Raw genomic sequence first — 54,915 nt, 5'->3', positions numbered from 1 at the left:
CCTCGGTGGCCTGGTGCGGCGGAAGGTCGCTGACATGCTGGGTGAGCAGCAGATGCAGCCAGCTCAGCCGCTCCGGCCCGGAAACGGTGACGACCCCGCGGTGGGACAGGTCGACGAAGCCGGTGCCTTCGGCGAGGGCACGCTGCTCGCGGAACAGGTCACCGTAGTGGGCGGCGACGCCTTCGTCCACGCCCTCGGCGGGAACGGCGCCGGGCAGGGTCAGCAGAGGGCTCTTCATACCCCTAGCCTACGACTCGGTAGTTGAACCCTTCAGGGAACAGTCCTTACAGCGGCCGAAGATCGCGAAATGCTTCAGGTCGGTGTCGAATCCGAAGGTGTCGCGCAGCTTCGCCGTGAAGTCGGCGGCCACCTCCACGTCCGCCTCGATGACCTCGGTGCAGTCACGGCAGACGAGGTGCAGATGGTGGTGCCGGTCGGCGAGGTGGTAGGTCGGGGCGCCGTGCCCGAGGTGGGCATGACTGACCAGGCCCAGCTCCTCCAGGAGCTCCAGGGTGCGGTAGACGGTCGAGATGTTGACCCCCGACGCCGTTCTCCGCACTTCCACGAGAATGTCGTCGGGGGTCGCGTGCTCCAGCGTGTCGACGGCTTCGAGCACGAGTTGGCGCTGCGGCGTCAGCCGGTAGCCGCGCTGCCTGAGATCGCTCTTCCAGTCGGTGCTCACCACACCACGAGTCTAGGGCCTGTCGTCTGGATCACGCCGGGATCCGGAAGCCGGGGATTTACCTGAAGAAGGCGATCCCGTCGTCCGGCATGTCGTCGGGCAGGGCCTTGGCCCAGCGCTCGACGTCCTCGGGGGTGACGACCTTCTTCAGGTGCGCCGACATGTAGGGGCGCAGCTCGACCTCGGGGGTCTGCTTCTCACCGACCCACATCAGGTCGCTCTTGACATAGCCGTACAGCCGCTTGCCGCCGCTGTAGGGCCGGGCGGCCGCGGTGCGCGCGACGGCGTCCGTCACCAGGTCGATCTGCGGCTTCTGGTCGGCCAGCTCGCCGTACCAGATCTCGATGACGCCGTCGTCGCGGGTCATCGTGATCTCGACCTTGCGGTCGGCGTCGATCCGCCAGAAGCCGTGCTCGGACTCGAGCGGCCGTACCTTGCCGCCGTTCTCGTCGAGCACCCAGCTGTGGGAGGAGTACTCCAGGAAGTCCCGGCCGTCGTGGGTGAAGGAGACCTCCTGCCCGAAGTTGCACTTCTCGGAGCCGGGGAAGTCGTGCACGCCTGCGCCCGCCCAGTCGCCGAGCAGAAAAGCGAGCGGTACGAGGTCCTTGTGGAGGTCGGACGGGATCTCGATCATCAGTGACAGTTCCTGGACGTGGTCGGGCAGGGTCAGCGCTGGCCCTGGTACAGCTTCTTCACGGCCAGCCCGGCGAAGGCGAGAACGCCGACGGCGACCAGGACCAGCAGGGCTTCGTAGAAGAGAACCACGGGATGCTCCTTGAGCGGGGGTGCGGTGCATTACGTGTGCACAGGGCGGCCCCCAGCTTACGCGGCCGACCCCCGGCCCCGACGTGCACCCACCCGGCGGCAGGGGCGGTGGGACCGGTGGCCCGGGTGGAGACCGGGACCGGTGGCCGGTCCGGCGACAGGCTTCCGGGCACGGACTTCCGGGCACGGGCAGGACGGGGGTGACTACGATCCGGTTATGGCGAAGAAGCTCGTGATCAAGGTGACCGCCGGGGCCGACGCCCCGGAACGCTGCTCGCAGGCCTTCACGGTGGCGGCGGTGGCCGTGGCCAGCGGCGTGGACGTCTCGCTGTGGCTCACCGGGGAGTCGGCGTGGTTCGCGCTGCCGGGCAGGGCCGCGGAGTTCGAGCTGCCGCACGCGGCGCCGCTGCCGGACCTGCTGGACTCGATCGTCGCGGGGGGCCGGCTCACCCTGTGCACCCAGTGCGCGGCGCGCCGGGACATCACGGAGAAGGACGTCATCGAGGGCGTACGCATCGCGGGGGCGCAGGTGTTCGTCCAGGAGGCGCTGGCGGACGGCACGCAGGCGCTCGTCTACTGACATGGAGGGCCGGAGGGCTCACCGGGGTCCGGGCCTCTTCTTCCCGTCCAGTTCGTCCCACCAGGCGTCGGACTCGGGGTCGCCGGAGGGGTCGTCCCACCAGCGGTCGTCGGGGCCGCGCCGGTTGGCGACGATGGCGGCGAACGGCGGGATGATCATGGCCACCACGCACATGCCCACGGCCACCGGCACCGACCAGAGCCGCACGACGGCGCAGGCCAGGACGAACAGCACAATGCACGTGCCCATCATGGCGAAGTAGGTGTGCCGCCTACGCGCGTACATACTCTCCAGCGTAGAACCGGACCCGCAGACATGCAGGGGCGCGGATACACGGGCACGCAGGCACGCCGAAGGGCCGCATCCCCGGTGCCGGTGGTCGGTGCCCGACCCGGGATGCGGCCCTTCGAAGAGCCCTCAGACCGCGATGGCGACCTCGGCCAGACCGCCCTGCTGGGCGACGACCGTGCGGTCGGCGGTACCGCCGGGCACCAGGGCGCGGACCGTCCAGGTGCCCTCCGCCGCGTAGAAGCGGAACTGCCCGGTCGCGGAGGTCGGAACCTCCGCGGTGAACTCGCCGGTCGAGTCCAGCAGACGGACGTAGCCCGTCACCGGCTCGCCGTCACGGGTCAGATGACCCTGGATGGTGGTCTCGCCGGGCTTGATCGTCGAGGCGTCCGGGCCACCGGCCTTCGCACCGCACATGGCGTACTCCTGAACTGGTCTCGTGGTCTGGTCAGGTCGGGTCGTGGTGCGGGCGGGGGCCTACTTGGCGGGGCCGAGCTCGATCGGCACGCCGACGAGGGAGCCGTACTCGGTCCAGGAGCCGTCGTAGTTCTTGACGTTCTCCACGCCCAGCAGCTCGTGCAGCACGAACCAGGAGATCGCGGAGCGCTCACCGATGCGGCACAGGGCGATGGTGTCCTTGGCCAGGTCGATCTCCTCGTCCTCGTAGAGCGCCTTGAGCTCGTCGTCGGACTTGAAGGTGCCGTCGTCGTTGGCGTTCTTGGACCACGGGATGTTGCGGGAGGTCGGCACGTGGCCGGGGCGCTGCGACTGCTCCTGCGGCAGGTGCGCCGGGGCGTTCAGCTTGCCGGAGAACTCGTCGGGCGAGCGCACGTCGACGATGTTCTGCGCGCCGATGGCGTCCACGACCTCGTCGCGGAAGGCGCGGATGGACAGGTCCTGCGGCTTGGCCTTGTACTCGGTCTTCGCCCGCTGGGGCACCTCGTCGCCGGCGACCAGCTCGCGGGCGTCCAGTTCCCACTTCTTGCGGCCGCCGTCGAGGAGCTTGACGTTCTCGTGGCCGTACAGCTTGAAGTACCAGTAGGCGTACGCGGCGAACCAGTTGTTGTTGCCGCCGTAGAGGATCACCGTGTGGTCGTTGGAGATGCCCTTCTCCGACAGGAGCTTCTCGAAGCCCTCCTGGTCGACGAAGTCACGGCGGACCGGGTCCTGGAGGTCCTTGGTCCAGTCGATCCGGATGGCGTTCTTGATGTGGTTCTTCTCGTACGCGGTGGTGTCCTCGTCCACCTCGACGATGGCGATGGTCGAATCGTCCAGGTGCTCCTGGACCCAGTCGGCGTCGACCAGTACGTCGTGACGGCTCATGCTTTTGTCTCCTCCGGGGCAGTTACGGCGAGGCGTGCGGGTATGCGGGTATGCGGGTGCGCGGCGCTCCTGCGGGAGCGGGCGCACGGATGCCCCTCGGCGGGGCGAGGTGGGGATGCGGGCGGCGGGGCGCCCGCTCAGAAAGGTCGACAGAGCATGGCGGCGACGCGGCAGAGGTCCACTGCCCGCCGCTTCGTGAGATCCGCCTGTCCCCGCGCTCGGAGGACGCTCGTCTGACACTGCATGCCGTCGATCGTAAGGAGGACAGGGCGGACATGTCACCGTCGTGTCGCATACTGAGACAAGATTGTCCGCACTGCGGGATCACAGGAGGGGCGGGCCCGCTCCCGCCCGCCCCGGACCCGGCTGCGCCCACCCTCGCATCTGCCTCGCGGACGCCTTCGTCTCACCTGTCGGACACCCTGGGTCCACCGGGCCCCTCAGGGGCGAAATGGTCCTGCCGACCGCCTACTTACCCGGCAAGCCGGACGTTGGAACCCTGCACGGTGATGTCGACGCCGGATTTCCCCGCCTCGACCTTGGCGAGCTTGATCCCGCCGGGCAGGCCGTCGATCCTCTGCTCGAAGTCGGTGATCTCCCGCACCCGCGCCTCGGCCATCTCGACGCCGCCGAACGAGGGCAGCGCGTCCGCGTGGACCCGCACGGTGTTGCCGTCCACGACGGTCACGGAGCTGAGGACGGAGACCGGCTCGGGCAGCTTGGTGCCGAGCACGGTGGCCTCCACCGCGACCTCGATCTTCCCGTTGCCGCCGTCGGAGAGGCCGACGATGCTCGCGGTGACACCGGGGCCGACCTGGGTGGACTCGGACTTGGCGGTCTTGAGCAGCTCGTCGTAGGTCACGCTCGCGGTACCGGTCGCGTCGGCGGCGGTGGCGGAGCCGAAGTCGCCGGAGAACTCCACGCCCTTCATGTCGGCGCGCAGGTCCTCGATCCGGATGTTCTGCTTGCCGTCGCCGGCGCCGGCCTCGTACTCCTGGATCCCGATCCGCACCTCGTCGAGGGAGCCGCCGGCGAGTTGGGTGAGGAAGGGGAAACCGTTGATGGACACGTCGGGGGTGGCGCTGAGGTTCTCGCTCGACTTGAGCCGGTCGGCCACCTCGCCCTCCGCGAAGTCGACCGCGAGGCGGTCCACGATCACGAAGATGCCGCCCAGGACCACGGCGATGATCAGCAGTATTCGCAATGCGCGCATGCGGTTGGTTCCCCACCTAGGTGCGTTTCGACGACATTCCCCGACGACCGGGCAGCCGTCCTGCGCGAGAGTAGCCCGCACGGCAAGGAGAACCCCGGGATTGTTGATCATCTGTGACAGGCGCCCGGAACGGGTCTCCCCCGCCGACGAGCGTCGGCGGGGGAGACCAGGACAGGAGACAGAACAGGGGCGGGAACGGAGGCCGGGACCGCGGGGCGCGGCCGGGACGTCGGGCGGGACGTCAGCCGGCGACGCGGCCCAGGACGTACACCGCCGGCGCCGCCGCGGCCAGGGGCAGGGCCACTCCGGCGGTGAAGTGAACGAACCGGGACGGGTAGTCGTAGCTCGCGGCACGGTGGCCGATCAGGGCGCAGACCGCCGCGCCCGCACCGATCAGCGCGCCCGAGGCGCCGAACTCCGTCATCCCGCCGGCCAGCGCACCCGCACCGGCCGCCACGAGCAGCGCGGCCATCACGGACACCGGCGTCGGCCACGGCAGTGCCCGCGCCACGACCGCCGCCGCCACCGCGATCCCGCCGACCGTCACCGCGTCGGCGCCGGCCGCCAGGTAGCCGCTCGCCACGATCGCCAGCGCGGCCGCGGCCACCGTCGCCGTCAGGCCGTACATCCGCTCGTCGGGATCCGCGTGCGACCGGAGCTGGAGCACCAGCGACAGCAGCACCCACACGCCGAGCGTGCCGAGAATGGCCGACGGCGACCGGTCGGACGCGAGCAGCGCCACGTCCGCGACCAGCGCCCCGAGGAAGCCCAGGGCGATGCCCTGGCGCGCGGGCCACATACCGTTCAGCCGGAACCAGCCGGCCGCGGTGAGTCCCTGGAGGGCCACCAGCGGCACGAGCAGGGCGTACGTGCCCAGCGCCGCCCCGCCGGCGAGCAGCAGCCCCAGCAGCGCGGTGAGCGCCGCCGGCTGCATGCCGGGCTCGATGATCGGCGAACGCCCCTCCGCGCGGGCACGCTGCGCGTCCGTGACCCGGGTGTTCCCGGCGAGGGTGGCGGGCCCGTACCCGGAACCGCCCGGGGCATCGGGGGCCGAGGACGCGGCGGGCGGGGCGGGTGCGGCGGAGGCGGGCGGGGGCATGGCACTCGCACCGGCACCGGGATGGGCACCGGGGATCGGTGCCCCGTGGGTGGAGGCCACCCCGTACCCCGCGTACACCGCGGGTCCGCCGAGCGCGCCGCCGTCACCCCGACCCGCGTATCCGGCATGTCCCGGAGGGGTCTGCGAAGCCTGCGGGGCGGCAGGGGAATGCTGCGGAGGCTGTCCGGTGTGCTGGGGCAGGTACGACGTCTCCTCCGCGGCCGTCGGCAGGACCGGGGGCTGCATCTGCGTCTCCCAGGTCTGCCCCTGCCACTGCTGCGTGTACTGCTGGGCGGCGTGCTGATCGTCGTACGCCTGCTGCGGCCCTCCGGGCCACGCCTGCGACGGCCCCTGCGCCTGATCTTCAGGCCGCTGATGCCGGGGTTGGGGCCGGGGCCGGCCGTAGGGGTCGTAGCCCTCCTGACCCTCGCGGCGCCCGTCGTACCCGTCGTACCCGTCGTAACCCTGATGCGGCTGGTTGGTCATCGCTCACCCTCCTGCGAACGGTGGGAGCACCTCGACCGTGCCGCCGTCGGCCAGCCGTACCGTCTCATGTGCGCGGGTGCCCACGGGATCACTGTCGACGAGGAACGAGCACCGTCGCAGGACACGCGTGAGTTCGCCCGGGTGCCGCTCGCGCACCGCGTCCAGCGCGTCGGCGAGCGTGACCGCCTCGTACGACTCCTCGGCCACCCCGGCCGCGGCCTTGGCGGCGGCCCAGTACCGCACCGTGACCTTTGCCATCTGCTGGTTCCTCAATCGTTTGACAGTGAACACGGTCAGGCTAGCCCGCCCGGGCCACCACCCGGTCCCCTATCCGGTGCAGCGGCCCGTCGGGGGCCGCCGGTCCGCGCGGCCGCTCCACGCCCCCGTGAACCCGCGTGCGATCACGAACACGAGATCATGGGAAAGCGGCCGTGAGGCGTCCTTCCCGGTCATCCTTTCGGCCGCAGCCGGGTTGTATACGGAATCGATCCGCACACCGCCCACCGTGCGCAAAGACGTCCGAAAAGACGTACCGCCCCAGGTGACTTCACGCGTCACACCACCTGTCTTGAAATGCGGACCATTGAGGGAACGCGCCACATGACCTGACGGACCGGTGCTCATGTCGGCTATTCTCATGGGGAGAGGACTCGGGCAGTGAAGCCCCCGGGTCCTTTTGTGCTTTCGGAAGCGTTGTATACGACGCGGGAAACCGCCGGTGTACGGGCCGTCGAAACGCACGAAGCTGTGCCGTAAACTCCCCCACTGCCCTCATGGCGTGGGAGGTACCCCCATCGCAGGGACCGAGGAGAGACCAGACGTTATGGGCGAGCGAACCGTGCACGTACGAATGACGACCCGGTCGTGGGCAGCACCACGACCCGAGCCCCGGGACCAGGACCACGTCCGTGTCCGTGTCCGTTTCCTCGACGGACTCGAGGGAGGGGTGCGATGAGTTCACTGCTCCTGCTGACCAACGCCCTCCAGCCGTCGGCGGAGGTGCTCCCCGCCCTCGGTCTGCTGCTCCACCATGTGCGCGTGGCCCCCGCCGAGGGACCCGCCCTGGTCGACACCCCCGGCGCCGACGTCATCCTCGTCGACGGCCGGCGCGACCTCCCGCAGGTCCGCAGCCTGTGCCAGCTGCTGCGGTCCACCGGCCCCGGCTGCCCCCTCGTCCTCGTGGTGACCGAGGGCGGCCTCGCCGCCGTCACCGCGGAGTGGGGCATCGACGACGTCCTCCTCGACACGGCGGGACCGGCGGAGGTGGAGGCTCGGCTGCGGCTCGCCATGGGCCGGCAGCAGATCGTCGGCGACGACTCCCCCACGGAGATCCGCAACGGCGATTTGTCCGTCGACGAGGCGACCTACAGCGCCAAGCTCAAGGGCCGCGTCCTCGATCTCACGTTCAAGGAGTTCGAGCTCCTGAAGTACCTCGCCCAGCACCCCGGCCGCGTCTTCACCCGCGCCCAGCTGCTGCAGGAGGTCTGGGGCTACGACTACTTCGGCGGCACCCGGACGGTCGACGTCCACGTACGGCGCCTGCGCGCCAAGCTCGGCCCAGAGCACGAGTCGCTGATCGGCACCGTGCGGAACGTGGGTTACCGATTCGTTACGCCGGAGAAGGGCGAGCGGGCCGCCGAGGAGGCCAAGGCGAAGGCCGACCGGCAGCAGGCCGAGTCCGACCGCCAAAAGGCGGCGGATGCGGACGAGACGGCCCCTCTGGACGCTGCCGAGGCCCCGACCCAGGCGTGAATGGCATCCGCACGAGCGCCGCCCCCGCCCACGCGATCCGTTTCCGTGCTGTTCACAAGGTCGTTCACGCTCTGCCCCGACCGGTTATATCCGCGTAGACTCCGCGCGTGGCCAAGGTGACTAGGGATGATGTGGCTCGGCTGGCGGGTACTTCCACCGCCGTCGTCAGCTATGTCATCAACAACGGACCGAGGCCGGTCGCCCCGGCCACGCGCGAACGCGTACTCGCCGCGATCAAGGAACTGGGGTACCGGCCGGACCGGGTCGCCCAGGCCATGGCGTCGCGGCGTACGGATCTCATAGGCCTGATCGTGCCGGACGCGCGCCAGCCCTTCTTCGGGGAAATGGCGCACGCGGTCGAACAGGCCGCGTCCGAGCGCGGAAAAATGGTGCTGGTCGGGAACTCCGACTACGTGGCCGAGCGCGAGGTCCACTATCTGCGGGCGTTCCTCGGCATGCGTGTCTCCGGGCTGATCCTGGTCAGCCACGCGCTGAACGACCTCGCCGCCGCGGAGATAGACGCCTGGGACGCCCGGATGGTCCTGCTGCACGAGCGCCCCGAGGCCATCGACGACGTCGCCGTCGTCACCGACGACCTCGGCGGCGCCCAGCTCGCCGTCCGCCACCTGCTGGAACACGGCAACGCGTATGTCGCCTGCGTCGGCGGCACCGCGGAGACCCCCGCGGTGGGCGACCCCGTCTCCGACCACGTCGAGGGCTGGCGACGGGCCATGGAGGACGCGGGTGTCCCGACCGAGGGCCGCCTCTTCGAGGCCCCGTACAACCGCTACGACGCCTATCGGGTCGGGCTCGGCATCCTCTCCGGGCCGGACCGCCCGCCCGCGATCTTCTGCTCCACCGACGACCAGGCCATCGGCGTGCTGCGCGCGGCGCGCGAGCTGCGCATCGACGTGCCCGGCGAGCTGGCGGTCGTCGGGTTCGACGACATCAAGGAGGCGGCGCTCACCGACCCGCCGATGACGACGGTCGCCTCCGACCGCTCGGCGATGGCGCGCACGGCGGTCGACCTCGTCCTCGACGACGGGCTGCGGGTGGCCGGCTCGCAGCGCGAGCGGCTGAAGATCTTCCCGTCCGAACTGGTGATTCGCCGCTCCTGCGGCTGCGGGTAGCACCGGACCTCCGGACGGTCCCTCACCGTCTTCATCGGACGGCTCCGTCGTCTTTATGACGACCTCACCGTCTTTATATCGGGCATACGAGGTTCTGTCGGGCTTCTCAGCGGGCACTCAGGTTGTTCTCATCGTCGGGCGCCAGGCTCGTTGACATGACGGAGAGCCATCGCCGCAACAGCGAGCACGAGAGCCCCGAGGCGGGCGGCCACCAGCCCGCCTCCTCCCCCGTGGACCCGGAGTGGCCGGCCCCGCCGGCATACGCACCGGGGCAGCCGGCCACCGCCGCACACCCGTCGGGTCCGTCAGGTTTGTCGGGTCCGTCAGGTCCGTCGGACCCGATGGCGGCGACGCGTCCGATCCCTGTCGTGCACCCGTCGGGCCCCGAGGGCTCGACCCACGCGTCCGAGCCGACCGCCCCCAGGCCCCGCCGGAAGCGGAACCGGGGCCCGGCCGCGCTGCTCGCCGCCGTGGCGATCGTGGCGGCGGCCGTGGGCGGCGGTACCGCGTACGGCATCCAGGAGCTGGTCGGCGGCGCCACCGTCGCCTCGTCTAGCGCGAGCAGCACGAACGTGGTGCCGACCGGCCAGAAGGGCACGGTGGCGGGCGTCGCCGAGGCGGTCAGCCCGAGCATCGTCGAAATCAACGCCCAGTCCAACGCGGGGTCGTCCACCGGGTCCGGTGTGATCATCACGAAGGACGGCGAGATCATCACCAACAACCACGTCGTCGCCGGTGCCTCGTCCGTCGAAGTCCGGACCGGCGACGGGAAGACGTACACCGCGGACGTCGTCGGCACGGAGAGCTCGAAGGACCTCGCGCTGATCAAGCTGCGGGACGCCTCGGGCCTGACGACCGCCGCCCTCGGCGACTCCGACGGGGTGCGGGTCGGCGACGAGGTCGTGGCGATCGGCTCCCCCGAGGGCCTGACCGGCACCGTCACCAGCGGCATCATCTCGGCGCTCAACCGTGACGTGACCGTCTCCACGGACGAGAGCCAGGGGCAACAGCAGGGGCAACAGCAGGGGCAACAGCAAGGACAGCCCGGCGACGGATGGCCGTTCGAGTTCGGCGGCCGGCAGTTCAACGGCGACACCGGCGGGTCCACGACGACGTACAAGGCGATCCAGACCGACGCGTCCCTGAACCCCGGGAACTCCGGCGGCGCGCTGATCGACATGAACGGCAACATCATCGGCATCAACTCCGCGATGTACTCGTCGAACGGCAGCGGCTCCTCCTCGGCCGACGCCGGCAGCGTGGGCCTGGGCTTCGCCATCCCGGTCAACACGGTCAAGGCGGACCTCCCGACCCTGCGGGCCGGCTCCATGAACTGATGTGACGACGCGGCGCCCACTCGAGGAGTCCGACATGATCAAGCAGATCCCGCAGGTCGTCCACCAGGCGCCCGACGCCGGTACCGACCCCGCCGGTCTCGCCCTCGCGCTGGAGGTCGCGGCCGAACTGCACACGCCGGCCCGGCGGGCCCCGGAAGTCGCCCCGCCCCCGACCCGCCGGAAGCCCAGCCCCGGTCGCGGCGGCCACCGCCGTACCGTACCCGGCTGACCCACGGCCACAGCCCCGGCCCCGGCCCACGCACGGCCGACCGGGGCCGACCGCGCCCCCGGGGAATCGTGCGAGCCTGAGAGCTTGGAAGACTGAAGCCCGCAGGCCCCCGGCCGTGCCCCCGCGCCCGCGCCCCGTGCAGACAACAGAGGACCCCGAGCCATGAGCCCCGCAGAAGGCGACCGTGACCCCCAGCGCATCCTGATCGTCGACGACGAGCCGGCGGTGCGCGAAGCGCTCCGGCGCAGCCTCGCCTTCGAGGGGTACGGCACCGAGGTCGCCGTCGACGGCGCGGACGCCCTGGACAAGGCGGCGGTCTACCGGCCCGACCTGGTCGTCCTCGACATCCAGATGCCCCGGATGGACGGCCTGACCGCCGCCCGCCGCATCCGGGCCACCGGTGACACCACGCCCATCCTGATGCTGACCGCCCGGGACACCGTCGGCGACCGGGTGACGGGACTGGACGCCGGGGCGGACGACTACCTGGTCAAGCCGTTCGAGCTGGACGAGCTGTTCGCCCGCATCCGCGCGTTGCTGCGCCGCAGCTCGTACGCGGCCGCCGTGGCCGGTGCCGACGAGGAGAACGACGTCCTCACCTTCGCCGACCTGCGCATGGACCTGTCGACCCGCGAGGTGACCCGGGGCGCGCGCCAGGTGGAGCTGACCCGTACGGAGTTCACGCTGCTGGAGATGTTCATGGCGCACCCGCGCCAGGTGCTCACGCGTGAGCAGATCCTGAAGGCGGTCTGGGGCTTCGACTTCGAGCCGTCGTCGAACTCCCTCGACGTGTACGTCATGTACCTGCGCCGCAAGACCGAGGCAGGCGGCGAGCCGCGTCTGGTGCACACGGTGAGGGGCGTCGGCTACGCCCTGCGGCAGGGCGGCTCGGAGTGAACGGACCGGTCCGCAGGTTCCGCTCGCTCCCGATCCGGGCGCGGCTGTCGCTGCTGGTGGCGGCGGCGGTGGCGTTCGCGGTGGCGGCGGTGTCGGTGACCTGCTGGTTCATCGTGCAGGGGAAGCTGTACGAGCAGCTCGACAACGACCTGGAGAAGGCGACGGTACTCCAGGGCCCGCAGCGGGCCGACGAGATCCGCAGGGCGCTGAACACCTGCACGGACACGCCTCGGGACAACATGGACGGGGCCTTCGGGGAGACCTTCTCCCAGGTGGTCCTGGACAACGGCACCGTGTGCCTGTTCCCCAGATCGGCGGGCAGGATCGAGGTCACCCCGTCCGACCGGGACGTCATCGCGAGCGCGGGAACCGGCTCGACGGGCCTGTACCGCGACGGCACCGACCAGGACGGCGCCGAGGTGCGCGTGCTGACCCTGCCGCTGGTGATCAACGACCCGAGCACGCTGACCAGTTCCAAGGCCGCCGTCCTCGTCGCCGTCCCGCTCAAGGGCACCGAGTCGACGCTCAACGACCTCGCCCTGATCCTGCTCCTCGTCTCCGGCGTCGGAGTACTGGGCGCGGCCGCCGCCGGCCTCGCGGTCGCCCGTGCGGGTCTGCGCCCCGTCGACAAGCTCACCGAGGCCGTGGAACACGTGGCCCGCACGGAGGACCTGGGCATCCGCATCCCCGTCGATGACGACGCCGAGGACGAGGTCGCCCGCCTCTCCCGCTCCTTCAACTCCATGACGTCCGCCCTGGCCAGCTCCCGCGACCTGCAACAGCAGCTCATCGCGGACGCCGGCCACGAGCTGCGCACCCCGCTCACCTCCCTGCGCACCAACATCGAACTCCTCACCCGCAGCGAGGAGATCGGCCGCCCGATCCCTCCCGACGACCGCAAGGCCCTGCTCGCCTCGGTGAAGGCGCAGATGACCGAACTGGCGTCGCTCATCGGTGACCTGCAGGAACTGTCCCGCCCGGACACCGGCCAGCACGCCGACCGTGCGCAGATCGTCGCCTGGCAGGACGTCGTGGAGTCGGCGCTGCGCCGCGCCCGGCTGCGCGGCCCGGAGCTGACCGTCACGGCGGACGTCCGGCCGTGGTACGTCCGCGCGGAGCCCTCCGCGCTGGAGCGGGCCGTGGTCAACATCCTCGACAACGCGGTGAAGTTCAGCCCGGAGGGCGGCACGGTCGAGGTCCGCCTCGCCGACGGCGCCCTCACCGTCCGCGATCACGGGCCCGGCATTCCCGCCGACGAACTCCCCTACGTCTTCGACCGCTTCTGGCGCTCCCCGACCGCCCGCGCGCTCCCCGGTTCGGGCCTCGGCCTGTCCATCGTGGCCCGCACGGTCCAGCAGGCGGGCGGCACCGTCACCCTGACCCGTGCCGAGGACGGCGCCGGGGGAACGACGGCCACGATCCGCCTCCCGGGGGCACCGACCCCGCCGCCCGAGGTGCCGTAGCCGGAGGTTTGGCAGCCGGAGGTGCCGCAGCCGGAGGGGGAGGGGCGGCAACTTTTCGGTGCCGGGCGGCAACCGACCGGCGACTCATCCCCCACACGGATCGGATCGCCGTATGAGCGAGCACTCCAGCAAGATCCGGCCCCGCCCGGCCGGAAGGCCCCTGGCGATCGCCCTCCCGCTGGCCCTGACGTCCGCCGCCATCCTGGCCTACGGAGCCGCCCCGGGCACGGCCGCCCCCGCCCCCACCGCCGGGTCGCCGGCCGCAGCGCCCACCGCGGCCGCCGCACCCGCCTGGGCCACCGCCACCGCCGACGGCTTCGCCTCCGTCGACGCGCTGGGCCAGGACGGCACGTACGGCGGCCGGGACGGCGCGATCGTCACCGTCCGGACCCAGGCCGAACTGGAGCGGTACGCGACCGCCGCCGAGCCGTACGTGATCGTCGTGGCCGGGACGATCACGATGAACCCGGTGGGCAAGGAGATCAAGGTCGCCTCCGACAAGACGATCGTGGGCTCGGGGACGTCCGGGCACATCGTCGGCGGCGGCTTCTTCCTCGGCCAGGGCGTGCACAACGTGATCATCCGCAACCTGACGATCCGGGACGCCTACCAGGGCGTCTGGAACGACAAGGACCACGACTTCGACGCCGTGCAGATGGACGGCGCGCACCACGTCTGGATCGACCACAACGACCTGCGGAACATGGCGGACGGTCTGATCGACGTCCGCAAGGACAGCACGTACGTGACGGTCTCCTGGAACGAGATGAGTCACAACAACAAGACGTTCGGCATCGGCTGGACCGAGAACGTGCTGACCGACATCACGATCCACCACAACTGGATCCGCGAGACGGAACAGCGCAACCCGTCCACGGACAACTGCGCGCACGCGCACCTCTACAACAACTTCCTGGAGGACGTCGCCGGTACGGACATCACCTCCTCCTACGGCAACTACTCGCGTGGCGGCACACGCATGGTGCTGGAGAACAGCTACTTCCAGGGCTTCAAGAACCCGGTCATCAAGGACGCGACGGCGACCGTGGTGCAGCGCGGCAACATCTTCTCGGGAACGTCGGGCCGCAACGAGAGCGGCGGCACGGCCTTCGACCCGAGGACGTACTACGCGTACACGCCGGACGCGGCGGCGAACGTCCCGTCGCTCCTCAAATCGGGTGCCGGTCCCCGCGGTTCCATCGGCACGACGGCCGCCGCGGGAACCACCACGGGAACCTCCACCCGGGCAGCCGCCGCGACGACCCTCACGGTCGCCAAGGACGGCACCGGCCAATACACCACGGTCCAGGCCGCGGTGAACGCCGTACCCGCGAACAACCCGTCCCGCGTGCTGATCTCCGTCAAGCCGGGCACGTACCGGGAGACGGTCCAGGTCCCCTCGAACAAGCCGCACATCACGGTGCAGGGCACCGGCGGCAGCCGCAAGGACACGGTGATCGTCTTCAACAACGCGGCGGGCACGGCGAAACCGGACGGTTCGGGGACCTACGGCACCTCGGGCAGCGCCACGGTCGCCGTGCAGGCCGACGACTTCCAGGCCCGCAACCTGACGATCGCCAACGACTTCGACGAGCGGGCCAACCAGTCCCTCGCCGGACACCAGGCCGTGGCCCTGCGCACCGCCGCCGACAAGGTCCTCCTCGACGGCGTCATCGTCGAGGGCGACCAGGACACCCTTCTCCTCGACACCGCCGCCAAGGAGCGCCTCGGCAGGGTCAAGGTCACCAACTCCTACGTCGTCGGCAACGTCGACTTCATCTTCGGCCGGGCGACGGCGCTGATCGACCGTTCCGTCATCACGCTGAAGAAGCGCTGGGACGGCAGTTCCGCGGGCTACGTCACCGCCCCGAGCACGGCCGCCGGCCGCAACGGCATCCTGATCGCCAACTCCACGGTGAACGGCGACGTCGCGGACCGCACCTTCCACCTCGGCCGTCCCTGGCACGCGGGCGGCGACGCCTCCCTAGACCCGCAGACCACGGTCCGCAACACCACCCTCAGCGCTGCCGTCCGCACCGCTCCCTGGACCGACATGAGCGGCTTCTCCTGGAAGGACGACCGCTTCGCCGAATACCGCAACACCGGCCCCGGCGCGGGCTCCGCCTCCTCCGACCGCCCCCACCTGACCGATGCCCAGGCAACGGCCCAGGCCGTCGACACCTGGCTCGGCGACTGGACCCCTACGACATCCTGACCTGCTCGCCCGGGGCCTGGAGACGACGCGCCGGGCCCCTCAGCAGCCCCCACGCCCCGGGCTCCGCCCCTCCGCCCAGCCGGTGGTGCAGCACGGCCCGGCCACCCCGGCCGAGCCGTGCGGGCGGGGATACCGCGGGGGTTCGAGGCGGCGGGGACGGTGAGGTCTCGTCGCACGGACCGGACCGAGGTGAACAGCGTGACCGGGCCGTGCTCGGCGCCCGGTTCCACTGCCTCCAGGAGCGGGGAGTCGGTGCGCTCCGGACCCTGACCGGCGCCGAGCAGTCACCGCGCTTCCGTCAGCGCTTGACCTGCGCCGTGAACAACGCCCACGCGGCCGGGCCGAAGACGAGCACCTTGCCGTCCCGCACCTTGCTGTCGCGGACCGGAACGAGGCCGGGGCAGCCGCCGGCGACCTCGACGCAGTTGTTGTCTCCCCCGTCGCTGTAACTCGACTTGCGCCAGGCGGCGGTGCTGAGGTCGGGAGTCTGCTTCATGATCGGTGCTCCTCCAGTACATCCCGGATGAACGTCAGCGAGTCCGACGGCGACAGCGCCAGATCCCGCAGCCGATCGTAGGACAAACGGTGGCGCAGGACGTCCCCCGAATCGTCCATCAGTAAGCCTCCGCTGTCACCTTCCGTGTACGCCACAGCGCTTCCGTCCTTCTGCCACAGCAGGGTCAGCGAGCCCTTTCCCATGAGGTCGTGGATTCCGGCCGAGAACGGCAGCACCTGAACGACGACATTGGGCCACCGCGCGATCGACTCGATGTGCGTCAGTTGGCCGTCCCACGTCTCCGGGCCTGCCGCGGGACGGCGGAACGCGAGTTCGTCGATGACGAAACGGACGCTCGGAGCCGGGCTCTTGCTCAGCAGAAGCTGTCGTCCCAGGCGGGCAGCGACCTGTTCCTCAACCGCCTCGCGCTCCTGAACCGTTGTCCGGGAGCCGGACAACACCTCCCTGGCGAAGTCTTCGGTCTGCATCAGGCCGGGCACGTTCGGCGTGTACTTGTGCATGATCCGTGCCATCGCCTCCAGGCGCATGAACTCCTTGTACTTGTCCTTGAAGGCGTCGATCCGGGCCAGTTTCCAGAGACTCACCAGCAGGTCACCGGCACCGTAGTACCCGTCGAGGTCCTCCATCACCGTCACCTTGGACAGTCGCTCGCCCGACTCCAGACGGCACAGGTAGCTCTTGTCGTACCCGGACTCGTCGGCCAGCCGCCCCAGCGACTTGCCCTCCTTCTCCCGCAGGAAACGAAGCGTCCGCCCCAGCACCGCACGGCCCGACTCCGCCTGAGTGTCCACCTGTTCGGCCATGTCACTCCTGTCCGTGGTCCGGGGTGACGGACAACGCCTGCCCTCTTCCGCAGCGTACGCGCCGTCAGTGACGATCTAAGCGCGAAAAGTAATCATCGTCGTCGCGCGCCCTTGTGTACCCGTTCCGGAGGAACGACACCGTCGCCGCCCGAGAAGGGACGTCCCCCCATGAGCCCCACCCCGCTCCGCCTTCTCCCCTGGACCACGCCCGAAGGCAACCCCTGTTACCTGAGTACCGACAGCAGCCAGAGCCGGTTGTCGCTGCTCGCCGACGACGTCGAGGCGGACCAGTTGGACTCGGGTGAGCAGGTGCTCGGGGGCGCCAGGGCCGTGCTCCGCGACCCGGAGGCCGGTGAACGGGCGTTGCGCTTCGCGCTCACCAGGGCGACGGAGTCCCTGGAGGACGTGCTCCGCGTCGCGGTCAGCCGGGGAGCACGCGTCGAGGCGGGCGGCGGGTGACACGCACAACCGGGGCCGCCCGTCGCCCCTCGCGTTCTACCGTGGACCTCCGGCCCTCCCCCTGCCGCACCCCGGCCGGAGACGAGGAGCCGGCCATGACCCGCGAGGTGGATCCGAACTCCTGCGAAAGGACGCCCGAGGCGATCCGAGCGGCCCTGCAACGGCGCCGGGACTGGTTGCAGGCCTTCGAGCAGGAGTGGTTGAGCGCCGCCGCCGACTTCGACCAGTCGGCCCTCGACGCCGTGATCGACAAGTGGTTCCCCTTCGCCTGTGCCTGCGCCACGCCGGGCTACCTCGACGACGTCGAGCAGACCGTCAAGCGCATGACGGAGGACGACACCGAAGGCCTCGTGTTCCGTGACGCGGAGGGCCACGGTTATGACGCGGACGGTCGGCCCGTCGACACGGGCGGGCACCGGTGAGCGCGTACGCCATCCGGTACGTGGACCGCGCGGCGGCGCGAAAGGCCGCCTTACCGGACTTCCGGCGAACGTCGCTCGAGAACCTCGAGAAGCTGCTCACGCTCAACCCGTTCGGTCCGCCGGCGCTCAGCAACCGCGACAACAGCTGGTCGGCGGCCTTCCGGGGCGGCTTCGTCACCTACGTCGTCTCCAACCGCCACGTCGTCGTCAACGTCATCGACCTCGTGGCCCTCTGACACCGAGGGCCCGTATGACACGCTGGGATCATGAAAACACCACCGGACGGGCTGCCCGCGTACCGTGTACTGACCGGTCCTGATGATGCGGCGTTCTGTCATCGTGTGAGCGAGGCCCTGGCGATGGGCTACCGCCTCCACGAAGGGCCGTCGGTCACGTTCAACGGCGACCGGGTGATCGTCGCGCAGGCGGTTGTGTGGCCCGGGGCGGGGGATGCCGCCTCGGCGTGACGGGTCCGCGCCGGGCGTGCGCGCGGGATCGGCACGCGTCCGCCCCTCCCTCTCATTTCCCGTCGGTGTCGGCGGGAGATGCCTCGTCATTGTCTGTCAGGGCTGCCGCCACCGCACGGTGACGGCAGCCCTGTTTCCCCTCGTCGGACACCGGGGCCAGGGCCTCATCCGATCGAGCGAGAAGAAGACGTTTCCCCTGATCGGCTGTAACGCCGTGCCTACCGTGATCACGTTGCTTGTGCCCTGGGCACGCTCAGCCCACACTTGAGGAGGTGACGTCACCATGACCGCTCTTGCGTACGAGAGGCCCGAGACCATGTCTGAGATCAGGACCGCGGCCGGGCCGGAGAACGGAACCGAGAACGGGCCCGACCTGGACGAGGTCGTGTGGCAGGCATGGAAGGCCGTGGAACTCCCGGAGGGCTACCGCGCCGAGATCATCGAGGGAGCCATCGAGGTGTCGCCCACCGGCCGCCTGTCCCATGCCCAGATCGCCAACCGGCTGCGCAACGCGCTGGTGCGGTTCCTGGGAGAGGGCGAGTACTCGGCGTACCAGGACGCCAATGTCATCTTCCGGCGCAAGGGGTGGATCCCCGATGTCTTCGTCGCGCCCGAGGACCTGGAGCCGTACGCGGACGAGGACGGGCTCGGTGTCGATGCGGCGGCGGTTCGTCTGGTGGTCGAGGTGGTCTCGCCCGGAAAGCGCCACGAGGACCGCGACCGGGTCAGGAAGCGCCGTGAATACGCCCGCGCCGGCATCCCGGTATACGTGATCATCGACGACTACGACGCGCAGGGCACCGTGACCGTCCTCACCGAACCCCGGCCCGACAAGGCCGACTGGCTGGGCGTCGTGCGGGTCCCCTACGGAACCGACGTCGATATCCCGAAGGGCCCCGCCACCGGCTTCGTGATCGGAGAGGCGATCACCGGCCCCAAGCGGACCTGAGCCGGAACAGGAAGAAGGGACCCGGTACCCGTAAGGCCTCGCACGGCCTGCCAGGTGCGCCGGGCCCCTCCCCGAGGCCGTCGGTCTGCTACTGCACGATCGTGATGCGGTCCGCCGCCGGCGGTGCGAGCGGGTTCGAGGCCGAGGAGTTGGCCGTCAGGTACCGCTCCAGGGCCGTCAGGTCGTCCTCGCCGACCACGTCGCCCGTGCCCTCGCCGAGGGTGGTGAAGCCGTCGCCGCCGCCCGCGAGGAAACTGTTCGTGGCCACGCGGTAGGTGGCGGCCTCGTCGATCGGCTCGCCGTTCAGCTCGATGGAGTCCGTGACCACCCGGTCCGCGCCCGTCTTCGTCAGGTCCAGGGTGTAGGTCAGGCCGGAGGAGACCTGGAGGATCTTCATCGAGGCCTCGTTCGGGCCGCTCACCTGCTCCTTGAGGACCTGGATCAGCTGGGCGCCGGTGAAGTCCTGGAGGTTGACCGTGTTGGCGAAGGGCTGGACGGTGAAGCCCTCGGCGTAGGTGACCACGCCGTCGCCCTCGGCGGCGCTCGCCGCGTAGGTGAGGGAGGCGCGGATGCCGCCCGGGTTCATCAGGGCCAGGTCGGTCTCCGGGTCCAGCGTCCTGCCGTACTCCAGCTGGGCGTCGGCGATCAGGTCGCCGAGCGGGGACTCGGTGCCGTCCTTGACGATGTCACCGGAGATGTGACCGATCGCGCGGTTGCCGATGGGGGCGGCGAGGGTGTTCCACTGGTCGATCAGCCGGGTCATGTCCGGCGCCTTCGGGACGTCCCGCGTCACCACGTGGTTCGCCGACTTCACGGCCGTACGGGCGATGTCACCCGTGCGACGGTCGTACGTCAGCGTCGTGTCCGTGTAGAGGCGGCCGAAGGACGCGGCCGAGGTGACCATGCGGGGGTTGCCCGCCGGGTCCGGGATCGTGCAGACGTACGCCGCGTGGGTGTGGCCGGTGACCAGCGCGTCCACCTGGGGCGAGACGTTCTTCGCGATGTCCGCGATCGGGCCGGAGACGCCGTCGCCCGCGCCCGGGGAGTCGCAGTCGTAGTTGTACGCGGACGAGGCCGGGAAGCCGCCCTCGTGGACCAGGGCGACGATCGACTTCACGCCCTGGCGCTGGAGCTCCTTGGCGTACTTGTTGATCGTGTCGACCTCGTCCTTGAAGGACAGGCCCTTGACGCCCTCGGCCGAGACGATGTCCGGGGTGGCCTCCAGCGTCACGCCGATGAAGCCGACCTTGACGCCGTTCCGCTTCCACACCCAGTACGGCTTGAGGACGGGCTTCCCGGTCTTCTCGTTCAGGACGTTGGCCGCCAGGTACGGGAAGTCGGCGCCCTTGAACTTCTTGTCCGTGTAGCAGCCGTCGACGGGGTGGCAGCCGCCGTTCTGCAGCCGGGCCAGTTCCTGCGCGCCCTCGTCGAACTCGTGGTTGCCGACGGACGTGACGTCCAGGTCGAGCTTGTTCAGCGCCTCGATGGTGGGCTCGTCGTGGAACAGGCCCGAGATCAGCGGGGACGCGCCGACCATGTCGCCGCCGGCCGCGGTGACGGAGTAGCGGTTGCCCTTGCGGGCCTCGCGCAGGTGCGTGGCGAGGTACTCCACACCACCCGCGTCGATGTTCTCCGTCGTCCCGTCCTCGTGGAGGTGGGTGACCCGGCCCGAGGATCCCGCCGGGGGTTCGAGGTTGCCGTGCAGGTCGTTGAAGGACAGCAACTGCACGTCCTGGTAACGGCCCTTGCCACCGTGGCCGCCCTTGCCGCCGTCGTGACCCTTGTGGTGGCCGTGCGACGTGCCGCCCCTGCCCTCACCGGCGCTCGCCGCACCGGCGGGCAGGGCGGCCGCGGTCAGCGCGCCGACGGTGAGCACACCGGCCGCGGTCGCGAGAAGACGGTTCGTACGGCGTCTGCGGCGCTGTACCGACGAGGCCGGCGACGCGGGTGTGGCTGGCATGTGCCCCCCAGTGGGTCTGCGTGGGTCCGGATGAGTGTGCGTGCTTCGAGATGGCGTCGGGGTCGGTCGGGGCCAGTCCACGTCGGTCCTGAGGGGATCCGGGTGAGGCGCGCCGACCGCCCGGAAGCCTAAGGTCAACGCGCGTAGCACGACAGGGGTTTCGCGGTTACATCCTGGTTATCTTTTCCGCCGCCGGGGGCTGCCCGGCCCGATCGGCCGTCACGGCGTGCTCCGTGTCCCGTCCGTTTTCGGCGGGCTCGGCTTACCCTCGTACGCATGACCAGCGACGACATCGCACGCTCCGGCCGCACCCGCTCGCTCCAGACGCACGCCGCGCTCTCCCCGGAGCAGATCGAGGCGATTCTCGTCCTGCTCGACGAGGCCGCCGGTACCGACGGACAGCAGGCGGTTTCCGAACAGGGGCGGTTGCAGTTGCGCGGCGGGGAGCGGGGGGGCGTCTCGCACCTGCTGCTCTTCCTCACGGGCGAAGGAGACGACGCCGGCGCCGGTGAACTCGTCGGCTACGCCCAGTTGGAGGACACCGACCCGATCGAGCCCCCGGCAGCCGAACTGGTCGTGCACCCTTCGCACCGGGGGCAGGGGCACGGGCGGGCACTCGGGTCCGCGCTGCTCGCCGCCTCCGGCAAGCGGATGCGGGTGTGGGCGCACGGCGGTCACTCCGCCGCCCGGCACCTCGCCCAGGTCCTCGGCCTCACGCTTTTCCGCGAACTACGGCAGATGCGGCGCCCGTTGGCAGACCTGAACCTGCCCGACCCCGTACTTCCCGAAGGCGTGACCGTACGCGCCTTCGTCCCCGGCCGGGACGACACCGCCTGGCTCGCGCTGAACGCCGCCGCCTTCTCCCACCACCCCGAGCAGGGCTCCCTCACCCAGCGCGACCTCGACGACCGCAAGGCCGAGCCCTGGTTCGACCCGAAGGGCTTCTTCCTCGCCGAGCGGGACGGCCGCCTCGTCGGCTTCCACTGGACCAAGATGCACCGGACGGAGAACCTCGGCGAGGTGTACGTCCTCGGGGTGAGCCCGCAGGCCCAGGGCGGCGGGCTCGGCAAGTCCCTCACGACGATCGGGCTGCGGCATCTGGCGGAGCAGGGACTGCCGACCGCCATGCTGTACGTCGACGCCGACAACAAGGCGGCGGTGGCCGTATACGAGCGGCTGGGCTTCCTGACCCACGAGACGGACCTGATGTACCGCACCGAGACCTGAGATCTGAAACCTGAAACCTGAGACCTGAGACCTGAGACTGAAGCCGATCGGCCGCGAGCCGGGGCCGGGACCCGGGGCCGGGACCCGGGGCCGGGACCCGGGGCCGGGACCCGGGGCCACCTTCTCGGCCCCAGGCCCCGGCGCCCAGCCCGACCCGGCCCGGCCCGGCCCGGTTCCACTCCCGCAGGCCTCAGGAGCGGAACCCCGGACCTCCGCCGATCCGCCTCCGTACCGGCTCCGCCCCGCACGCCGCCCACACCGCCAGGGCCGCGCACAGCAGAACCGTCCACCGGTCGTGGGCCGCCGCCCACTTTTCGTCGTCCGGCGCCACGAACAGTGCCCACCGCTCCGGCCACAGCACGGACGCCAGTACCGCCGTCGTGAACAGGGCGCCCGCGACGGCCTGGCCCGGCCGCGTGCTGTCCGACCGGCGAACGGCGAACGCCGCTCCGGCCAGGGCGAGGGCGAGGGTCGCCGCCGCTTCGAGGGTGATACCGCCGACCGGGGGCCGTACGCCCGCCGGGACCAGCAGCAGCGTGCCCGTCCACCACAGGGCCGCGACCGGGACGACGAGGGCGAGGCGCAGAGTGTGCCGCACGGCACGCCGGGTCGGTACGGCGGCGGTGGTGTGCCGGGCCGGATCGTCCAGCAGGAAGGCCGCGCCGAGCGCGAAGGCGACGGCGGACATCCGCAGCGCGTTCAGCGCCAGCCGGCCGGTCGCGTCGTCCCCCATCAGCCGGGGCGCGGCGGCGAACAGCAGCCCGAGTCCGCCCGCCACCCCGATCGCCCGCCACGGCAGCGTCCGTACGACCGGCCGCAGCAGCGCGCGCCACGCCCCCGTGGCCCCGCTCGCGTCCCCGCTCGTGGCCCCGCTCACTCCTGGCATTCGTCCGCCTCCTCCGGCGCGTCCAGACCCAGCAGGTGTGCGGTCCGGTCCGTCGTCACCTCCGGGGTCGTCAGCTCGGCCCAGTGCGCCGTGACCTTCGCGCCGATCTCCTCCCGCGGCCGGTCCAGCAGTTCGCGGACGAGTTCGGTGTGCGCCGCGGTCATGGACAGCGGCTCCGTCTCCGAGACGACGACCGCCGAACCGGACGTGCTGTCGTCGATGCGGATGTCCCTCAGGTCGGACAGCGGGTCGGACCCGCCGGCCAGCGCCAGCCACATCACGGTGACGAGCCGGCCGTCGCACAGGGTGCCCGCCACCGCCTCCTTCCCGGTGACCAGCACACCGGCCACGGCGACGGCGAACTCGGGGACGCGGTTGCCGCCCCACATCGTGCCGACGCTCACCTGGTTCGGGGCGGAGAGCGGGTCCATCGCCGCGTCGCTGGTCAGTCCGTACCGGGCCTCGACCCGCTGCCGTACGACCAGCGACCGGTCCTGCACGGCGTCGCCCGCGAGGGATTTCACCCGGTCCACGACCTCGGCCCAGTCGTCGGCGCGCGGGGTCCACTCCGGGAAGGCGCAGTACGTCGTGCCGTCCCGTTCGACGCACTGCTGCAGGTCCTGCGGGGCGGTCGAGTACCGCGTACGGGCCTTCTCCGTCTCCGCCGGCACGCCGCCGGTCTGCATCACCGCACCCAGCAGCGTCAGCGCCACCGCCCCGGCGAACCCGGCGTGAACACCCCGGTTGCCGACGAACCGGCCCCGGAGGGCCCGCCCCGTGCCGGAAACGGAACCGGAACCGGGGCGGGCGCCGGCGCCCTCGCCGGAGACCAGCACCGCCGCCAGCGCCACGCTCAGCGCGAGCCCGGCGAGGTACAGGGCGTGCCAGGCGGCCGGACGGCCCAGCAGTTCGGACGGCAGGGTCCTGATGCTGTAATCGTCGACCACCGGCATCAGCCACCGGGTCGCGTCGCCGTTCTGGGGCATCGCGGCGAACAGGGAGAAGAAGAGCAGCACGACGAGCAGCAGCGGCGCCGCGAAGGCGAAGGCGAACAGCCGGGCGAGCAGCACCCCGAGCGTCCCGAGCAGCAGTACGCACAGGGGCCCGACGAGGAGTTCGCCCGGCGAACCGTTCCCGAGCGCACCGGGCTTGAGCGCCTCCCATCCGAACTGCCCTCCCACGCACACCGCGACGAGCAGCGCCGCCGGTACGAGGGACAGCAGGTGCGCGACGGTACGGCGCCACGGCGGCAGCACCAGCACGGCGAAGTGCCCCTCGGTGTCGTACCGCCGCGAACGCAGCATGGCCTGGTTGACGGAGAGCAGCACCGCGAGTCCCACGAGCAGGGGGGCGGCCTGGGTGGCGCGGTCGGCGTCCTGGAGGGCGGGGAAGCCCGCGAAGGAGGTGCGCGTACGCCATACAATCCAGCCGACGTACACGGCGAAGGCGAGGAGGACCGACAGGCGCGTCAGCAGTCTGCGGGCCTCGAAACCGGCCAGGGCGAGCACGGCCGCCCAGGACGCGCGCGGTCCGGCCGGCACGGTCGCCGCGGGCGGGGGCACGGTCGCGGTGGTCGTCGTGGTCATGCCGCCACCTCCGCGCCGACGTCGTCGAGGGTGAGCAGGTAGCCGTCCTCCAGGGTGGGCTCGAGGAGGTCGGCGCCGTCGGGCGGGTCGCCCACGTTGCGGTAGGTGCCGAGGCCGGTGCGCCACCCCGCCTTCGCGCCGGGGTCGCGTTCGGCACTGCTCCACACCCGGCCGCCGGCCTGTGCGGTCAGTTCGGCGGGGGTGCCGTCGAAGTGGACGCGGCCGGCGGCCATGACCACCACCCGGTTGCAGAGCATCGCCACGTCCTCGGTCTGGTGGGTGGACAGGAGCACGGTCCGCCCCTCACCGGCGTGGGCGATCGACTCGCGGAAACGCATGCGCTGTTCGGGGTCCAGGCCGACGGTCGGCTCGTCGAGGACGAGGAAGGCGGGGTCGCCGACCAGGGCCGCGGCGAGGGCGGTCCGCTGGCGCATCCCGCCGGACAGCTTCCGCAGCCGCTTCCCGCGTACGTCGGTGAGCCCGACCTCGTCCAGTACGCGCCGCACCTCGCGGTGCCGGACGGTGCGGTCGGCGAGTTCCTTGAGGATCGCCACGTAGTCGACGAACTCGAAGGCGGTGAAGTCGGGGTGGAAACCGGGCACCTGTGGCAGATAGCCGAGCCGGCGCCGGACCTCCTGACGGCCTCGCGAGGTACCGGGGTCGTGGCCGAGCACCGTGAACACGCCGCGGTCGGCCGGTACGGCGGTGGCGAGCACCCTCAACAGGGTGGTCTTGCCCGCGCCGTTGGGCCCGAGCAGGCCGGTGACACCGGTGGTCAGCCGCAGCGACACGTCGTCGAGGGCCCGGGTGCCACCGAAGTGGAGACTCAGCCCGGAGGCGGAAACGGTCGGGGTCATGCAGAACTCCCGTACAGGTCGTGGAAGAAGTGGAAGAAGTGGAAGAAGCAGAAGGGGTGGAACAAACAGAAGAAGCAGAAGGAGGGGAGCGGCGGCCTTCAGGCCGTGCTGCCACCGCCACCGCCACCGCCCGTGCCCCTCGCCCGGCTGAGGTCGAAACGGTCGCGGAACAGGAAGAGCAGCCCCGCCGCGAGGACGGCGACCAGCGCCGACACCCCTTGACCGGCCGCGGTGAATGGGGCGAGCGGGTCGGTCACGGCCTCCCGGCCCGCCCGCGCGGCGAGCAGCAGCGTGACCCAGCCGCCGCCGACAAGGGACGGTGCCAGGACCGGACCCAGGCGGGCCGTCAGGGCGAGGCCGGTGGTGCTGAGCGCGAGGGCGGGCAGCAGCCACGCCAGCGCTGCCACGCCGTACCAGGGCAGGGCCAGCATCGCCAGGCCGTTGAGGCCGAGCACGGCGCCGAGCACCGCCACCGTACGGATCATCAGCAGCCGGAACCCGTGCATCGGGGCGACGACCGCCATCTCGTAGGTCGGGTCCAGCACGGGCCCGTACGACAGCGCCACCCCGAGGAGCGGCAGCAGCGGCGCGAGGGCGAGGAAGAGGGTGGGCGAACCGGTGGCCGCGCCGGAATGGCCCGCGGCCACGGTCAGCAGCAGTACGGCGACGACCGCGCCCAGCCAGGAACGGCGCAGTACCGGCGTGGCCGCGAGGAGGCGCACGGTGTGATCGGCGACGCCGAGGCGCAGCAGCAGGGACTCCATGAACCCCGGTCGGGGTGCGTCCAGTTCGGCGTCGAGCCGTTCCCAGCCCGCGTCGAGCGCGACGGGGTCCGCGGCCTCGGCGAGGACGCCCCGGCAGTGTGCGCAGGCGGTGAGGTGGGTGTCGGCGGACCACAGCATCGGCGCCGTCAGTTCACCGTACGCGTAAGCCCGCAGGTCCTCCGCCGGCACATGCCACCGCGAGCCGCCTCCTGTCCTCCCGGGGCCATCGGTCGCGCCACCGGCCGGGCCACCGGCCGGGCCACCGGCCGGGCCACCGGTCGGATCACCGGTCGGATCACTGTTCGCGCCCTCCGCCACGCCACCGGCCGCGCCGTCCGTCGAGTCGTCGTACGTCATGCCAGCGCCTCCCGCATTTGCTTGCGGGCCCGCATCGCCCGCGTCTTGACCGTCCCCGGCGGTATGCCGAGCAGCACGGCCGCCTCGCGGGTGGTCAGCCCGTCGACGACGGTGGCCTGGAGCACCGCGCGCAGCTCCGGCGACAGCCGGACCAGCGCACCGGCCAGGTCCCCGTGCTCCACCCCCGCGAGTACGCGTTCCTCCGCCGAGACCTCGTCCCGGTGCCGCAGCCGGGCCAGCGTCTGCCGCAGCCGGCCGCGCGCGCCGGCACCGCGCAGCGCGTCGATCAGCCGGCGCGAGGCGATCCGCCACAGCCACCCGGCGGCGTCCCCGCGCGCCCCGCCCGCCGCCGCATCCGCCGCGTCCTGCCGGTACCGGGCCGTCCCCCGCCACACCGCGAGGAACGTCTCCTGCACGACGTCGTCGACGATCCCCGCATCGGCGCACCGGCTGCGCATCCGGGCCGTCAGCCACGGCGCGTAGCGCCGGTACAGCTCCTCGAAGGCGCGCCGGTCGGCGTCCTCGGCGACGGCACGCAGTAGCTCACCGTCGCTTCTCGTTTCGCTCACGTCCCCTCATCGGACGAGCCCCGCGGATCGGTTCACACCCTCACAGCCGTCTTCCGCGATCCGTCCGAGCCCTTACCCGAGCCCCTTGCCCAAGCCCTCCCAAGCCCCCAGGCCCGCACCCCAGCCCTCGCCGCACCCCGCTCCAAGCCCTCGCCGTACCCTCACCTCGCACCCCCGGCCTCACCCCTCCCTCCGCCCAGCGCATACGGTCGGCCCAAGGACAGCCGCCCGGAGCGGCACACCACCGGCGTGCGTGCGCCCGGTGCGGACGCCGGGGCCCTGCCTCCGCGTGCCCGCCCCGGCCCCCGCGGGCCGTGTCCCGATAGCCCGCACGTCATGTCTTCGTAACCGGAGATTCAGACAGTCTTGCGACGCTCGGCGAATGCATCCCGTCGTGCCAGAGCCGCCCCCGTCCCGCAGGGGGAACGGGGCCGTCCCAGGGGCACGCTCCCTCCCGCCCTCGCCGTCCGGCGCGCTTATGAGGCCTGTGGCGCGGAACAATGGATTCATGAGCCAGTCGAACGCCAAAATTGGCGGCAACGCCAAGGGTCAGGTACAAGCCAAGGGCCAGGTGCAACACGCGCAGCCCTCCGTGGGCTCGATCGCCGCCCACCGGCCGCACACCATGGCCGGGACGGTCTCCGATCTGGAACCGGACATCGACTCGGACCTGGACGTCTACGAGGAGTCGGACACCGGCGGCGACCCGCTGCCCCAGGGCAGGTTCCTCGACCGGGAGCGCAGCTGGCTCGCCTTCAACGAGCGTGTTCTGGAGCTCGCCGAGGATCCGAGCACCCCCCTCCTCGAGCGGGCCAACTTCCTCGCGATCTTCGCCAGCAACCTGGACGAGTTCTTCATGGTCCGGGTGGCCGGTCTCAAGCGCCGTATCGCCACCGGTGTCGCCACCCGCTCCGCATCCGGCCTCCAGCCGCGCGAGGTGCTGGAGATGATCTGGGCCCGTTCGCGCGAGCTGATGGCACGGCACGCCGCCTGCTTCCACGAGGACGTCCTCCCCGGGCTGGCGGACGCGGGCATCCACCTGGTCCGCTGGAGCGAGCTGACGGAAAAGGAGCAGGCCCGCCTGTTCACCCTCTTCCGGCACCAGATCTTCCCCGTGCTGACCCCCCTGGCGGTCGATCCGGCGCACCCCTTCCCGTACATATCGGGACTGTCGTTGAACCTGGCCGTGATCGTGCGCAACCCGGTCACCGGTCACCGGCACTTCGCCCGGGTCAAGGTGCCGCCGCTGCTGTCCCGCTTCCTGGAGAGCTCCCCGGGCCGTTACGTCCCCGTCGAGGACGTCATCGCCGCTCACCTGGAGGAGCTGTTCCCGGGCATGGAGGTGCTCCAGCACCACGCCTTCCGGCTCACCCGCAACGAGGACCTGGAGGTCGAGGAGGACGACACCGAGAACCTCCTCATCGCCCTGGAGAAGGAACTCATGCGGCGCCGCTTCGGGCCGCCGGTGCGCCTCGAGGTCGAGGAGTCCATCGACCGTGACGTCCTGGACCTCCTGGTGCGCGAGCTGAAGATCAGCGAGGCCGAGGTGTACCCGCTGCCGGGGCCGCTCGACCTCACCGGTCTCTTCCGCATCCACGGGCTGGACCGGCCGGAACTGAAGTACCGCTCGTTCATCGCCGGCACGCACCGCGATCTCGCCGAGGTCGAGTCGGCGTCCCCACCGGACGTCTTCGCCGCGCTCCGCAGCCGGGACGTGCTGCTGCACCACCCGTACGACTCGTTCTCCACGTCCGTGCAGGCCTTCCTGGAGCAGGCGGCGGCCGACCCGGACGTCCTCGCGATCAAGCAGACCCTGTACCGGACCTCCGGCGACTCCCCGATCGTCGACGCGCTCATCGACGCGGCCGAGTCCGGCAAGCAGGTCCTCGTCCTGGTCGAGATCAAGGCCCGGTTCGACGAGTCCGCCAACATCAAGTGGGCGCGCAAGCTGGAGGAGTCCGGCTGCCACGTCGTCTACGGCCTGGTCGGTCTGAAGACCCACTGCAAGCTGTCCCTGGTGGTCCGCCAGGAGGGCGAGACGCTCCGGCGGTACAGCCACGTCGGCACCGGCAACTACCACCCGAAGACGGCCCGGCTCTACGAGGACCTCGGCCTGCTCACCGCCGACCCGCAGGTCGGCGCGGACCTCTCGGACCTGTTCAACCGCCTCTCCGGCTACTCCCGCCGCGAGACGTACCGGCGGCTGCTGGTCGCCCCCAAGTCCCTGCGCGACGGCCTGGTCTCCCGGATCGACAAGGAGGCCCAGCACCACCGCGCCGGACGCCCCGCGTACGTGCGCATCAAGGTCAACTCGATGGTGGACGAGGCGATCATCGACGCCCTGTACCGGGCCTCGCAGGCGGGGGTGCCGGTGGACGTGTGGGTGCGTGGCATCTGCGCGATCCGGCCGGGCGTCGAGGGGCTGTCGGAGAACATCCGGGTCCGTTCCGTCCTCGGCCGCTTCCTCGAACACTCCCGCATCTTCTCCTTCGGCAACGGCGGCGAGCCCGAGGTGTGGTTCGGCAGCGCGGACATGATGCACCGCAACCTGGACCGCCGTATCGAGGCGCTGGTCAGGGTCACCGACCCCGCCCACCGGGCGTCCTTGAACCGGCTGCTGGAGTCCGGCATGTCCGACACCATCACGTCCTGGCACCTCGGCCCGGACGGCGAGTGGACACGGCATGCGACGGACGCGGACGGCCGGCCCCTGCGACACATTCAGGAGATGCTCATAGACGCCCGGAGGCGCCGGCGTGGCACAGCGACACCTTGACCCGACGGACCCGAGGACCGGCTCAGGACGGGGCCCCGGCCCCGGCTCCATGACCGGCCCGACGGCCGGCCCGGCAACCGGTCCGACGGCCGGTCCGGTGCCCGCGGAGGCCCTGGCGGGCTATCTACGGGCCCAGGCCACCGAGTTCCTGCGCGCACTGCGTCTCCACCGGGAGTCGGGTGCGGGCGCGGCATCCTCGGAGGGTTCCGTCGAAGCGGCGCTCGCGCTGCGCCGGTCGGCCCGCCGGATCAGCGGCAGCCTGCACACCTTCCAGGCGGCCCTGGACCCCGACTGGTCCGAGGCGATGCGCCCGGAGCTGGCCTGGGTCTCCGGCACCCTGGCGCTGGAACACGCCTGCTCGGCGCGCCTGGAGCGACTGCTCCAGGCACTGCACCGGCTGTCCGGCACGGCGGCGCTCCCGGCCCAGGGCCCGGCCGGGGCCGGCTCGGCGAGCGGACCCGGCGGACCCGGCGGATCGGCCCGGTCCTCCGTCCCGGCCTCCGTCGCCGCCAGGGGTGCCTCCGTCGCCGCCTCCCCCGCCACCACAGCCGGAACCAGGACCACCGCCGCCGCCGAGCGTGGCAGCCTCACCGTGGGTGCCGCCAAGGCCGGCGCCCTGCTGGACCGGCAGCTCACCCTGGCCAGGACCCGGGCGCACTCCACGGCGCTCCAGGCCCTCGGCTCCTCCCGGTTCCACGCTGTCGCCGACAAGGTCGCCGTGCTGGCCAGCGAGGTTCCGCTGACCCCGGCCGCCTCCGCCGCCGACCTGCGCCCGCCGGCCGAGGCCGCGCGGGAGCGGCTCGTCGACGCCGTCGCGGCGCTGCCCCTGCTCACCGCGGGCAGCCCGTACAACGCCGAGGCTCTGGTCCACGGGCTGTCCCCGGACCTGGCCCCGCATCCGCAGGACGCCCCCTGGCACCAGGTCCGCCTGCTGTTGCGCCTGCACCGGTACGCCCACGAGGTGCTGTACTGCGCCGCCACCCCCGCCGCCCCGCCCCCCGACCTTCCTCTGCTCGCCGCCGGCGAGGCCCTCGACCGGCACCGGGACGCGTCCGAGGCGTCGGCGGCCGCGGCGCACGCGGCCCGTACCCCGCGCATCGCCCCGGCCACGGCGTACGCGCTCGGGGTGCTCCACGCGGACCAGCGGCACGAGGTGGAGGCGGCGCGGTACGCGTTCCAGCGCATTTGGCAGAAGGACGTCCTCGGCTCGTTGTAGGGAGGCCCCGGTGGACTCGACCCCGTCCGACCACGGCCACCGCGGCCCGCATACGGCCGGCCGCCTGACCGTCCAGGCGGCCGGCTGTGTCCTGTGGCGCCGTTCCCCGGTCACGGGCACGCTCGAAGTGTGTCTCGTCCACCGTCCCAAGTACAACGACTGGTCCTGGCCCAAGGGAAAGCTGAAGCGCGGCGAGGACGCACTCGCGGGTGCGCTGCGCGAGGTCGCCGAGGAGACGGGACACTCCGCCGTGGCGGCCGCCGAGCTCCCGTCGGCGCACTATCTGGCGAACGGCCACCCGAAACGCGTCCGCTACTGGGCCGCCGAGGCTCTCTCCGGCACGTTCACCCCCAACGACGAGGTGGACCGCGTCCTGTGGCTCCCCCCGCACATGGCCCGCCGACGGCTCACCGAGCCGAGGGACGCGGACTTGGTGGACGCCCTCCTCGCCACGTTCCGCCCGACGGCATAACGGCTGTCAGCGGCTGCCAGTGGCTATTAGTGGCCGTCAGCCGCCTGCCGGCGTCCCGCCCCGCGCCCCTACCGGTCCGCGCCGGTCTCCGCACCCTCCCGCACCGGTGTCCGCACCGTCCCACTGTTCCGTTCCTGCCCGACATCGACCCGGTATCGCTCCGTGTCCTCGACGTAAGCGTTCCGTGACCTCACCACACCGCCCTTAGGGGTTCACCTCTCGTTCACTTACGACCACGGGCTGCTTCACCTGTTCTGCCTACTTTCGGACTCAGGCGATGCGAACTGCCTGCCGAACGGGCACTCGCATCACTCGGACTGACTTTGGACTTCGCACGCCGCCGGATTTCAGGACGGCGGCTCCTGGAAGGAACTCAAGTGAAGCTTCAGCGCAAGAACCGGCGGGCCCTCGCTCTCGGTGCTCTCGCCGTCTCCGGCGCCCTGGCCCTCACGGCGTGCGGCTCGGACGACACCAGCGGTGGCACCGGCAGCGACGGCGGCAACAGCTCCGCCAGTGCGCAGACCGGCAACATCGACTGCGCCGACGCCAAGGGTCAGCTCCAGGCCTCCGGCTCGTCCGCGCAGAAGAACGCGATCGACGCCTGGGTCAAGAACTACGCGGCCGCCTGCAAGGACGTGCAGGTCAACTACCGTCCCGACGGTTCCGGCGCCGGCATCACCGCCTTCCTCCAGGGTCAGACCGCGTTCGCCGGCTCCGACTCGGCCCTCAAGCCGGAGGAGATCGCGGACTCCAAGAAGATCTGCACCGACGGCCAGGCCATCGACCTGCCGATGGTCGGCGGCCCGATCGCGATCGGCTACAACGTCCCGGGTGTCGACACGCTCGTCCTGGACGCCGCCACCCTCTCGGAGATCTTCGACAGCAAGATCACCAACTGGAACGACGAGAAGATCGCGAAGCTCAACCCCGACGCGAAGCTCCCCGACCTCAAGATCCAGGCCTTCCACCGCTCGGACGAGTCCGGCACCACGGACAACTTCACCAAGTACCTGAAGGCCGCCGCCCCGAAGGCCTGGCCGTACGAGCCCGGCAAGTCGTGGGAGGCCAAGGGCGGCCAGTCCGCTCAGGGTTCCTCCGGTGTGGCCCAGCAGGTGAAGCAGGTCTCGGGTGCGATCTCGTACTTCGAGCTCTCCTACGCCAAGGAGGGCATCAAGACCGTCGACGTGAAGACCGAGGCCGCCGAGCCGGTCAAGGCCACGATCGAGAACGCCACGGCCGCCATCGGCGCCGCCAAGGTCGTCGGCACCGGCAAGGACCTCGCGCTGGAGCTGGACTACACCCCCGACGCCGAGGGCGCCTACCCGCTCGTCCTGGTGACGTACGAGATCGCCTGCGACAAGGGCAACAAGGCGGACACCCTGCCCGCCACGAAGTCCTTCCTGAACTACATGGCCTCCGAGGACGGTCAGGGCCTGCTGGCGGACGCCGGCTACGCCCCGATGCCCGAGGACATCATCACCAAGGTTCGCGAGACCGTCTCGAGCCTGAGCTGACCCGAGTGCGGTCCGGCCCCGTCACCCGGGGCCGGACCGCACCGTCCGGTGCACCGCCGCGCCAGGGGCCCTCGATCAGCGAAGGGCCCCGCAGACCGGAGAACCCTGATGGACATATCCACAACGCAGACCGCCCCGCCCCCCGTCCCCCCACTCCCATCGGCCGAGCAGAAGCGCGCCGCCCGCGGCGCCACCCGGCCCGGTGACCGGATCTTCCTCGGGCTCTCCCGGGGGTCCGGCATTTTCGTGTTGGTGCTCATGGCCGCGATCGCGGCCTTCCTCACCTACCGCACGGTGATCGCGCTCAGCGAGAACGAGGCCAACTTCTTCACCTCGTTCGACTGGAGCCCCACCGGCAATCCGCCGGAGTTCGGCATCGCGGTGCTGGTCTACGGCACCGTCGTGTCGTCGGTCATCGCCATGGTCATCGCGGTCCCGGTCTCGGTGGGCATCGCGCTGTTCATCACGCACTACGCCCCGCGCAGGCTCAGCGGCCTCATCGGGTACGTGATCGACCTGCTCGCCGCCGTGCCGTCCATCGTCTACGGCCTGTGGGGCGCCCTCGTCCTGATGCCGCATCTGACTGGCCTCTACGGCTGGCTGAACGACTACCTCGGCTGGACCGGCGTCTTCGCGTGGGAGGGCGGCGTCGCGCGCTCGCTGTTCACGGTCGGCATCCTGCTCGCCCTGATGATCCTTCCGATCATCACCAGCGTCAGCCGTGAGGTCTTCCGGCAGGCGCCGCAGATGCACCAGGAGGCCGCGCTCGCCCTGGGCGCCACCCGCTGGGAGGTCATCCGCATGGCGGTGATCCCCTTCGGCCGCTCCGGCGTGATCTCCGCCTCGATGCTGGGCCTCGGCCGCGCGCTCGGCGAGACGATGGCCGTGGCCATGGTGCTCTCGCCGATCTTCGACATCAACGCCAGCCTGCTCGACCCGGGCGGCGGCACGTTCGCTCAGAACATCGCCAGCAAGTTCAACGAGGCCAACCCGCTGGGCCGGGACGCGCTGATCGCGTCCGGTCTGGTGCTCTTCGTGATCACCCTGCTGGTCAACGGCGGCGCCCGCCTGATCATCGCCCGTCGCAAGGAGTACTCGGGGGCCAACGCATGAGCCACGCAACCGTCACCCCCAAGTCCGCGAGCTCCCTGCACGGCGCCCGGCTCCCCAAGTGGTTCCCCTGGGCCGCCGCGGCGGCCTCCGTCGCCCTGGGCCTCGGCATCAGCACCCTGGCCGGCCTGCACAGCAGCATCCAGTGGGCGCTGATCGCCTCCCTCCTCTTCCTCATCGGCTCCTACGCCGTCGCCTCGGCGGTCGAGGGCAAGCGCCAGGCGAAGGACCGCACCGCGACCAGCCTGGTCTGGGTCGCCTTCCTGATGGCCGTCATCCCGCTGGCCTCCCTCATCTGGGAGACGGCCAAGCAGGGTGTGAAGGTCCTCGACGGCTTCTTCCTCACCCACTCCATGGGTGTCGTCGCCGACCAGGAGCCGGGTGGCGGTATCTACCACGCTCTGCTCGGCACCCTGGAGCAGGTCGGCATCGCCGCCCTGATCTCGGTCCCGCTCGGTATTCTGACCGCGATCTACCTGGTCGAGTACGGGCGTGGCAGGCTCGCCCAGGCCGTCACCTTCTTCGTCGACGTCATGACGGGTATCCCGTCGATCGTCGCGGGTCTGTTCATCCTCAGCCTGTGGATCATCATGCTGGACATGGGCTACTCCGGCTTCGCCGGCTCGCTCGCCCTGTGCATCCTGATGATCCCGATCATCGTCCGCTCCACGGAGGAGATGCTCAAGCTCGTCCCGAACGAGCTGCGCGAGGCCTCCCTCGCGCTCGGCATCCCCAAGTGGCGCACCATCCTGAAGGTCGTCCTGCCGACGTCCATCGGCGGCATCGTCAACGGCGTCATGCTGGCCATCGCCCGCATCACCGGTGAGACCGCTCCCGTGCTGCTGCTGGTCTGGGGTACGGCCACCATCAACGCCAACCCCTTCGACGGCCCTCAGGCGTCACTGCCGATGTACATCTATCTGCAGTACAACAACGGCTCCGAGGCGGCCTACGACCGTGCCTGGGCGGCGGCCCTGACGCTCATCGCGTTCATCATGATCCTCAACCTCGCGGCTCGCGGTATCGCCCGCTGGAAGGCCCCGAAGACAGGTCGCTGACGCGACCTAAGGACGAACAGTCAGCGACCCCGAAAGAAGCAGTGATCCACATGGCCAAGCGCATCGACATCAGCGGCCTCAACGCCTACTACAGCTCCTTCCTCGCCATCGAGGACATCTCGATGACCGTCGAGCCCCGCTCCGTGACCGCCTTCATCGGCCCGTCCGGCTGCGGCAAGTCGACCTTCCTGCGCACGCTCAACCGCATGCACGAGGTCACGCCCGGCGGCCGCGTCGAGGGCAAGGTCATGCTCGACGACGAGAACCTCTACGGCGCCGGCATCGACCCGGTCGCCGTGCGGCGCGAGGTCGGCATGGTCTTCCAGCGCCCCAACCCGTTCCCCACCATGTCGATCTACGACAACGTGGCGGCCGGTCTGCGCCTGGCGGGCAAGCACAAGAAGTCCGATCTGGACGACGTCGTCGAGAAGTCCCTCAGGGGCGCCAACCTCTGGAACGAGGTCAAGGACCGTCTGAACAAGCCCGGCTCGGGCCTCTCCGGTGGTCAGCAGCAGCGTCTGTGCATCGCCCGCGCGATCGCGGTCGAGCCGAAGGTGCTCCTGATGGACGAGCCCTGCTCCGCCCTGGACCCGATCTCCACCCTCGCCATCGAGGACCTGATCGGTGATCTCAAGGAGCAGTTCACGATCGTCATCGTGACGCACAACATGCAGCAGGCCGCGCGCGTCTCGGACCGCACGGCGTTCTTCAACCTGGCGGCCGTCGGCCAGCCGGGCAGGCTGATCGAGATCGACGACACGGAGCGCATCTTCTCCAACCCGTCGGTCCAGGCCACCGAGGACTACATCTCCGGCCGCTTCGGCTGATCCGAACCCCTCGCGGTGCTGCATGGCGGTGCCACCGCGAGGACACAGATGGGCCCGCCCCCACTACCGGGGGCGGGCCCATTCGTTCGTCCGCCCGGCGCCGGACACGCCAGGTGCCGGGTATCGGCTGCCAGGTATCGGGTATCGGGTATCGGGTATCGGGTATCGGGTATCGGGTGTCGGACCGGCTACAGGAACGCCAGGTATACGAGCCCGTACGAGGCCGCCGCCACCAGGGCCGCCGCGGGCATGGTGATGAACCAGCCCAGGACGATGTTCTTGGCGACGCCCCAGCGCACCGCGTTCACCCGCTTCGTCGCGCCGACACCCATGATCGCCGAGGTGATCACGTGCGTCGTCGAGATCGGGGCGTGGAACAGGTACGCCGACCCGAACATGATCGTCGCGCCGGTGGCCTCCGCCGCGAAGCCCTGCGGCGGGTCCAGCTCGATGATCTTCCGTCCGAGCGTCCGCATGATGCGCCAGCCGCCGGCGTAGGTACCCGCCGACAGCATCAGGGCGCAGGCGAGCTTCACCCACACCGGGATCGGGTCGCTGTACTCCTCGACGTCGGCGATGACGAGGGCCATCACCACGATGCCCATCGTCTTCTGCGCGTCCTGGAGACCGTGGCCGAGCGCCATGCCGGCCGCCGACACGGTCTGCGCGATGCGGAAGCCCCGCTTGGCCTTGTGCGGGTTGGAGTTCCGGAAGATCCACATGATCGCGGTCATGACCAGGTAGCCCGCGAGGAGGCCCACCACCGGCGACACGAACATCGGGATGACGACCTTCTCGAGCACCCCGTCCCAGTACACCGTCGTCCCGCCGGCCAGTGCCGCTCCGACCATGCCGCCGAACAGCGCGTGCGAGGAGGAGGACGGGAGGCCGTAATACCAGGTGATGAGGTTCCAGGTGATCGCGCCGACCAGCGCGGCGAACAGGATTCCCATGCCCGTCGAGCCCTCGGGGGTCTGGATCAGCCCCTCGCTGACGGTCTTGGCGACCCCGGACCCGAGGAACGCGCCGACCAGGTTCATGACGGCGGCCATCGCGAGCGCCGCGCGCGGGGTGAGCGCACGGGTCGACACCGAGGTGGCGATGGCGTTCGCCGAGTCGTGGAAGCCGTTCGTGTACGTGAAGAAGAGCGCGACCCCGATGGTCACGACCAGAGCGAAGGTCTCCATGAAGGGGCTCAGGACTCCTTGACGGCGATGGTCTCCACCGTGTTCGCCACATGCTCGAAGGCGTCGGCCGCCTCTTCGAGTACATCCACGATCTGCTTCAGCTTGAGCACCTCGATGGCGTCGTACTTGCCGCTGAACAGATGGGCCAGGAGCTTGCGGTGGATCTGGTCGGCCTGGTTCTCCAGGCGGTTGATCTCGATCCAGTACTCGGTGAGGCTGTCCATGGTGCGCAGGTTCGGCATGGCTTCGGCGGTGAGCTCGGCGGCTCGCGCCAGGACCTCGATCTGCTGGTCGACGCCCTTGGGCAGTTCCTCGACCTTGTAGAGGACGACCAGGTCGACGGCCTCCTCCATGAAGTCCATGATGTCGTCGAGGGACGACGCGAGGTTGTAGATGTCCTCGCGGTCGAAGGGCGTGATGAACGAGGAGTTCAGCTGGTGGAAGATCGCATGGGTGGCGTCGTCACCTGCGTGTTCCGCAGCCCGCATACGCTCGGCGATCTCGCCCCGGGCAGGGGTGTCCGCCCCGAGCAGTTCCATCAGGAGTTTCGAGCCTGTGACGATGTTGTCCGCGGATGCGGCGAACATGTCGTAAAAGCTCGTCTCCCTGGGGGTCAGACGAAAGCGCACGTGGGGTCCTCGGGGTGCATCGGTTCGGTGTGGCTGATGCTGGGCGCACCATCCAGCCACGGCTACGGGCCGCCCACCAGTGTCACCCATCGGGCAGCACGACATACACGGGGGCGGTCCAGGCTGTGCCACGACCGGTGCCGACGGTACCGGCCACAGTCCCTATACCCAGCAAAGTTCGGTACCATATACCCACCAGGGGTATATGTCGCCCGCCATTGCACCAGGAGGACGCGATGACGACCACCGAGACCGACGCGGACGTGCCCCCCTTTCCGGACACCACGGACGGGACGGGCGCAACGCAGGTAACGGCCACAACCGGAACGAAAAGCGTCACCGATACCCCGAATGTGACCGATTCGACCGGCAAGTCCCCCGGTGCGTCGGTCGACTCCGTACCCGATCCCGTACCCGGCTCCGCATCCGGCATCGTGACCGATCACGACCGCGGCATCCACGGCTACCACCACGAGAAGCAGGAACACCTCAAGCGCCTGCGCCGCATCGAGGGCCAGATCCGGGGCCTCCAGCGGATGGTCGACGAGGACGTCTACTGCATCGACATACTCACGCAGGTGTCCGCCTCCACCAAGGCCCTGCAGTCCTTCGCGCTGCAACTGCTGGAGGAACACCTGCGCCACTGCGTGGCGGACGCGGCCCTCAAGGGCGGCGACGAGATCGACGCCAAGGTGAAGGAAGCCACCCAGGCCATCGCCCGCATGCTCCGCACCTGACCCGCCGACCCCGGAACCGCCGACACAGGGAGCACCTGCCCCGGCCCCGACCGCTACGAACCGGGCCGCTACGAGCCCGACCGATACGGACGACGCACACGCACCCCGGCCACCGGCTCCGTACGCACCTCGGCCACCCGCAACACCTCGTCGATGCTCTCCAGGCTGAGCGGCCCCTGGGCGGCGGAAGCGGCGATGATCAGCTCCCCGCACAACTCGATCTCGGCGAGGGCCACATGGTCCTGAACCAACCCACCGCCGAGCGGAGCCACGCCCGTCACCTCATCCATACGGTCATACGGCCAGAGACTCCCTAGCGTAGGCAGCCCCACGCTCCCCGCGCATGGCACGTAAGGGCTAGTTCACGCCGGTCATTCTCGGCTCGCGCTCCGGCCCACTCCTCCGATCCTCTCCTCCGAGATCCGGCCCGCGTAGATGTCGTCGGCCTCCGGGAGGCGTACGTCGACGGGCGCGCCGAAGTCGTAGAGCAGGGTGGTGGAGGCGACCGCGACCGGGTCGGAGTGCTCCTCGTTCACGAAGCTGAAGCGGTGCCGGACCTTGCGGATGCGCCCCTGGTCGTCGAGGTAGACGTCGAAGGGGACCTCGGGGGTGGCGAACCCGGTCGCCGCCGCGCCGAGCGGCTTCTTGTTCGCCTCCGAGGCGGCGTCCGCGGCCTCGTGCAGGTCCGCGGTGCCCCGGTAGTGGCGCACCGCGGCGCCCGCGAGTTCCGTCCTCCCCACGTACGTCGCCGTCCGCGCCCCGCGCAGCAGCTCGGCGGCGGTGAACGGGTCGGTGACGCCTCCGGTGACGAGGTTCCCGTCGGCCAGGGTCCCGGTGTCCACCCGCACCCACTTGTCGGCGGGTACTCCGGCGCCCCGGTTCTTCATGAACAGCGCGCCCGGCGCGAGCAGTTCGGTGACGGGCCGGCGCACCGGCGCACCGGACGGGTCCTGCGGCAGCAGCACCTTCAGCCGGCCGATCCGTTTCCGGTAGTCGTAGACGCCCTCCCCGCGGATGGTCACGCGGGTGCCGCCGGTGGCCATCTCCATGGACGTACGCGCCTTGGAGCTGCCCGCGTCCACCAGCGCGTCCGCGGCCTCCCGCACGGCCACCGCCACCTCGCCGGCGGCCGTGCCTCCGCCGCCGCCGCTCCCGCCGCCGGTCGCGGCGCCGCTGCGGCCGCACCCCGAGACGCCCACGAGGGCCAGCCCGCCGGCCACCCCGAGCACAACGACCGCGTCACCGATCCGCGTACGTCGCGGTTGCCGTCCAGCCATGGTCCGTCCACCCCCGCTACGTCCGACACGGGCCATCCCTTTTTCAGGGTTAACGACCGGTAGGGAACCCCGTCACGGACCTCGTCGCGGACCTTGTTGCGAGCATCACCACGGCCTGTGTCACGCGGCCCCGTCCGGGCGGTACCGTGGTGAGGTGGAACAGCAGGACACCAAGGCGCACTCCCCGGAGCACCGGATCACCACCGCCGAACTGGGACCTTTCTGCTTCGCCCGCTGCAGTTGCGGCTGGCGCGGCCCCGCGCGAAGAGCCAGGAGTCTCGCCCGCACCGAGGGCCGGAAACACGCGGTGGGGTGACCACCGGGTATGCACCCGGTGGTCACCCCACCGATCGGTCTACGTCCTGCGCTCCGCGCTCCGTACAGGAGGAGGGGAAGCGTGCCGCGCGGCCTACGCCGCCAGGTCCCGCCTCCCCGTCTCCGACGACCGCGCCTCTCCGGGCGTCACCCGTCCGTCGGCCCGCCCCCCTTTGATCAGCCAGGCCCCCCGCCGCGACTGCTCGATCGACCGCATCAGCGGGGTCAGCAGCGCCATGGCCGGCGGCGACAGGAGCAGGGCGACCGACGTGCCGAGGGCGAGCCCGCCCACGACGTCCGTCGGGTAGTGCACGCCCATGTAGACCCGGATGAACCCGCCCAGCACTCCGAAGAACAGGCCGATCATCCCGAGCCGCCGGTTGGCCAGGAACAGCCCCACCGCCAGCGCCATACAGAGCGTCGCGTGATCGCTGACGAACGAGTAGTCGGTCTTGCCGTCGACCAGGACCTCGAGCCCTTCATGGTCGAGGAAGGGTCTGCGCCGCTGCACGAACTCGCGGATCGGCACGTTGATCAGGACCGCGACGCCCGCCGCGAGCGGGGCCCACACCAGGGCCGCCACGGTCGGGGCCGCGTCCTCGCCGCCCCGCTTCCTGACGCCCCACCAGCACCACACCAGCATCGCCAGCAGGGCGAACAACAGGCCGAACTCGCCCACGAACTCCATGACATGGTCGAACCACGGAGGCGCGGCCTTTGCCAGGCCGTTGATGTCATACAGCAGGTCGACGTCGGGGTTCGACCCGGAATCGGCGAGTCCAGCCATCGGTGCTGAGGCCCCTTCGTCATCTCTCTCGGCGCACAGTGCCATACGCCATTCCGCCACCCCCGTGGTGTTGTAGGTCCGCTGACTGTTCGGGCTACGACAACAGGAACGCACGACTCCTGCGTGTACGTTCCAACTCCACTGAATGATCACGCAGACGTTACCGAAGAGAGATTCGTCATCGCAGCTCAGGGGGCTGGCTCAACAGCCGGTCAGACCGCCGTGGGGAGTGCTTTCGCGCCATCTTCGGTGACACGGGTGGCACCAAAGTAGTCAGGTGTGTCGATCGGGTCGAATCGGATCACCGCGCCCGGACGGGGCGCATTGATCATGTATCCGCCACCGACATAAATACCCACATGCCGGATCGCCCGCGAATTGGTCAGGTCGTCCGAGAAGAAGACCAGATCGCCGGGGAGCAGTTCGTCCCGCGCGGGATGCGGTCCCGCGTTGTACTGATCGTTCGCCACCCGCGGCAGCGTGATGCCCACACTCTCGTACGCGGCCTTCGTCAGCCCCGAGCAGTCGAAGCGTCCCCCCTGGCCGGCGGTGCCGTTACCACCCCAGAGGTAGAGCGTGCCGAGCTTCTTCTGGGCGTAGGCGATGGCTCCGGCCGCCTGCTTGGACGGGTCGACCCGGCCGACCGGAGCGGCGAAGCTCTTCTCCAGCGAGCGGATGCGCTGGACGTAGTTCTGCGTCTCCTTGTACGGCGGCACCCCGCTGTACTTGATGACCGCGTACGCCCCCGCGTTGTAGGAGGCCAGCATGTTTTCGGTCGGATCCCCCGGGACGTCCTTCACATAGCCCGCGAGGGCGCAGTCGTACGTCGCCGCCGACGGAATCGCGTCGTTCGGGTCCCATACGTCCCGGTCACCGTCCCCGTCCCCGTCCACCCCGTGGGTGGCCCAGGTGCCGGGGATGAACTGCGCGATTCCCTGCGCCGCCGCGTGACTCTGCGCCTTCGGGTTGAACCCGCTCTCCTGGTACAACTGGGCGGCGAGCAGCGCCGGATTGATGGCCGGGCAGAGATTGCCCCAGGTCGCCACGAGCTGCTGGTACGCGGCCGGCACGGCCCCCTTCGCCAGCGTCTTGGCAGCCCCGCCGCCGACCCCGCCCGCGAGGTTCCCCGCGATGACGAAAACCCCGACGGCGAGCAGCATGACGAAGGCGACCGCCGAGCTCCCGGCGACCCCCACCGCGATCCAGGCCTTACGCACCGTCAACCGCCCCTCGCCGTCCAGGAGTCCGCTGCCCACGTTCGGAGTCAGTGTAGAGGCGGGCATCCCCCTCCGGGGTGATCATGTGAGGGGAGCAACGGACGCGCCGCGCGGGCCGGGACACACGACGAGATACGGCGTCACCCACCGCACTCCGCCCACACCAACTTCCCTCCCCCCACAGCCCCCGCACCCCACGAGGACGCACACGCCCGCACCAGCGGCAGCCCCCGCCCGTTCTCGGAGTCGTCCGGCGGCACGTCGAGCGCCACCGCGTCGGTGAAACCCGGCGGCACCCACGGGTCCGTGTCCCACACCCCGACCCGCAGCCGCCCCTCCTCGGCGGCCCGCACCCGCAGGGCATAGGGACCGGTGGTGTGCAGATGTGCGTTGGCCAGCAGCTCGGCGGCCACGAGTTCGGCCGTGGGCGCGAGCTCCCCGAGACCGTGCGCCCCCAGCACCGTCCGCAGGGTGACCCGGGCGATGCGCGGAGCGCGGGGGTCGTGCGGGAGCTGAAGGGTGTAGGACCAGGGCGGGGTTACGGTGGGCATGGAAGTCTCCGATCACTGACGGCAGTTGGTGAATTGCGTACGGTGGTTGCCCAGTGGCGATGTCGATCCGTCGATCGGTGCGCTTCTGGAGCGGGGCGCCGACAACTAAAGTAGCGACGCTCCAGCTAACGCATTAGCTAGATTCTCGAATCTGCATTAGTTGCCACCCTTGTGGGTGACAGTTGCGCCAGGGAGGCGTCAGGACCGTGAGAACCAGGCCGACCGGTCGTCAGCTCCGATTGGGCGTGGAGCTGCGGAAACTCCGGGAGCGTGCAGGGCTCACCGCGACGGAGGCCGGTCAACTTCTCGGCGTGAAGCAAAACCAGGTCAGCAATACCGAGGCCGGACGCATCGGCGTGAGCCCCGAACGCGTGCGCACCCTGGCCCACCACTACAAGTGCGGCGACCCGGCTCTCGTCCAAGCGCTCAGCGACATGACCGCCGACCGCAGACGGGGTTGGTGGGAGGAGTACCGCCAACTGCTGCCCGCCGCGCTGCTGGACATGGCCGAGCTGGAGCACCACGCCACACACTTGCGTACCGCCGTCACCGTGCACATCCCCGGTCTGTTCCAGACCACGGAGTACGCCCGCGAGATCTTCCGACAGGCGGTGCCGGAACTTCCGCCGCCCGACGTGGAGCACCGAGTGTCATTCCGGATCAAGCGGCAGGCGGTGCTCTTCCGGAACCCTCCGACTCCGCAGCAGGTGATCATTCACGAGGCCGCACTGCGCATGAAGTTCGGTGGGCCCGATGTCACACGCGAACAACTCAAGTACCTCCTGACGATGAGCGAGCGGGACCACATCGCCATACAGGTCATCCCGTTCGACGCAGGCACCTTCGCCGGCTCCGGCCAGTCGATCTACTACGCCGAAGGTCCCGTGTCACAGCTCGACACGGTGAACCTCGACCAGTCGCACGGCCCGGTGTTCCTGGACGCCGAGGCGCAGCTGCACAAGTACCGCGTACTGCTCGACCGCCTGGAAGCCGCGGCCCTCGCCCCCGAGGCGTCGCAGCCCTTCATCCACCGCATCCTCAAGGATCTCTGAAGGAGCCCTCATGCCCGCGTTCATCTGGCAGAAATCGTCGTACTGCGGCGAAGGCGACTCCTGCGTCCACGTAGCCACCACCGCCCCGTCCCTCATCAACTGGCAGAAGTCGTCCTACTGCCCCGAAGGCAACTCCTGCGTCCACGTAGCCACCACCGCCCGGTCCATCCACATAACCGAGTCCGCCGACCCCAGCGGAGCGATACTCACCACCAACCCGGACCGCTTCCTGACTCTCATTCAGGCCATCAAGGTGGGAGAGGAGCTGACGGGTAGCCGGCGCCCTGGCATCGAGGTACTGATCGACGCCGGCGACGACACGGTCCGTATCCGTGCCACCGCTGCCCCCGGCACCACCGTCACCACCGACCGGCGCAGATGGGACGCCTTTGTCCTGGGCGTGCGCGCGGGTGAGTTCGACCATTTCGTGGCCTGGTCGTGATACACAGAGTGACGATACGATTCATCACCCACCGACCCGCGCCCCCTTCGGGGACCAGCGCGCGCCGGTGACAGCCGTTGCCCATACGAAACCCGCCAACTAATGACGCCGAGTCGGCATGCGACGGCGTCATCGTCGGCGACAATGGGCGCTGACCTCTGCATGCCCGCAGAGGCACGGAACGACCCGACAGGGGCGGTGACTTACATGTTCTTCGCGGCCGACGAGGGAGACATCAACACCATCATCGGTGGGATCGCTCCCGACTGGGGTCCCTTCGGCAGCCTGGGCAACGAGGCCAAGGTCATGATCGAAGTGATCATGGCGCTCGCCATCCTGATCTGCCTCGGCATCGCCATCTGGGGCGCGGCGAAGCAGCGCATCGGTGCGACGGCGCTGCGGGACACGTTCAGCGCGGAGCAGGGCAAGGGGTTGATCGTCGCCGGCCTCACCGGCGTCTTCATCATCGGTTCGCTGGGCACGGTGTTCACCATCGTGTACGGAATGGCCGTGTAGGGCGCCGCCCATGCCCCTGACCGGGCACGCCCGGCCTCCCCTCCACCCCACCCGCCCGTCGCGCCCACCGCCTGAGGTTGCGTTTCCCTGATGTCGACTCATAACACCGCGCCCGCGCGGGGACCAGCACGGCTACCGTCGTACCAGGAGTACGCGGAGTACGAGGTGTTTCCGCACGACGCTGAGGGGGCGCACGCGGTATGAGTCTCGGAGACGAGTACGAGAACACCGGTGGGTACGGCGGCACGGGCCAGACCCGCACCCGCATGCCGGACAGCGGCGGCGGTCCGCACGGCGGCGGGCGCAGAGGCGGCCGCACGTCGTCCCGCAGCCTGGTCACGGTAGTCGGTGTGGTGGTGCTCCTGATCGCCGCGATCGCCTTCGCGAACCGTGGAGGAGACGATTCCTCAGCAGGCGAGGGCGACGACGACTCCCCCAAGGCGGCGGCGACGGCCCCCTCCGGGGAGGAGCCGGTCCAATCGGCGAACGCCGGCATCCCCTCCGGCTTCGCCCACGACCGCCAGGGAGCGGAGAGCGCGGCGGCGAACTACTCCGTCGCGTTGGGCTCGGCAGAGTTGTTCGACGCCGGCCGTCGGCGCGACATCGTCACGGCCGTCTATGCCCCCGATGTCGCCGCCGCTCGACAGGCGGACCTTGACCGGGCCTACTCCAACGAGGAGTTTCTGACGAACATCGGCCTCGACAAGGCCGGCAAGGCTCCCGCCGGACAGACCTTCGTCTCCCGTGTGATCCCAGTGGGAACCAAGGTCACGAAATCGACCGAGAACAATGCCACTGTCGAGGTCTGGTACACCTCTCTGTTCGGTCTCTCTGGCGAAGGCTCGACCAACCCTGTGACGGAGAGCTGGTACACCACCACGTATCAGCTGTCATGGGTCGAGGACGACTGGAAGATCACGGACTTCCAGCAGAAGGACGGTCCCGTCCCAGTCGGGCGCGACCAGCAAGCCTCCACCGCCGACGACATGACGAAGGCTGTCGAGGAATTCGGAGGGTTCACGTATGCGCGCTAACCACCACTTCCTCAAACTCACAGCCGCTATCGCCGTCGTACAAGCCGCTGCGGTGCTGCTCGCCACCCGTGCCGTCGCTGCGCCCACGCCTACGCCGGCCCCCGAGGGCAGCAACGACCCCTGCGACCTGATTCGCGGCCCTGCCAAGGACTACTGCGACCGAGGCGACGGCGGTGGCTCCTCCGGCGGATCCGGGACCCTCAATGACCCCACCTCCGTCCTCGACCCCCTCGGCTCCCTCGCCCAGGGCTGTGCCGATGCCGCGAGTTGGACGATCAAGAAACTCAGTGCCGCCGTCGACGAGACGGCGGCCGTGGACTTCACGAACCCGATGTTCCGTCAGCAGTACGCCGTCGTCTTCGCCGCGTCGGCGATCCTGACGCTGGTGCTGTGGCTGATGGCGGTCGCCAAACGGGCCGTGCGGGGTGTCCCCCTCACGACGGCCCTGTCCGAGGCGATCGGCTTCCTGTGGCTCACGGTGCTGGCCTCGGCGTTCACCCCGCTGATCCTCTACACGATCGTGCGGGCCACGGACGGCATCACCGAGGTGCTGGCGAACGCGACCGGCGACCAGACGAACACGTTCTTCGGTACCTTCGCCGGGGCCCTGGAGAAGGGCGAGGACATCGGCGGCGGTCCGATCATGCTGATCATCGTCTCGCTGGTGTCGATTCTCGCGGCCGGTGTCCTGTGGCTGGAGTTGGTCATCCGGGCCGCGCTGCTCTACGTGGGCGCGCTGCTGGGCACGGTCGTGTACGCGGGGCTGGTCGACAAGAACCTGTGGGGGCACGTCCGGCGCTGGGCGGGCATCATGATCGCGGTGATCCTGGTGAAGCCGGTCATCGTCATAGTGCTGGGCCTGGCGGGCGCACTGTCCGCCGACGACGGACCGAACGCGTTCTCCGCCGTGGTGTCGGGTCTGGCAATCATCCTGCTCGCCATCTTCGCGTCGGCGATGATCTACCGTTTCGTCCCCGGCTTCGGCGACGACATCGCGAACTCCCGCAACAACCGCATCATGCAGGGCGCCGAGAGCAAGGCCGCCGCCGTGATGAGCTCCCCGGCGACCATGGTCGCGCAGGGCATCAAGACCCACAGCACGCGCGCCGACAGCAACGGCGGGGGCCAGTCCTCCGGCGGCGGCGCCCGTCCGTCCAACCCCGTCTCCGGCGGAGTCGCCGCGCACAGCGCACGTCCCTCGGACAGCGGTGGCGGAGCCTCCGCACCCGCCCCCCGTCAGGGCAGTCCGGTGAGCACGCCCCACGGGAACCGCAACAGCAGCAGCACAGGAGGTGAAGGGCGTTGACGACCGAAGCACACATGTCCCATCCGGTCACGCCCCGCCGTACGTATCTGATCGGCCGGGCCCGGCCGAACGCGATCGTCGGCCGCAATCGCGAGACCGGTGAGATCGCGCTGATCATCGTGGGCGCGTTCTTCGGCATGATGGCCGGTCTCCTCGTCCCCGTCCTGTCCCTGCGGATCGTGCTGCTCGCGGGCCTCCCGATGATCGCGCTGGCCGCCGTGTACGTCCCGTACAAGGGCCGCACCTTCTACAAGTGGTTCGAAATCAACCGCAGCTACAAGCGGTCCCTGCGCCAGGGCACGACGTACCGCTCGGGCGTCGTCGAGGCCGGCATCCGGCTCGACGGCCGGGAGGTCGAGGTCGGCCCGCCGCCGGGGATCGGCCGGATCACCTGGCTCGCCGCCCCCTTCGGGCCCGACGAGATCGCCGTCCAGTTGCACGCGGACCGCAAGACGGTGACCGCCGCCATCGAGATCGAGGGCCCCGGCGTCGGCCTGCGCGACTCGGAGGACCAGGAGGCGCTCGTCGACCGGTTCGGCACGCTGCTCAAGCACGTGGCCAACGGCGACGGCTTCGTCACCCGCATCCAGATGCTCGCCCGCACACTGCCCGCCGACCCCGACGCGCACGCCAAGGACGTCTCGCAGCGCGGGGACGAGAAGGCGCCGTACTGGCTCCAGCAGTCTTACGACCAGCTGCAGTCCATGGTGTCGACCAGCAGCGAGCAGCACCGCGCGTACCTCGTCGCCTGTATGCACTTCAACCGCGAGCTGGCCTCCGAGGCCAACGCGATGGCGCGCGCGATCCGCACCCAGGGGCGCCGCAAGGTGGACCGGGACGCCGGACTGGCCGTCGTCATGGCCCGTGAGCTGACCGACATCTGCTCCCGGCTCCAGGAGGCCGACATCCGCGTACGGCAGCCGCTCGGCCAGAGCCGCCTGTCCTCGCTGATCCACTCCATGTACGACCCGGACCACCCGATCGACCACATCCAGGCGATGACCAAGCGCAACGCCTGGCCGGCCGAGCTCGACGCCATGGAGCCCACCTACCTCCAGGCCAAGACCCGCGAGTCCTCCACCCGTGCCCCCTGGTGCCACGCCACGGCCTGGGTGAAGGAGTGGCCGATGACCCCGGTGGGCGTCAACTTCCTGGCGCCGCTCCTCGTCCACACCCCGGACGTGATCCGCACGGTCGCCGTGACGATGGACCTGGAACCCACCGAGGTCGCCATCGAGCGCATGCTGACGGAGAAGACCAACGACGATGCCGAGGCGTCGCGCGCCGCGAAGATGAACCGCACGGTCGACCCGCGCGACATCGCCGCCCACGGCCGGCTCGACCAGCGCGGCGAGGACCTCGCCAGCGGCGCGGCCGGCGTCAACCTCGTCGGCTACATCACCGTCTCCTCCCGCAACCCCGAGGCCCTGGCCCGCGACAAGCGGACCATCAGGGCCTCGGCCGGAAAGTCGTACCTGAAGCTGGAGTGGTGCGACCGCGAGCACCACCGCGCCTTCGTGAACACACTCCCGTTCGCCACCGGCATTCGAAGGTAGGGGCTGAGTTCTGATGCGGGATCCGCTGTCCGTCGTCACCGACGCCTTCACGTCGTTCCTGTTCGGGAAGGTCGAGACGACACGGCTGCCGGTGCGCACTTCCACGGGCCAGGCGCAGGCCGTCTACCTCCCGACCGCCGCCCCCGGCCTCGGCGACTCAGGCGTGATCATCGGCCGCGAGGTGTACTCCGGCAAGGGCTACATCTACGACCCGTTCCAGCTCTACGGCCAGCAGCTGCCCGCACCGCACTGGCTGGTCCTCGGGGAGTCCGGCAACGGCAAGTCGGCGCTTGAGAAGACGTACGTCATGCGCCAGCTGCGCTTCCGCGACCGCCAGGTCGTCGTCCTGGACGCCCAGGGCGAGGACGGTGCCGGCGAGTGGAACCTCATCGCGCAGGAACTCGGCATCACCCCCATCCGGCTGGACCCGACGGCCGCCCTGGACCACGGCATCCGGCTCAACCCGCTCGACCCGTCGATCACCACGACCGGCCAGCTCGCCCTGCTGCGCACCATCATCGAGGTCGCGATGGGACACGGCCTGGACGAGCGCGCCGGCTTCGCGCTGAAGGTCGCGCACGCCTTCGTCACCGAGACGATCGTCGAACGCCAGCCGGTCCTCACCGACATCGTCGAGCGGCTGCGCCACCCCGAGGCGGAGTCGGCGGAGGCGATGAACGTCGCCATAGACGACGTTCGGGCCTGGGGCCTGGACGTCGCCCTGGTACTGGACCGGCTCGTCGACGGTGACCTGCGCGGCATGTTCGACGGCCCGACCACGGTCGGCATCGACCTGGACGCGCCGCTGATCGTCTTCGACCTGTCCCACATCGACCGCAACTCCATCGCGATGCCGATCCTGATGGCGATCGTCGGCGTGTGGCTGGAGCACACCTGGATCCGTCCCGACCGGAAAAAGCGCATCTTCCTGGTCGAGGAAGCCTGGCATATCATCAACAGCCCGTTCGTGGCACAGCTGTTCCAGCGGCTGCTCAAGTTCGGCCGCCGGCTGGGCCTGTCGTTCGTCGCGGTCGTCCACCACCTGTCCGACGTCGTGGACGGGGCGGCGGCGAAGGAGGCGGCGGCCATCCTCAAGATGGCGTCCACCCGGACCATCTACGCCCAGAAGGCCGACGAGGCACGGGCGACGGGCAGAGTGCTGGGCCTGCCCCGATGGGCGGTCGAGATCATCCCCTCGCTCACCCCGGGCATCGCCGTCTGGGACGTCAACGGCAACGTACAGGTCGTCAAACACCTCATCACCGACACCGAACGCCCCCTGGTCTTCACCGACCGCGCGATGACCGAGTCCTCCGTGGAGTTCGCCGCCGCCGGCGACGCCCTGCGCGCCGCCGAACTGGAGGCGGAGCAGCGGGCGGCGGCCTTCGTCGAACAGCACATCGGCGACTCCGAATCGACGGTGGCGTAGGGGGAAGGAATCCCACGTGAGACCGGACGGGCACAGCGGCGGACAGGGCAGCGTGCAGGGCGGCGGACAGGGACGGGGTGGCCAGGGCGGCATCCCGGACGGGCTGCTGGTCGGGCTGCTCGCGTTCCTGCTCGGCATCGCCCTGCTGGTGTGGACGGCCACGGGCCTCGCGGCCCTCTTCGCCCACGGCTCCTGGCCGTCCGGCGTCACCTTCACCGACACCCCGGTCGCCATAAGCCACCTCATCGCCGACCCCCGCGACATCCCGGGCGCCTGGCCGGGCACCCCGGCATCCGCCCTCTCGGGGTACGGGCTGTTCTGGGGTCTGTTCATCGGTCAGCTGATGCTGCTCGTCGTCCTCACCGTCTTCGTCCTGGGCACGCTGGCCCGCTGGCGGGCCGTACGGGCCCGGCAGAAGGCGGAGCGAGCGGCAGAATGCGCGGCAGCCGCGACCGCGGCAACAGCTGCGACAACGGCACCGGCACCGGCTCCGGCACCGGCGCCGGAGCCGGAGCCGGGGCCGGGGCCGATCCAGCACGAGGTACCGACCCCGAGAACGGCCCCCGAGCCCGTACGTGAACGGGGACGAGACCAGGAGACGGCGCCGCTGCCCGTCACGGCACCTGCCACGGCGCCGCCGCGGCAAGCCGCCCCCACCGAGACCCTCCCTCCCTCGACGGACCTGTCGAAGGCACCGGCCCTGTCGAAGGCGCCGGAGGTGCCGGGCGTGCCGGAGGTGTCCCGCCCGGTGTTCTACGGCCTCCCGGACACCCGCTGCGGCACCGCCGCCGTGGCCGTACGGGACGCGGAGGGCCCCGTCCTCGTCCTCACCTCGAACCCCGCCCTCTGGGAGGAGACGAAGGACGGCCGGGCCAAGCTCGGCCCGACCCACCTCTACGACCCGACCCACCGCTGCGACACCCCGGCCCGTCTCCACTGGTCGCCCATCAGCGGCTGCGAGGACAAGGACACGGCCGTCGCGCGCGCCGTCGCCCTGCTGGCCCCGGTCCGTCCCGCCTCCCGGCTCGACCAGGCCGTCAGCGACACCGCCCAGCTCCTCCTGCGGAGCTATCTGCACGCCGCCGCCATCGACGGCCGTACCGTCCGCCACCTCCACCGCTGGGCGCAGGGCACCCAGGTCCAGGACGCCGTACGCGTCCTGCGTACCCACCCGAAGGCCGCCCCTGGCGCCGCGGGCGAACTCGAGGCGACCCTCACCGCGTACCCCGAACGCCGGGACATCGCCCAGCAGCTGACGACGCGTGCGCTGTCGGCCCTGTCCACGGTCAACGTCCGTGAAGCCTGCACACCCAACCGAACTGATGCGCTCTCTTTGGATTCCTTTGTCCACGAAGGGGGCACGCTTTATGTGGTGGGTGAATCCATCGAGGATCCGCGCACCCATCCGGGTGCGATGCCGTTACTGACGGCCCTCACCGCGAGCGTGGTCGAGCACGGCCGACGCATGGCCGAACGGTCATCCTTCGGTCGGCTCGACCCACCATTCACCCTGATCCTGGACGACGTGGCGGCCGTGGCCCCCCTCCCCCAGCTCCCGGACCTCCTCACCACCGGCCCGGCCCGGGGCATGCCCACCCTGGCCCTCCTCCGCTCCCGAGAACAGGCCCGGACGCGCTGGCCCCACGACGAACTACCGGTGTAGGCACCGCAGGTCAGCGCTCGACGACCATCTCCAGCTCGTGCTCGTCCGGCTTCCCCTCCAGCAGCACGGTCACCCCGCTCTCGGTGAATCCCGCCTTACGGTAGAAGCCGAGAGCGCGCCCGTTCCCGGGGTGCACGATGAGCCGCGCCCGTTCCACGCCCTGCCCCCACGCCCACTCCAGCGCGGCCTCGAACAGAGCTTTGGTCACCCCGCTCCCCCGGTGCTCGGACGCCACATACACCCCGACGAGATGCCCCTGCCGACGTTTGACGGGCACCCCGGCCCAGTCCGTCGTACCCGCCTCCTCGACCACCACGGCCACCGTGCCCACCAGCGCACCGTCCATCGTCTGCGCGACGAACTGCCGCACCCCGCCGGCCCCTTCGGTGGCGTTCGCGGTCCGCTCCCGCCAGTATTCGTCAGGACGCACCGCCGCCGCCTCGTAGGTGTCCAGGAACGCGATGTCCGCGACCGGATCCCGCAACGCGGCCAGCCGCAACGCCTTCACCGCCGCCCACTCCCCGGCCCGCACGGACCGGACCACGTACTCCCCGAAGACGGTGCCGAGGGCTTCCCCGGCAGGCGTAGCACCAGTACTCATACCGGCCACCGTAGTCCCCGGGTACTACCCCCCTCACCAGGATTACTGCCCATGGTCCGACGCCCTCGACTCCCGCACGGACGAGCATCGAAGCCCTGGGGTTTTCCACGACGGACGGACCGACCACCATGGACCGCGTGGCGACGGAAGCGACGAGAACGACAGCACCGAGGACGAAGAAGGCGACGGAGGACAGACCCACCGGTGAACAACGCGTCGCGGAACCCCTCACCCGGTTCGTCCAGCGCGTCACCCGGCGGGTCCGCGCCTTCGACCGGCGCCACCCGCTGCCGTGGGACCTGCACGTCACCGGGTTCTGGGTGACCGTCGCCCTCATCGACGTCCTCGGCGGCGGCTGGCTCACCACCACCCACAACCCCGGCACGCCGGACCGGCTCCTTCTGACGCTCAGCCTCGGCCTCTCCGTCCCCCTCCTGCGGCGCCGCACGCACCCCGCCGCGGTCCTGCTCGCCATGGCCCCGTTCGCTCTGGTCAACGCCTGGACCGGCACCGCCCTCCAAGCGGCCCTGCTGCAACTCGTCGCCGTCTACCACGTCGCCCTGCGCCTCCCCCTGCGCAACCTGTGGTGGACGACCGCCCTCGTCCTCACTCCCGTCGCGGTCTCCGCGGCCCGCCACGGGGAGGAGGGCGCCTGGAGCCAGCAGATCGGCTCGCAGCTGACGTCCGTCGTCGTGGTGGCCCTCATCGGCATCACCGTCCGCACCCGGCAGAACCACACGGAGGCCCTGGAGGACCGCGCCCGCCGCCTCGAGATCGAACGCGACCAACAGGCCCAGCTCGCCACCGCCGCGGAACGCGCCCGTATCGCCCGCGAGATGCACGACATCATCGGCCACAACCTCTCCGTCATCACGGGCCTGGCCGACGGCGGCAAGTACGCGGCCACCAAGTCACCGGAACGCGCCGCCCAGGCACTCGACGCCATCGGCACCACCAGCCGCCAGGCCATGAGTGAACTCCGCCGCCTCCTGGACGTCCTGCGGGACGACGAGGACGGCCATCACCCCGCCGAACTGACGCCCCAGCCCACCCTCACCGACCTCGAACAGCTCATCAACGGCGTCCGCGCCGCGGGCCTCCCCGTCCACACCACGGCCGAAGGCCGGGCCGACCTCCCCGCCGGCCGCCAGCTCACCGTCTACCGCGTCATCCAGGAAGCCCTCACCAACACCCTCAAGCACGCCGGCCCGAACACCACCGCCGAGATCACCCTCGCCTACGGCGACCAGAGTGCCGTCACGGCCACGATCACCGACACCGGCACCGGCACCGGCACCGGCACCGGCACCGGCACCGCAGGCAAGTTCACTCCCGCCGACGGCCGAGGCCTCCCGGGAATGCGTGAACGAACCGCCCTGTACGGCGGCACACTTGAGGCCGGCCCACGCCCCCACCCCGAACAGGGCTGGCGCGTCCACCTGCACCTCCCGGAGGAAACCCCGCAGTGACCACCGTCCTCATAGCCGACGACCAGCCCCTCCAGCGCTTCGGCTTCCGCATGCTGCTGGAGAGCCAGGACGACATGACGGTCCTCGGCGAGGCGTCCGGCGGCAGCGAAGCGATCCGTATGACAGCCGAACTGCACCCCGACGTCGTCCTGATGGACATCCGCATGCCCGGCATGGACGGGATCGAAGCCACCCGCCGCATCGTCGCCGCCGGCGACCGCACCCGCGTCCTCATCCTCACGACGTTCGACCTCGACGAGTACGCCTACGCAGGCCTCCGCGCCGGCGCTTCCGGCTTCCTCGTCAAGGACGCCCAGCCGGAGGAACTCCTTTCCGGCATCCGCTCCGTGGCCACCGGCGACGCGGTCGTCGCCCCCAGCCTGACCCGCCGTCTCCTGGACGCCTACGCCCACCACTTGCCGACGTCCACCCACCAGGACCACACCACGCCCACGAGCCCGTACACCGACCCCCGGCTGAACACCCTCACCGAGCGCGAACGCGAGATCCTCACCGTCATCGGCCAGGGCTGGACCAACACGGAAATCGCCACCCGCCTCCACCTCGCCGAATCAACGGTGAAGACCCACGTCAGCCGCGTCCTCGCGAAGACGGGCTCGAGGGACCGCATCCAGGCGGTGATCCTGGCCTACGACACCAAGCTGGTGAAGCCGTCATAAACAAGGCTCCAAACGCAGGAAAGCCCCGTGCCATCGGCACGGGGCTTTCCCATTCAAGAATTGTTCGGCGGCGTCCTACTCTCCCACAGGGTCCCCCCTGCAGTACCATCGGCGCAATAAGGCTTAGCTTCCGGGTTCGGAATGTAACCGGGCGTTTCCCCTACGCTATGACCACCGAAACACTATGAAACAGACAACAACCGCACCACGCC

At 70.4% G+C, this 54,915-nt stretch carries 59 protein-coding genes and 1 rRNA gene (1 of these 60 only partly in view); 33 read left to right on the top strand and 27 right to left on the bottom strand.

The annotated features are described in order from the left end of the window. The 3 genes in view from ACFYQA_RS23545 to ACFYQA_RS23535 are tightly spaced (at most 55 nt apart) and all read right to left on the bottom strand, a layout consistent with a single transcriptional unit that may run on beyond the window. Positions 1 to 238, bottom strand: partial view of a YgfZ/GcvT domain-containing protein gene (locus tag ACFYQA_RS23545; RefSeq protein ID WP_388921102.1) — the 5' end (the start) only. The gene continues 728 nt to the left of window position 1, outside the view; 238 of the gene's 966 nt are visible here — the first part of the coding sequence; its start codon is at positions 236 to 238; the stop codon falls past the left edge of the window. A gap of 9 nt (positions 239 to 247) precedes the next feature. Further along, positions 248 to 685, bottom strand: a complete 438-nt coding sequence (locus tag ACFYQA_RS23540; RefSeq protein ID WP_332429009.1) for a transcriptional repressor — start codon at positions 683 to 685, stop codon at positions 248 to 250. 55 nt (positions 686 to 740) lie between these two features. After that, complete coding sequence (locus ACFYQA_RS23535; RefSeq protein ID WP_388921099.1) at positions 741 to 1,316, bottom strand: FABP family protein; 576 nt, start codon at positions 1,314 to 1,316, stop codon at positions 741 to 743. 348 nt (positions 1,317 to 1,664) lie between these two features. Here ACFYQA_RS23535 and ACFYQA_RS23530 point away from each other — a divergent pair, with 348 nt between their 5' ends. After that, positions 1,665 to 2,027, top strand: coding sequence for a DsrE family protein (locus tag ACFYQA_RS23530; RefSeq protein ID WP_055606646.1), 363 nt, complete (start codon positions 1,665 to 1,667; stop codon positions 2,025 to 2,027). A gap of 18 nt (positions 2,028 to 2,045) precedes the next feature. Here the strand turns inward: ACFYQA_RS23530 and ACFYQA_RS23525 are convergent, their stop codons facing one another. From ACFYQA_RS23525 to ACFYQA_RS23495, 7 genes are all read right to left on the bottom strand, one after another. Next, the gene (locus tag ACFYQA_RS23525; protein ID WP_386397504.1) at positions 2,046 to 2,312 is read right to left on the bottom strand and encodes a DUF3099 domain-containing protein; all 267 of its coding nucleotides are present in this window, start codon (positions 2,310 to 2,312) and stop codon (positions 2,046 to 2,048) included. A 132-nt stretch (positions 2,313 to 2,444) separates the two neighbouring features. Further along, a complete protein-coding gene (locus tag ACFYQA_RS23520; RefSeq protein ID WP_055606626.1) occupies positions 2,445 to 2,732 on the bottom strand; it encodes a DUF1416 domain-containing protein in 288 nt (95 codons plus the stop codon). Positions 2,733 to 2,792: 60 nt separating this feature from the next. Further along, positions 2,793 to 3,638 carry a sulfurtransferase gene (locus ACFYQA_RS23515; protein WP_388921095.1) on the bottom strand — a complete coding sequence of 282 codons (846 nt, stop codon included), beginning with the start codon at positions 3,636 to 3,638 and terminating at the stop codon, positions 2,793 to 2,795. Between the two features lie 137 nt (positions 3,639 to 3,775). Continuing rightward, positions 3,776 to 3,883, bottom strand: a complete 108-nt coding sequence (locus ACFYQA_RS23510) for an Ms5788A family Cys-rich leader peptide (RefSeq protein ID WP_350849312.1) — start codon at positions 3,881 to 3,883, stop codon at positions 3,776 to 3,778. Between the two features lie 227 nt (positions 3,884 to 4,110). Then, on the bottom strand, positions 4,111 to 4,851 hold the full coding sequence (locus ACFYQA_RS23505; RefSeq protein ID WP_388921092.1) for a DUF2993 domain-containing protein: 741 nt from the start codon (positions 4,849 to 4,851) through the stop codon (positions 4,111 to 4,113). Between the two features lie 241 nt (positions 4,852 to 5,092). Next, positions 5,093 to 6,436, bottom strand: a complete 1,344-nt coding sequence (locus tag ACFYQA_RS23500) for a hypothetical protein (RefSeq protein ID WP_388921089.1) — start codon at positions 6,434 to 6,436, stop codon at positions 5,093 to 5,095. Between the two features lie 3 nt (positions 6,437 to 6,439). Next, the gene (locus ACFYQA_RS23495; RefSeq protein ID WP_386397515.1) at positions 6,440 to 6,694 is read right to left on the bottom strand and encodes a MoaD/ThiS family protein; all 255 of its coding nucleotides are present in this window, start codon (positions 6,692 to 6,694) and stop codon (positions 6,440 to 6,442) included. A 693-nt stretch (positions 6,695 to 7,387) separates the two neighbouring features. On the opposite strand from ACFYQA_RS23495, the gene ACFYQA_RS23490 reads away from it, so the two are divergent. From ACFYQA_RS23490 to ACFYQA_RS23460, 7 genes are all read left to right on the top strand, one after another. Then, positions 7,388 to 8,188 carry a response regulator transcription factor gene (locus tag ACFYQA_RS23490; protein WP_388921086.1) on the top strand — a complete coding sequence of 267 codons (801 nt, stop codon included), beginning with the start codon at positions 7,388 to 7,390 and terminating at the stop codon, positions 8,186 to 8,188. A gap of 107 nt (positions 8,189 to 8,295) precedes the next feature. Beyond that, the gene (locus tag ACFYQA_RS23485) at positions 8,296 to 9,318 is read left to right on the top strand and encodes a LacI family DNA-binding transcriptional regulator (protein WP_388921083.1); all 1,023 of its coding nucleotides are present in this window, start codon (positions 8,296 to 8,298) and stop codon (positions 9,316 to 9,318) included. Between the two features lie 155 nt (positions 9,319 to 9,473). Further along, entirely contained in the window at positions 9,474 to 10,655 is a 1,182-nt protein-coding gene (locus ACFYQA_RS23480) for a trypsin-like peptidase domain-containing protein (protein WP_388921080.1), read from the top strand. 34 nt (positions 10,656 to 10,689) lie between these two features. Continuing rightward, entirely contained in the window at positions 10,690 to 10,884 is a 195-nt protein-coding gene (locus tag ACFYQA_RS23475) for a hypothetical protein (RefSeq protein WP_388921077.1), read from the top strand. Positions 10,885 to 11,046: 162 nt separating this feature from the next. Next, a complete protein-coding gene (locus tag ACFYQA_RS23470; protein WP_388921074.1) occupies positions 11,047 to 11,781 on the top strand; it encodes a response regulator transcription factor in 735 nt (244 codons plus the stop codon). After that, entirely contained in the window at positions 11,778 to 13,244 is a 1,467-nt protein-coding gene (locus ACFYQA_RS23465; protein WP_388921071.1) for a sensor histidine kinase, read from the top strand. The genes ACFYQA_RS23470 and ACFYQA_RS23465 overlap by 4 nt, the downstream gene beginning before the upstream one ends. A 112-nt stretch (positions 13,245 to 13,356) precedes the next feature. Further along, positions 13,357 to 15,459, top strand: coding sequence for a pectinesterase family protein (locus ACFYQA_RS23460; RefSeq protein ID WP_388921067.1), 2,103 nt, complete (start codon positions 13,357 to 13,359; stop codon positions 15,457 to 15,459). A 298-nt stretch (positions 15,460 to 15,757) separates the two neighbouring features. Here the strand turns inward: ACFYQA_RS23460 and ACFYQA_RS23455 are convergent, their stop codons facing one another. Beyond that, positions 15,758 to 15,955, bottom strand: coding sequence for a DUF397 domain-containing protein (locus ACFYQA_RS23455; RefSeq protein WP_388921064.1), 198 nt, complete (start codon positions 15,953 to 15,955; stop codon positions 15,758 to 15,760). Then, positions 15,952 to 16,779 carry a helix-turn-helix domain-containing protein gene (locus ACFYQA_RS23450; RefSeq protein ID WP_388921062.1) on the bottom strand — a complete coding sequence of 276 codons (828 nt, stop codon included), beginning with the start codon at positions 16,777 to 16,779 and terminating at the stop codon, positions 15,952 to 15,954. Before ACFYQA_RS23450 ends, ACFYQA_RS23455 begins: the two co-directional genes overlap by 4 nt. Positions 16,780 to 16,947: 168 nt before the next feature. Here ACFYQA_RS23450 and ACFYQA_RS23445 point away from each other — a divergent pair, with 168 nt between their 5' ends. The 5 genes from ACFYQA_RS23445 (at position 16,948) to ACFYQA_RS23425 (ending at position 19,076) form a co-directional block, all read left to right on the top strand. Beyond that, positions 16,948 to 17,238 carry a hypothetical protein gene (locus ACFYQA_RS23445; protein ID WP_388921059.1) on the top strand — a complete coding sequence of 97 codons (291 nt, stop codon included), beginning with the start codon at positions 16,948 to 16,950 and terminating at the stop codon, positions 17,236 to 17,238. Between the two features lie 95 nt (positions 17,239 to 17,333). After that, positions 17,334 to 17,660 (top strand): DUF6247 family protein, encoded by a 327-nt coding sequence (locus tag ACFYQA_RS23440; RefSeq protein ID WP_388921057.1) that lies wholly within the window; start codon positions 17,334 to 17,336, stop codon positions 17,658 to 17,660. Then, on the top strand, positions 17,657 to 17,896 hold the full coding sequence (locus ACFYQA_RS23435; RefSeq protein WP_388921054.1) for a hypothetical protein: 240 nt from the start codon (positions 17,657 to 17,659) through the stop codon (positions 17,894 to 17,896). The genes ACFYQA_RS23440 and ACFYQA_RS23435 overlap by 4 nt, the downstream gene beginning before the upstream one ends. Before the next feature lie 30 nt (positions 17,897 to 17,926). Beyond that, complete coding sequence (locus tag ACFYQA_RS23430; RefSeq protein ID WP_360031714.1) at positions 17,927 to 18,127, top strand: DUF1737 domain-containing protein; 201 nt, start codon at positions 17,927 to 17,929, stop codon at positions 18,125 to 18,127. Positions 18,128 to 18,410: 283 nt separating this feature from the next. Next, entirely contained in the window at positions 18,411 to 19,076 is a 666-nt protein-coding gene (locus tag ACFYQA_RS23425) for a Uma2 family endonuclease (RefSeq protein ID WP_055596234.1), read from the top strand. An 88-nt stretch (positions 19,077 to 19,164) separates the two neighbouring features. Here the strand turns inward: ACFYQA_RS23425 and ACFYQA_RS23420 are convergent, their stop codons facing one another. Further along, a complete protein-coding gene (locus ACFYQA_RS23420; RefSeq protein WP_388921050.1) occupies positions 19,165 to 21,036 on the bottom strand; it encodes a bifunctional metallophosphatase/5'-nucleotidase in 1,872 nt (623 codons plus the stop codon). Positions 21,037 to 21,312: 276 nt separating this feature from the next. Here ACFYQA_RS23420 and mshD point away from each other — a divergent pair, with 276 nt between their 5' ends. Continuing rightward, positions 21,313 to 22,263 (top strand): mycothiol synthase, encoded by a 951-nt coding sequence (gene mshD, locus ACFYQA_RS23415; RefSeq protein ID WP_388921047.1) that lies wholly within the window; start codon positions 21,313 to 21,315, stop codon positions 22,261 to 22,263. 190 nt (positions 22,264 to 22,453) lie between these two features. Here mshD and ACFYQA_RS23410 read toward each other — a convergent pair whose 3' ends face one another. From ACFYQA_RS23410 to ACFYQA_RS23390, 5 genes are all read right to left on the bottom strand, one after another. Further along, the gene (locus ACFYQA_RS23410) at positions 22,454 to 23,149 is read right to left on the bottom strand and encodes an ABC transporter (protein ID WP_388921044.1); all 696 of its coding nucleotides are present in this window, start codon (positions 23,147 to 23,149) and stop codon (positions 22,454 to 22,456) included. Then, complete coding sequence (locus ACFYQA_RS23405) at positions 23,137 to 24,735, bottom strand: ABC transporter permease (protein WP_388921041.1); 1,599 nt, start codon at positions 24,733 to 24,735, stop codon at positions 23,137 to 23,139. The genes ACFYQA_RS23410 and ACFYQA_RS23405 overlap by 13 nt, the downstream gene beginning before the upstream one ends. Next, a complete protein-coding gene (locus ACFYQA_RS23400) occupies positions 24,732 to 25,592 on the bottom strand; it encodes an ABC transporter ATP-binding protein (RefSeq protein ID WP_388921038.1) in 861 nt (286 codons plus the stop codon). The genes ACFYQA_RS23405 and ACFYQA_RS23400 overlap by 4 nt, the downstream gene beginning before the upstream one ends. 98 nt (positions 25,593 to 25,690) lie before the next feature. Then, positions 25,691 to 26,713, bottom strand: coding sequence for a zf-HC2 domain-containing protein (locus ACFYQA_RS23395; protein WP_388921034.1), 1,023 nt, complete (start codon positions 26,711 to 26,713; stop codon positions 25,691 to 25,693). Further along, positions 26,710 to 27,282 carry an RNA polymerase sigma factor gene (locus ACFYQA_RS23390; RefSeq protein ID WP_388921031.1) on the bottom strand — a complete coding sequence of 191 codons (573 nt, stop codon included), beginning with the start codon at positions 27,280 to 27,282 and terminating at the stop codon, positions 26,710 to 26,712. Before ACFYQA_RS23390 ends, ACFYQA_RS23395 begins: the two co-directional genes overlap by 4 nt. Before the next feature lie 382 nt (positions 27,283 to 27,664). Here ACFYQA_RS23390 and ACFYQA_RS23385 point away from each other — a divergent pair, with 382 nt between their 5' ends. The 7 genes from ACFYQA_RS23385 (at position 27,665) to pstB (ending at position 36,255) form a co-directional block, all read left to right on the top strand. After that, positions 27,665 to 30,058, top strand: coding sequence for an RNA degradosome polyphosphate kinase (locus ACFYQA_RS23385; RefSeq protein WP_388921028.1), 2,394 nt, complete (start codon positions 27,665 to 27,667; stop codon positions 30,056 to 30,058). After that, on the top strand, positions 30,039 to 31,274 hold the full coding sequence (locus ACFYQA_RS23380) for a CHAD domain-containing protein (RefSeq protein WP_388921025.1): 1,236 nt from the start codon (positions 30,039 to 30,041) through the stop codon (positions 31,272 to 31,274). The genes ACFYQA_RS23385 and ACFYQA_RS23380 overlap by 20 nt, the downstream gene beginning before the upstream one ends. A gap of 10 nt (positions 31,275 to 31,284) precedes the next feature. Next, a complete protein-coding gene (locus tag ACFYQA_RS23375) occupies positions 31,285 to 31,746 on the top strand; it encodes an NUDIX hydrolase (RefSeq protein ID WP_388921022.1) in 462 nt (153 codons plus the stop codon). Positions 31,747 to 32,123: 377 nt separating this feature from the next. After that, positions 32,124 to 33,260, top strand: a complete 1,137-nt coding sequence (pstS, locus tag ACFYQA_RS23370; RefSeq protein WP_388921019.1) for a phosphate ABC transporter substrate-binding protein PstS — start codon at positions 32,124 to 32,126, stop codon at positions 33,258 to 33,260. 108 nt (positions 33,261 to 33,368) lie between these two features. Further along, a complete protein-coding gene (gene pstC / locus ACFYQA_RS23365) occupies positions 33,369 to 34,373 on the top strand; it encodes a phosphate ABC transporter permease subunit PstC (RefSeq protein ID WP_388921016.1) in 1,005 nt (334 codons plus the stop codon). Continuing rightward, positions 34,370 to 35,428, top strand: coding sequence for a phosphate ABC transporter permease PstA (pstA, locus tag ACFYQA_RS23360; RefSeq protein WP_388921013.1), 1,059 nt, complete (start codon positions 34,370 to 34,372; stop codon positions 35,426 to 35,428). Before pstC ends, pstA begins: the two co-directional genes overlap by 4 nt. 50 nt (positions 35,429 to 35,478) lie before the next feature. Continuing rightward, positions 35,479 to 36,255, top strand: a complete 777-nt coding sequence (pstB, locus tag ACFYQA_RS23355) for a phosphate ABC transporter ATP-binding protein PstB (protein WP_388921010.1) — start codon at positions 35,479 to 35,481, stop codon at positions 36,253 to 36,255. Between the two features lie 188 nt (positions 36,256 to 36,443). Here the strand turns inward: pstB and ACFYQA_RS23350 are convergent, their stop codons facing one another. Beyond that, entirely contained in the window at positions 36,444 to 37,442 is a 999-nt protein-coding gene (locus tag ACFYQA_RS23350; RefSeq protein WP_388921007.1) for an anion permease, read from the bottom strand. A gap of 8 nt (positions 37,443 to 37,450) precedes the next feature. Continuing rightward, the gene (locus ACFYQA_RS23345) at positions 37,451 to 38,071 is read right to left on the bottom strand and encodes a DUF47 domain-containing protein (protein ID WP_386397593.1); all 621 of its coding nucleotides are present in this window, start codon (positions 38,069 to 38,071) and stop codon (positions 37,451 to 37,453) included. Positions 38,072 to 38,307: 236 nt separating this feature from the next. Between ACFYQA_RS23345 and ACFYQA_RS23340 the strand changes: the two genes are divergently transcribed. Further along, positions 38,308 to 38,808 carry a metal-sensitive transcriptional regulator gene (locus tag ACFYQA_RS23340; protein WP_388921004.1) on the top strand — a complete coding sequence of 167 codons (501 nt, stop codon included), beginning with the start codon at positions 38,308 to 38,310 and terminating at the stop codon, positions 38,806 to 38,808. 68 nt (positions 38,809 to 38,876) lie between these two features. On the opposite strand, the gene ACFYQA_RS23335 is transcribed toward ACFYQA_RS23340, so the two are convergent. Together ACFYQA_RS23335 and ACFYQA_RS23330 are read right to left on the bottom strand one after the other, a co-directional pair. Beyond that, entirely contained in the window at positions 38,877 to 39,089 is a 213-nt protein-coding gene (locus ACFYQA_RS23335; RefSeq protein WP_388921216.1) for a hypothetical protein, read from the bottom strand. Positions 39,090 to 39,179: 90 nt separating this feature from the next. Then, on the bottom strand, positions 39,180 to 40,085 hold the full coding sequence (locus ACFYQA_RS23330) for a hypothetical protein (RefSeq protein WP_388921001.1): 906 nt from the start codon (positions 40,083 to 40,085) through the stop codon (positions 39,180 to 39,182). A 154-nt stretch (positions 40,086 to 40,239) separates the two neighbouring features. Here ACFYQA_RS23330 and ACFYQA_RS23325 point away from each other — a divergent pair, with 154 nt between their 5' ends. Further along, positions 40,240 to 40,401: a hypothetical protein gene (locus ACFYQA_RS23325; protein WP_388920998.1), complete on the top strand. Its 162-nt coding sequence runs from the start codon at positions 40,240 to 40,242 to the stop codon at positions 40,399 to 40,401. A 93-nt stretch (positions 40,402 to 40,494) separates the two neighbouring features. Here the strand turns inward: ACFYQA_RS23325 and ACFYQA_RS23320 are convergent, their stop codons facing one another. The 3 genes from ACFYQA_RS23320 to ACFYQA_RS23310 form a co-directional block, all read right to left on the bottom strand. Further along, on the bottom strand, positions 40,495 to 41,187 hold the full coding sequence (locus ACFYQA_RS23320; RefSeq protein ID WP_388920995.1) for a phosphatase PAP2 family protein: 693 nt from the start codon (positions 41,185 to 41,187) through the stop codon (positions 40,495 to 40,497). 212 nt (positions 41,188 to 41,399) lie between these two features. Beyond that, positions 41,400 to 42,410, bottom strand: a complete 1,011-nt coding sequence (locus tag ACFYQA_RS23315) for an NlpC/P60 family protein (RefSeq protein WP_388921213.1) — start codon at positions 42,408 to 42,410, stop codon at positions 41,400 to 41,402. Between the two features lie 134 nt (positions 42,411 to 42,544). Next, positions 42,545 to 42,955 (bottom strand): ATP-binding protein, encoded by a 411-nt coding sequence (locus tag ACFYQA_RS23310; RefSeq protein ID WP_388920992.1) that lies wholly within the window; start codon positions 42,953 to 42,955, stop codon positions 42,545 to 42,547. A gap of 206 nt (positions 42,956 to 43,161) precedes the next feature. Here ACFYQA_RS23310 and ACFYQA_RS23305 point away from each other — a divergent pair, with 206 nt between their 5' ends. From ACFYQA_RS23305 to ACFYQA_RS23270, 8 genes are all read left to right on the top strand, one after another. Beyond that, positions 43,162 to 44,007 (top strand): helix-turn-helix domain-containing protein, encoded by an 846-nt coding sequence (locus ACFYQA_RS23305; protein ID WP_388920989.1) that lies wholly within the window; start codon positions 43,162 to 43,164, stop codon positions 44,005 to 44,007. Between the two features lie 10 nt (positions 44,008 to 44,017). Beyond that, positions 44,018 to 44,449, top strand: coding sequence for a DUF397 domain-containing protein (locus ACFYQA_RS23300; RefSeq protein WP_388920987.1), 432 nt, complete (start codon positions 44,018 to 44,020; stop codon positions 44,447 to 44,449). A 207-nt stretch (positions 44,450 to 44,656) separates the two neighbouring features. After that, on the top strand, positions 44,657 to 44,965 hold the full coding sequence (locus tag ACFYQA_RS23295; RefSeq protein WP_332429070.1) for a hypothetical protein: 309 nt from the start codon (positions 44,657 to 44,659) through the stop codon (positions 44,963 to 44,965). 200 nt (positions 44,966 to 45,165) lie between these two features. Beyond that, on the top strand, positions 45,166 to 45,999 hold the full coding sequence (locus tag ACFYQA_RS23290) for a hypothetical protein (protein WP_388920984.1): 834 nt from the start codon (positions 45,166 to 45,168) through the stop codon (positions 45,997 to 45,999). Further along, a complete protein-coding gene (locus tag ACFYQA_RS23285) occupies positions 45,989 to 47,305 on the top strand; it encodes a hypothetical protein (protein WP_388920981.1) in 1,317 nt (438 codons plus the stop codon). Before ACFYQA_RS23290 ends, ACFYQA_RS23285 begins: the two co-directional genes overlap by 11 nt. A gap of 14 nt (positions 47,306 to 47,319) precedes the next feature. Then, positions 47,320 to 48,861, top strand: a complete 1,542-nt coding sequence (locus ACFYQA_RS23280) for an SCO6880 family protein (RefSeq protein ID WP_388921210.1) — start codon at positions 47,320 to 47,322, stop codon at positions 48,859 to 48,861. Between the two features lie 13 nt (positions 48,862 to 48,874). Continuing rightward, positions 48,875 to 50,290 carry an ATP-binding protein gene (locus tag ACFYQA_RS23275; RefSeq protein ID WP_388920978.1) on the top strand — a complete coding sequence of 472 codons (1,416 nt, stop codon included), beginning with the start codon at positions 48,875 to 48,877 and terminating at the stop codon, positions 50,288 to 50,290. Positions 50,291 to 50,306: 16 nt separating this feature from the next. After that, positions 50,307 to 51,953 (top strand): type VI secretion protein, encoded by a 1,647-nt coding sequence (locus ACFYQA_RS23270; RefSeq protein ID WP_388920975.1) that lies wholly within the window; start codon positions 50,307 to 50,309, stop codon positions 51,951 to 51,953. Positions 51,954 to 51,963: 10 nt separating this feature from the next. Here ACFYQA_RS23270 and ACFYQA_RS23265 read toward each other — a convergent pair whose 3' ends face one another. Further along, positions 51,964 to 52,554, bottom strand: a complete 591-nt coding sequence (locus ACFYQA_RS23265; protein ID WP_388920972.1) for a GNAT family N-acetyltransferase — start codon at positions 52,552 to 52,554, stop codon at positions 51,964 to 51,966. 128 nt (positions 52,555 to 52,682) lie between these two features. On the opposite strand from ACFYQA_RS23265, the gene ACFYQA_RS23260 reads away from it, so the two are divergent. Both ACFYQA_RS23260 and ACFYQA_RS23255 read left to right on the top strand, forming a co-directional pair. Then, positions 52,683 to 54,023 carry a sensor histidine kinase gene (locus ACFYQA_RS23260; protein ID WP_388920970.1) on the top strand — a complete coding sequence of 447 codons (1,341 nt, stop codon included), beginning with the start codon at positions 52,683 to 52,685 and terminating at the stop codon, positions 54,021 to 54,023. After that, complete coding sequence (locus ACFYQA_RS23255; RefSeq protein ID WP_388920968.1) at positions 54,020 to 54,703, top strand: response regulator; 684 nt, start codon at positions 54,020 to 54,022, stop codon at positions 54,701 to 54,703. Before ACFYQA_RS23260 ends, ACFYQA_RS23255 begins: the two co-directional genes overlap by 4 nt. Before the next feature lie 62 nt (positions 54,704 to 54,765). Here the strand turns inward: ACFYQA_RS23255 and rrf are convergent. Then, positions 54,766 to 54,882: ribosomal RNA gene (gene rrf, locus ACFYQA_RS23250) — 5S ribosomal RNA — on the bottom strand. Positions 54,883 to 54,915: the final 33 nt, after the last annotated feature.

Origin of the sequence: Streptomyces sp. NPDC005774, from assembly GCF_042871645.1 — a bacterium.
In the GTDB taxonomy this organism is placed as follows: domain Bacteria; phylum Actinomycetota; class Actinomycetes; order Streptomycetales; family Streptomycetaceae; genus Streptomyces; species Streptomyces pratens.
The sequence above is the reverse complement of the archived record's forward strand: the minus strand, read 5'-3'. Positions and strand labels throughout refer to the sequence as shown.

Bases quoted from the DNA above. Each gene is read 5' to 3' on its own strand.
- ACFYQA_RS23535 (WP_388921099.1), bottom strand. From the start codon at position 1,316: ATGATCGAGATCCCGTCCGACCTCCACAAGGACCTCGTACCGCTCGCT.
- ACFYQA_RS23530 (WP_055606646.1), top strand. From the start codon at position 1,665: ATGGCGAAGAAGCTCGTGATCAAGGTGACCGCCGGGGCCGACGCCCCG.
- ACFYQA_RS23525 (WP_386397504.1), bottom strand. From the start codon at position 2,312: ATGTACGCGCGTAGGCGGCACACCTACTTCGCCATGATGGGCACGTGC.
- ACFYQA_RS23520 (WP_055606626.1), bottom strand. From the start codon at position 2,732: ATGTGCGGTGCGAAGGCCGGTGGCCCGGACGCCTCGACGATCAAGCCC.
- ACFYQA_RS23515 (WP_388921095.1), bottom strand. From the start codon at position 3,638: ATGAGCCGTCACGACGTACTGGTCGACGCCGACTGGGTCCAGGAGCAC.
- ACFYQA_RS23510 (WP_350849312.1), bottom strand. From the start codon at position 3,883: ATGCAGTGTCAGACGAGCGTCCTCCGAGCGCGGGGACAGGCGGATCTC.
- ACFYQA_RS23505 (WP_388921092.1), bottom strand. From the start codon at position 4,851: ATGCGCGCATTGCGAATACTGCTGATCATCGCCGTGGTCCTGGGCGGC.
- ACFYQA_RS23500 (WP_388921089.1), bottom strand. From the start codon at position 6,436: ATGACCAACCAGCCGCATCAGGGTTACGACGGGTACGACGGGTACGAC.
- ACFYQA_RS23495 (WP_386397515.1), bottom strand. From the start codon at position 6,694: ATGGCAAAGGTCACGGTGCGGTACTGGGCCGCCGCCAAGGCCGCGGCC.
- ACFYQA_RS23490 (WP_388921086.1), top strand. From the start codon at position 7,388: ATGAGTTCACTGCTCCTGCTGACCAACGCCCTCCAGCCGTCGGCGGAG.
- ACFYQA_RS23480 (WP_388921080.1), top strand. From the start codon at position 9,474: ATGACGGAGAGCCATCGCCGCAACAGCGAGCACGAGAGCCCCGAGGCG.
- ACFYQA_RS23475 (WP_388921077.1), top strand. From the start codon at position 10,690: ATGATCAAGCAGATCCCGCAGGTCGTCCACCAGGCGCCCGACGCCGGT.
- ACFYQA_RS23470 (WP_388921074.1), top strand. From the start codon at position 11,047: ATGAGCCCCGCAGAAGGCGACCGTGACCCCCAGCGCATCCTGATCGTC.
- ACFYQA_RS23460 (WP_388921067.1), top strand. From the start codon at position 13,357: ATGAGCGAGCACTCCAGCAAGATCCGGCCCCGCCCGGCCGGAAGGCCC.
- ACFYQA_RS23455 (WP_388921064.1), bottom strand. From the start codon at position 15,955: ATGAAGCAGACTCCCGACCTCAGCACCGCCGCCTGGCGCAAGTCGAGT.
- ACFYQA_RS23450 (WP_388921062.1), bottom strand. From the start codon at position 16,779: ATGGCCGAACAGGTGGACACTCAGGCGGAGTCGGGCCGTGCGGTGCTG.
- ACFYQA_RS23445 (WP_388921059.1), top strand. From the start codon at position 16,948: ATGAGCCCCACCCCGCTCCGCCTTCTCCCCTGGACCACGCCCGAAGGC.
- ACFYQA_RS23440 (WP_388921057.1), top strand. From the start codon at position 17,334: ATGACCCGCGAGGTGGATCCGAACTCCTGCGAAAGGACGCCCGAGGCG.
- ACFYQA_RS23430 (WP_360031714.1), top strand. From the start codon at position 17,927: ATGAAAACACCACCGGACGGGCTGCCCGCGTACCGTGTACTGACCGGT.
- ACFYQA_RS23425 (WP_055596234.1), top strand. From the start codon at position 18,411: ATGACCGCTCTTGCGTACGAGAGGCCCGAGACCATGTCTGAGATCAGG.
- ACFYQA_RS23420 (WP_388921050.1), bottom strand. From the start codon at position 21,036: ATGCCAGCCACACCCGCGTCGCCGGCCTCGTCGGTACAGCGCCGCAGA.
- mshD (WP_388921047.1), top strand. From the start codon at position 21,313: ATGACCAGCGACGACATCGCACGCTCCGGCCGCACCCGCTCGCTCCAG.
- ACFYQA_RS23410 (WP_388921044.1), bottom strand. From the start codon at position 23,149: ATGCCAGGAGTGAGCGGGGCCACGAGCGGGGACGCGAGCGGGGCCACG.
- ACFYQA_RS23405 (WP_388921041.1), bottom strand. From the start codon at position 24,735: ATGACCACGACGACCACCGCGACCGTGCCCCCGCCCGCGGCGACCGTG.
- ACFYQA_RS23400 (WP_388921038.1), bottom strand. From the start codon at position 25,592: ATGACCCCGACCGTTTCCGCCTCCGGGCTGAGTCTCCACTTCGGTGGC.
- ACFYQA_RS23395 (WP_388921034.1), bottom strand. From the start codon at position 26,713: ATGACGTACGACGACTCGACGGACGGCGCGGCCGGTGGCGTGGCGGAG.
- ACFYQA_RS23385 (WP_388921028.1), top strand. From the start codon at position 27,665: ATGCATCCCGTCGTGCCAGAGCCGCCCCCGTCCCGCAGGGGGAACGGG.
- pstC (WP_388921016.1), top strand. From the start codon at position 33,369: ATGGACATATCCACAACGCAGACCGCCCCGCCCCCCGTCCCCCCACTC.
- pstA (WP_388921013.1), top strand. From the start codon at position 34,370: ATGAGCCACGCAACCGTCACCCCCAAGTCCGCGAGCTCCCTGCACGGC.
- pstB (WP_388921010.1), top strand. From the start codon at position 35,479: ATGGCCAAGCGCATCGACATCAGCGGCCTCAACGCCTACTACAGCTCC.
- ACFYQA_RS23350 (WP_388921007.1), bottom strand. From the start codon at position 37,442: ATGGAGACCTTCGCTCTGGTCGTGACCATCGGGGTCGCGCTCTTCTTC.
- ACFYQA_RS23340 (WP_388921004.1), top strand. From the start codon at position 38,308: ATGACGACCACCGAGACCGACGCGGACGTGCCCCCCTTTCCGGACACC.
- ACFYQA_RS23330 (WP_388921001.1), bottom strand. From the start codon at position 40,085: ATGGCTGGACGGCAACCGCGACGTACGCGGATCGGTGACGCGGTCGTT.
- ACFYQA_RS23320 (WP_388920995.1), bottom strand. From the start codon at position 41,187: ATGGCTGGACTCGCCGATTCCGGGTCGAACCCCGACGTCGACCTGCTG.
- ACFYQA_RS23310 (WP_388920992.1), bottom strand. From the start codon at position 42,955: ATGCCCACCGTAACCCCGCCCTGGTCCTACACCCTTCAGCTCCCGCAC.
- ACFYQA_RS23300 (WP_388920987.1), top strand. From the start codon at position 44,018: ATGCCCGCGTTCATCTGGCAGAAATCGTCGTACTGCGGCGAAGGCGAC.
- ACFYQA_RS23295 (WP_332429070.1), top strand. From the start codon at position 44,657: ATGTTCTTCGCGGCCGACGAGGGAGACATCAACACCATCATCGGTGGG.
- ACFYQA_RS23290 (WP_388920984.1), top strand. From the start codon at position 45,166: ATGAGTCTCGGAGACGAGTACGAGAACACCGGTGGGTACGGCGGCACG.
- ACFYQA_RS23285 (WP_388920981.1), top strand. From the start codon at position 45,989: ATGCGCGCTAACCACCACTTCCTCAAACTCACAGCCGCTATCGCCGTC.
- ACFYQA_RS23280 (WP_388921210.1), top strand. From the start codon at position 47,320: ATGTCCCATCCGGTCACGCCCCGCCGTACGTATCTGATCGGCCGGGCC.
- ACFYQA_RS23275 (WP_388920978.1), top strand. From the start codon at position 48,875: ATGCGGGATCCGCTGTCCGTCGTCACCGACGCCTTCACGTCGTTCCTG.
- ACFYQA_RS23265 (WP_388920972.1), bottom strand. From the start codon at position 52,554: ATGAGTACTGGTGCTACGCCTGCCGGGGAAGCCCTCGGCACCGTCTTC.
- ACFYQA_RS23260 (WP_388920970.1), top strand. From the start codon at position 52,683: ATGGACCGCGTGGCGACGGAAGCGACGAGAACGACAGCACCGAGGACG.